56 protein-coding genes and 3 pseudogenes are annotated in these 56,464 nt (G+C 67.8%); 20 read left to right on the forward strand and 39 right to left on the reverse strand.

Annotated elements, in window-relative coordinates:
- Positions 1–8 precede the first annotated feature (8 nt).
- From NA4_RS13080 to NA4_RS42130, 4 genes are all read right to left on the reverse strand, one after another.
- Positions 9–1,148: an acyl-CoA dehydrogenase family protein gene (locus NA4_RS13080; protein WP_067469307.1), complete on the reverse strand. Its 1,140-nt coding sequence runs from the start codon at positions 1,146–1,148 to the stop codon at positions 9–11.
- 5 nt (positions 1,149–1,153) lie between these two features.
- Positions 1,154–2,653 carry a CoA-acylating methylmalonate-semialdehyde dehydrogenase gene (locus NA4_RS13085; protein ID WP_067469312.1) on the reverse strand — a complete coding sequence of 500 codons (1,500 nt, stop codon included), beginning with the start codon at positions 2,651–2,653 and terminating at the stop codon, positions 1,154–1,156.
- A gap of 277 nt (positions 2,654–2,930) precedes the next feature.
- Complete coding sequence (locus NA4_RS13090; protein ID WP_067469315.1) at positions 2,931–3,878, reverse strand: DUF2157 domain-containing protein; 948 nt, start codon at positions 3,876–3,878, stop codon at positions 2,931–2,933.
- A gap of 415 nt (positions 3,879–4,293) precedes the next feature.
- Positions 4,294–4,455 (reverse strand): hypothetical protein, encoded by a 162-nt coding sequence (locus tag NA4_RS42130; RefSeq protein ID WP_218022296.1) that lies wholly within the window; start codon positions 4,453–4,455, stop codon positions 4,294–4,296.
- A 177-nt stretch (positions 4,456–4,632) separates the two neighbouring features.
- On the opposite strand from NA4_RS42130, the gene icmF reads away from it, so the two are divergent.
- Complete coding sequence (gene icmF / locus NA4_RS13100) at positions 4,633–7,920, forward strand: fused isobutyryl-CoA mutase/GTPase IcmF (protein WP_067469321.1); 3,288 nt, start codon at positions 4,633–4,635, stop codon at positions 7,918–7,920.
- A gap of 21 nt (positions 7,921–7,941) precedes the next feature.
- Here icmF and NA4_RS13105 read toward each other — a convergent pair whose 3' ends face one another.
- Positions 7,942–8,343: a Dabb family protein gene (locus NA4_RS13105; protein ID WP_067469323.1), complete on the reverse strand. Its 402-nt coding sequence runs from the start codon at positions 8,341–8,343 to the stop codon at positions 7,942–7,944.
- Positions 8,344–8,453: 110 nt separating this feature from the next.
- Between NA4_RS13105 and NA4_RS13110 the strand changes: the two genes are divergently transcribed.
- Entirely contained in the window at positions 8,454–9,083 is a 630-nt protein-coding gene (locus NA4_RS13110; protein WP_067469324.1) for a TetR/AcrR family transcriptional regulator, read from the forward strand.
- A gap of 71 nt (positions 9,084–9,154) precedes the next feature.
- Positions 9,155–10,225: an amidohydrolase family protein gene (locus tag NA4_RS13115; protein ID WP_067469326.1), complete on the forward strand. Its 1,071-nt coding sequence runs from the start codon at positions 9,155–9,157 to the stop codon at positions 10,223–10,225.
- Between the two features lie 101 nt (positions 10,226–10,326).
- Here NA4_RS13115 and NA4_RS13120 read toward each other — a convergent pair whose 3' ends face one another.
- The 3 genes from NA4_RS13120 to NA4_RS13130 form a co-directional block, all read right to left on the reverse strand.
- Positions 10,327–11,127 carry a helical backbone metal receptor gene (locus tag NA4_RS13120; protein ID WP_067469452.1) on the reverse strand — a complete coding sequence of 267 codons (801 nt, stop codon included), beginning with the start codon at positions 11,125–11,127 and terminating at the stop codon, positions 10,327–10,329.
- Between the two features lie 448 nt (positions 11,128–11,575).
- Positions 11,576–12,343, reverse strand: coding sequence for an SWIM zinc finger family protein (locus tag NA4_RS13125; protein ID WP_067469328.1), 768 nt, complete (start codon positions 12,341–12,343; stop codon positions 11,576–11,578).
- On the reverse strand, positions 12,340–15,162 hold the full coding sequence (locus tag NA4_RS13130; protein ID WP_067469331.1) for a DEAD/DEAH box helicase: 2,823 nt from the start codon (positions 15,160–15,162) through the stop codon (positions 12,340–12,342). Before NA4_RS13130 ends, NA4_RS13125 begins: the two co-directional genes overlap by 4 nt.
- A gap of 527 nt (positions 15,163–15,689) precedes the next feature.
- On the opposite strand from NA4_RS13130, the gene NA4_RS13135 reads away from it, so the two are divergent.
- Positions 15,690–16,052, forward strand: a complete 363-nt coding sequence (locus tag NA4_RS13135) for a hypothetical protein (protein WP_067469333.1) — start codon at positions 15,690–15,692, stop codon at positions 16,050–16,052.
- 12 nt (positions 16,053–16,064) lie between these two features.
- Here NA4_RS13135 and NA4_RS13140 read toward each other — a convergent pair whose 3' ends face one another.
- The gene (locus NA4_RS13140) at positions 16,065–16,883 is read right to left on the reverse strand and encodes a sulfurtransferase (RefSeq protein ID WP_084497049.1); all 819 of its coding nucleotides are present in this window, start codon (positions 16,881–16,883) and stop codon (positions 16,065–16,067) included.
- 185 nt (positions 16,884–17,068) lie between these two features.
- On the opposite strand from NA4_RS13140, the gene NA4_RS13145 reads away from it, so the two are divergent.
- Positions 17,069–18,274: a benzoate/H(+) symporter BenE family transporter gene (locus NA4_RS13145; protein WP_067469335.1), complete on the forward strand. Its 1,206-nt coding sequence runs from the start codon at positions 17,069–17,071 to the stop codon at positions 18,272–18,274.
- 115 nt (positions 18,275–18,389) lie between these two features.
- On the opposite strand, the gene NA4_RS13150 is transcribed toward NA4_RS13145, so the two are convergent.
- Together NA4_RS13150 and NA4_RS13155 are read right to left on the reverse strand one after the other, a co-directional pair.
- Positions 18,390–19,196 (reverse strand): SDR family oxidoreductase, encoded by an 807-nt coding sequence (locus NA4_RS13150; RefSeq protein ID WP_067469337.1) that lies wholly within the window; start codon positions 19,194–19,196, stop codon positions 18,390–18,392.
- 56 nt (positions 19,197–19,252) lie between these two features.
- Positions 19,253–19,744 (reverse strand): Lrp/AsnC family transcriptional regulator, encoded by a 492-nt coding sequence (locus NA4_RS13155; RefSeq protein ID WP_040774899.1) that lies wholly within the window; start codon positions 19,742–19,744, stop codon positions 19,253–19,255.
- Positions 19,745–19,883: 139 nt separating this feature from the next.
- On the opposite strand from NA4_RS13155, the gene pdhA reads away from it, so the two are divergent.
- Genes pdhA through NA4_RS13170 form a run of 3 tightly spaced genes read left to right on the forward strand, consistent with a single transcriptional unit; the run spans position 19,884 to position 23,605 of the window.
- A complete protein-coding gene (pdhA, locus tag NA4_RS13160) occupies positions 19,884–20,996 on the forward strand; it encodes a pyruvate dehydrogenase (acetyl-transferring) E1 component subunit alpha (protein ID WP_067469340.1) in 1,113 nt (370 codons plus the stop codon).
- Positions 20,993–21,976, forward strand: coding sequence for an alpha-ketoacid dehydrogenase subunit beta (locus NA4_RS13165; protein ID WP_067469342.1), 984 nt, complete (start codon positions 20,993–20,995; stop codon positions 21,974–21,976). The genes pdhA and NA4_RS13165 overlap by 4 nt, the downstream gene beginning before the upstream one ends.
- A gap of 30 nt (positions 21,977–22,006) precedes the next feature.
- Positions 22,007–23,605 (forward strand): dihydrolipoamide acetyltransferase family protein, encoded by a 1,599-nt coding sequence (locus NA4_RS13170; RefSeq protein ID WP_067469345.1) that lies wholly within the window; start codon positions 22,007–22,009, stop codon positions 23,603–23,605.
- Here the strand turns inward: NA4_RS13170 and NA4_RS13175 are convergent.
- Together NA4_RS13175 and NA4_RS13180 are read right to left on the reverse strand one after the other, a co-directional pair.
- Entirely contained in the window at positions 23,592–24,047 is a 456-nt protein-coding gene (locus tag NA4_RS13175) for an acyl-CoA thioesterase (RefSeq protein ID WP_245671319.1), read from the reverse strand. The two genes, NA4_RS13170 and NA4_RS13175, sit on opposite strands and share 14 nt — an antisense overlap.
- Complete coding sequence (locus NA4_RS13180) at positions 24,044–24,997, reverse strand: AraC family transcriptional regulator (RefSeq protein WP_067469350.1); 954 nt, start codon at positions 24,995–24,997, stop codon at positions 24,044–24,046. Before NA4_RS13180 ends, NA4_RS13175 begins: the two co-directional genes overlap by 4 nt.
- Before the next feature lie 250 nt (positions 24,998–25,247).
- Between NA4_RS13180 and NA4_RS13185 the strand changes: the two are divergent.
- A pseudogene (locus NA4_RS13185) lies at positions 25,248–26,690 on the forward strand (MFS transporter); the annotation flags it as partial.
- A 7-nt stretch (positions 26,691–26,697) separates the two neighbouring features.
- Here the strand turns inward: NA4_RS13185 and NA4_RS13190 are convergent.
- From NA4_RS13190 to NA4_RS13215, 7 genes and pseudogenes are all read right to left on the reverse strand, one after another.
- Positions 26,698–27,147 (reverse strand): nitroreductase family deazaflavin-dependent oxidoreductase, encoded by a 450-nt coding sequence (locus tag NA4_RS13190; protein WP_067469358.1) that lies wholly within the window; start codon positions 27,145–27,147, stop codon positions 26,698–26,700.
- A 29-nt stretch (positions 27,148–27,176) separates the two neighbouring features.
- Positions 27,177–27,938, reverse strand: coding sequence for an LppU/SCO3897 family protein (locus NA4_RS13195; RefSeq protein ID WP_067469361.1), 762 nt, complete (start codon positions 27,936–27,938; stop codon positions 27,177–27,179).
- A gap of 154 nt (positions 27,939–28,092) precedes the next feature.
- The gene (locus NA4_RS13200) at positions 28,093–29,004 is read right to left on the reverse strand and encodes a DUF5925 domain-containing protein (protein ID WP_245671323.1); all 912 of its coding nucleotides are present in this window, start codon (positions 29,002–29,004) and stop codon (positions 28,093–28,095) included.
- Positions 29,005–29,051: 47 nt separating this feature from the next.
- Positions 29,052–29,246 (reverse strand): annotated as a pseudogene (locus NA4_RS42565) (DUF5925 domain-containing protein); the annotation flags it as partial.
- Between the two features lie 94 nt (positions 29,247–29,340).
- Entirely contained in the window at positions 29,341–30,759 is a 1,419-nt protein-coding gene (locus tag NA4_RS13205; RefSeq protein ID WP_067469363.1) for an NAD(P)(+) transhydrogenase (Re/Si-specific) subunit beta, read from the reverse strand.
- 3 nt (positions 30,760–30,762) lie between these two features.
- Positions 30,763–31,089 carry an NAD(P) transhydrogenase subunit alpha part 2 gene (locus tag NA4_RS13210; protein WP_067469365.1) on the reverse strand — a complete coding sequence of 109 codons (327 nt, stop codon included), beginning with the start codon at positions 31,087–31,089 and terminating at the stop codon, positions 30,763–30,765.
- The gene (locus tag NA4_RS13215) at positions 31,089–32,318 is read right to left on the reverse strand and encodes a Re/Si-specific NAD(P)(+) transhydrogenase subunit alpha (protein ID WP_067469367.1); all 1,230 of its coding nucleotides are present in this window, start codon (positions 32,316–32,318) and stop codon (positions 31,089–31,091) included. The genes NA4_RS13210 and NA4_RS13215 overlap by 1 nt, the downstream gene beginning before the upstream one ends.
- 407 nt (positions 32,319–32,725) lie before the next feature.
- Between NA4_RS13215 and NA4_RS13220 the strand changes: the two genes are divergently transcribed.
- The 3 genes from NA4_RS13220 to NA4_RS13230 are packed head-to-tail and all read left to right on the forward strand — an operon-like array spanning position 32,726 to position 34,679.
- The gene (locus NA4_RS13220) at positions 32,726–33,187 is read left to right on the forward strand and encodes an HIT family protein (protein WP_174552937.1); all 462 of its coding nucleotides are present in this window, start codon (positions 32,726–32,728) and stop codon (positions 33,185–33,187) included.
- Complete coding sequence (locus tag NA4_RS13225) at positions 33,184–34,020, forward strand: maleylpyruvate isomerase family mycothiol-dependent enzyme (RefSeq protein WP_067469374.1); 837 nt, start codon at positions 33,184–33,186, stop codon at positions 34,018–34,020. The genes NA4_RS13220 and NA4_RS13225 overlap by 4 nt, the downstream gene beginning before the upstream one ends.
- Before the next feature lie 5 nt (positions 34,021–34,025).
- Entirely contained in the window at positions 34,026–34,679 is a 654-nt protein-coding gene (locus NA4_RS13230; protein ID WP_067469377.1) for a Type 1 glutamine amidotransferase-like domain-containing protein, read from the forward strand.
- Positions 34,680–35,184: 505 nt separating this feature from the next.
- Here NA4_RS13230 and NA4_RS13235 read toward each other — a convergent pair.
- Together NA4_RS13235 and NA4_RS39070 are read right to left on the reverse strand one after the other, a co-directional pair.
- Complete coding sequence (locus NA4_RS13235) at positions 35,185–35,697, reverse strand: GtrA family protein (RefSeq protein ID WP_067469379.1); 513 nt, start codon at positions 35,695–35,697, stop codon at positions 35,185–35,187.
- 164 nt (positions 35,698–35,861) lie between these two features.
- Positions 35,862–36,020: pseudogene (locus NA4_RS39070) on the reverse strand (FAD-linked oxidase C-terminal domain-containing protein); the annotation flags it as partial.
- 99 nt (positions 36,021–36,119) lie between these two features.
- Here NA4_RS39070 and NA4_RS13245 point away from each other — a divergent pair.
- A complete protein-coding gene (locus NA4_RS13245; protein WP_084497051.1) occupies positions 36,120–37,478 on the forward strand; it encodes an FAD-binding oxidoreductase in 1,359 nt (452 codons plus the stop codon).
- Positions 37,479–37,524: 46 nt separating this feature from the next.
- Positions 37,525–37,809 carry a GNAT family N-acetyltransferase gene (locus tag NA4_RS13250; RefSeq protein ID WP_067469387.1) on the forward strand — a complete coding sequence of 95 codons (285 nt, stop codon included), beginning with the start codon at positions 37,525–37,527 and terminating at the stop codon, positions 37,807–37,809.
- A 139-nt stretch (positions 37,810–37,948) separates the two neighbouring features.
- Here NA4_RS13250 and NA4_RS13255 read toward each other — a convergent pair whose 3' ends face one another.
- From NA4_RS13255 to NA4_RS13275, 5 genes are read right to left on the reverse strand one after another with little or no spacing between them, the layout of a single operon-like run.
- The gene (locus NA4_RS13255) at positions 37,949–38,248 is read right to left on the reverse strand and encodes a hypothetical protein (RefSeq protein WP_067469390.1); all 300 of its coding nucleotides are present in this window, start codon (positions 38,246–38,248) and stop codon (positions 37,949–37,951) included.
- Positions 38,245–38,436, reverse strand: coding sequence for a hypothetical protein (locus tag NA4_RS13260; protein WP_067469393.1), 192 nt, complete (start codon positions 38,434–38,436; stop codon positions 38,245–38,247). Before NA4_RS13260 ends, NA4_RS13255 begins: the two co-directional genes overlap by 4 nt.
- Positions 38,437–38,441: 5 nt before the next feature.
- Positions 38,442–39,077 (reverse strand): AAA family ATPase, encoded by a 636-nt coding sequence (locus NA4_RS13265; protein ID WP_169811027.1) that lies wholly within the window; start codon positions 39,075–39,077, stop codon positions 38,442–38,444.
- Positions 39,074–39,694 (reverse strand): 3'-5' exonuclease, encoded by a 621-nt coding sequence (locus tag NA4_RS13270; protein ID WP_067469399.1) that lies wholly within the window; start codon positions 39,692–39,694, stop codon positions 39,074–39,076. The genes NA4_RS13265 and NA4_RS13270 overlap by 4 nt, the downstream gene beginning before the upstream one ends.
- Positions 39,691–40,851 carry a radical SAM protein gene (locus NA4_RS13275; protein WP_245671325.1) on the reverse strand — a complete coding sequence of 387 codons (1,161 nt, stop codon included), beginning with the start codon at positions 40,849–40,851 and terminating at the stop codon, positions 39,691–39,693. Before NA4_RS13275 ends, NA4_RS13270 begins: the two co-directional genes overlap by 4 nt.
- 140 nt (positions 40,852–40,991) lie before the next feature.
- On the opposite strand from NA4_RS13275, the gene NA4_RS39075 reads away from it, so the two are divergent.
- Complete coding sequence (locus tag NA4_RS39075) at positions 40,992–42,470, forward strand: helix-turn-helix domain-containing protein (protein WP_169811028.1); 1,479 nt, start codon at positions 40,992–40,994, stop codon at positions 42,468–42,470.
- On the opposite strand, the gene NA4_RS13285 is transcribed toward NA4_RS39075, so the two are convergent.
- Complete coding sequence (locus tag NA4_RS13285; protein WP_245671327.1) at positions 42,464–43,153, reverse strand: HAD family hydrolase; 690 nt, start codon at positions 43,151–43,153, stop codon at positions 42,464–42,466. The two genes, NA4_RS39075 and NA4_RS13285, sit on opposite strands and share 7 nt — an antisense overlap.
- Before the next feature lie 285 nt (positions 43,154–43,438).
- Here NA4_RS13285 and NA4_RS13290 point away from each other — a divergent pair, with 285 nt between their 5' ends.
- Positions 43,439–43,912, forward strand: coding sequence for a tyrosine-type recombinase/integrase (locus tag NA4_RS13290; RefSeq protein WP_245671334.1), 474 nt, complete (start codon positions 43,439–43,441; stop codon positions 43,910–43,912).
- 46 nt (positions 43,913–43,958) lie between these two features.
- Here NA4_RS13290 and NA4_RS13295 read toward each other — a convergent pair whose 3' ends face one another.
- From NA4_RS13295 to NA4_RS13315, 5 genes are all read right to left on the reverse strand, one after another.
- Positions 43,959–45,116, reverse strand: coding sequence for an acyl-CoA dehydrogenase (locus NA4_RS13295; protein WP_067469466.1), 1,158 nt, complete (start codon positions 45,114–45,116; stop codon positions 43,959–43,961).
- Between the two features lie 153 nt (positions 45,117–45,269).
- On the reverse strand, positions 45,270–45,956 hold the full coding sequence (locus NA4_RS13300; RefSeq protein ID WP_067469469.1) for a TetR family transcriptional regulator: 687 nt from the start codon (positions 45,954–45,956) through the stop codon (positions 45,270–45,272).
- Between the two features lie 76 nt (positions 45,957–46,032).
- Positions 46,033–46,767, reverse strand: a complete 735-nt coding sequence (locus NA4_RS13305) for a phosphotransferase (RefSeq protein ID WP_067469405.1) — start codon at positions 46,765–46,767, stop codon at positions 46,033–46,035.
- 18 nt (positions 46,768–46,785) lie between these two features.
- The gene (gene purE / locus NA4_RS13310; protein ID WP_174552938.1) at positions 46,786–47,301 is read right to left on the reverse strand and encodes a 5-(carboxyamino)imidazole ribonucleotide mutase; all 516 of its coding nucleotides are present in this window, start codon (positions 47,299–47,301) and stop codon (positions 46,786–46,788) included.
- Complete coding sequence (locus NA4_RS13315) at positions 47,294–48,514, reverse strand: 5-(carboxyamino)imidazole ribonucleotide synthase (protein WP_067469412.1); 1,221 nt, start codon at positions 48,512–48,514, stop codon at positions 47,294–47,296. The genes purE and NA4_RS13315 overlap by 8 nt, the downstream gene beginning before the upstream one ends.
- Positions 48,515–48,553: 39 nt before the next feature.
- On the opposite strand from NA4_RS13315, the gene NA4_RS13320 reads away from it, so the two are divergent.
- Complete coding sequence (locus tag NA4_RS13320) at positions 48,554–49,093, forward strand: GtrA family protein (RefSeq protein WP_067469416.1); 540 nt, start codon at positions 48,554–48,556, stop codon at positions 49,091–49,093.
- Position 49,094: 1 nt separating this feature from the next.
- Here the strand turns inward: NA4_RS13320 and NA4_RS13325 are convergent, their stop codons facing one another.
- The 5 genes from NA4_RS13325 to NA4_RS13345 are packed head-to-tail and all read right to left on the reverse strand — an operon-like array spanning position 49,095 to position 52,725.
- Entirely contained in the window at positions 49,095–50,399 is a 1,305-nt protein-coding gene (locus tag NA4_RS13325) for a sensor histidine kinase (protein ID WP_067469419.1), read from the reverse strand.
- Between the two features lies 1 nt (position 50,400).
- On the reverse strand, positions 50,401–51,078 hold the full coding sequence (locus tag NA4_RS13330) for a response regulator transcription factor (RefSeq protein ID WP_067469420.1): 678 nt from the start codon (positions 51,076–51,078) through the stop codon (positions 50,401–50,403).
- Positions 51,079–51,095: 17 nt separating this feature from the next.
- The gene (locus NA4_RS13335) at positions 51,096–51,641 is read right to left on the reverse strand and encodes a PH domain-containing protein (protein WP_067469421.1); all 546 of its coding nucleotides are present in this window, start codon (positions 51,639–51,641) and stop codon (positions 51,096–51,098) included.
- A 54-nt stretch (positions 51,642–51,695) separates the two neighbouring features.
- Positions 51,696–52,496 (reverse strand): biotin--[acetyl-CoA-carboxylase] ligase, encoded by an 801-nt coding sequence (locus tag NA4_RS13340; RefSeq protein WP_067469422.1) that lies wholly within the window; start codon positions 52,494–52,496, stop codon positions 51,696–51,698.
- A gap of 28 nt (positions 52,497–52,524) precedes the next feature.
- On the reverse strand, positions 52,525–52,725 hold the full coding sequence (locus tag NA4_RS13345) for a hypothetical protein (RefSeq protein ID WP_067469423.1): 201 nt from the start codon (positions 52,723–52,725) through the stop codon (positions 52,525–52,527).
- Positions 52,726–52,928: 203 nt separating this feature from the next.
- Between NA4_RS13345 and NA4_RS13350 the strand changes: the two genes are divergently transcribed.
- The 3 genes from NA4_RS13350 to NA4_RS13360 all read left to right on the forward strand — a co-directional run bounded on the left by NA4_RS13350 (position 52,929) and on the right by NA4_RS13360 (position 55,685).
- The gene (locus tag NA4_RS13350) at positions 52,929–54,569 is read left to right on the forward strand and encodes an acyl-CoA carboxylase subunit beta (RefSeq protein WP_067469426.1); all 1,641 of its coding nucleotides are present in this window, start codon (positions 52,929–52,931) and stop codon (positions 54,567–54,569) included.
- 160 nt (positions 54,570–54,729) lie between these two features.
- A complete protein-coding gene (locus NA4_RS13355; protein WP_307188581.1) occupies positions 54,730–55,056 on the forward strand; it encodes an acyl-CoA carboxylase subunit epsilon in 327 nt (108 codons plus the stop codon).
- Complete coding sequence (locus tag NA4_RS13360) at positions 55,053–55,685, forward strand: nucleoside triphosphate pyrophosphatase (RefSeq protein ID WP_067469429.1); 633 nt, start codon at positions 55,053–55,055, stop codon at positions 55,683–55,685. Before NA4_RS13355 ends, NA4_RS13360 begins: the two co-directional genes overlap by 4 nt.
- Here the strand turns inward: NA4_RS13360 and NA4_RS13365 are convergent.
- Positions 55,614–56,390 carry a helix-turn-helix transcriptional regulator gene (locus NA4_RS13365; RefSeq protein WP_067469432.1) on the reverse strand — a complete coding sequence of 259 codons (777 nt, stop codon included), beginning with the start codon at positions 56,388–56,390 and terminating at the stop codon, positions 55,614–55,616. The two genes, NA4_RS13360 and NA4_RS13365, sit on opposite strands and share 72 nt — an antisense overlap.
- Between the last annotated feature and the right edge of the window lie 74 nt (positions 56,391–56,464).

The following is a 56,464-nucleotide window of genomic DNA, read 5'->3' on the forward strand; positions in this document are numbered from 1 at the left end:
TCGCTCGCTCATGCGGCTCCAACCACGGCGCGGGCGACGACCACCCGCATGATTTCGTTGGTGCCTTCGAGGATCTGGTGCACCCGCAAATCGCGGACGATCTTCTCCACGCCGTACTCGGCCAGATACCCGTAGCCGCCGTGCAGCTGAAGCGCCTTGTTGGCCACCTCGAAACCGGCGTCCGTCGCGAAGCGCTTCGCCATGGCGCATAGCTCGACCTTGTCCGGCGCGTCGGCGTCGAGTGCCGCCGCGGCTCGCCACAGCAGGGTGCGCGCGGCCTCCAATTCTGTTCGCATATCGGCGAGTTGGAATTGCAGCGCTTGGTTCTTCAGCAGCGGCTTGCCGAACGCGTGCCGCTCGGCGAGATACGGCACCGTCTTGTCCAGCGCCGCCTGCGCGCCGCCGACCGAGCACGCGGCGATGTTCAGCCTGCCGCCGTTGAGTCCGTTCATCGCGATGCGGAAGCCGTCGCCTTCCGCGCCGAGCCGGTTCGCCGCCGGAATCCTGGCGTCGGAGAAGATCACCTGACGGGTCGGCTGCGCGTTCCAGCCCATCTTCTTCTCGTTCGCGCCGAAAGAGACGCCGGGGGTGTCGGCGGGCACGATGAACGCCGAGATCCCGCGCGCCCCAGCGTCGCCGGTCCGCGCCATGACAACGTAGACGTCGGTGGCGCCCGCACCGGAGATGAACTGCTTGGCGCCGTTGAAGATGTAGTCGTCACCGTCGCGAACGGCCTTGGTGGCCAACGCCGCCGCGTCCGAGCCGACGCCCGGTTCGGTCAGCGCGTAGCTGGCCAGCAGCTCCATCGTGGTCAGGCGAGGCAGCCAGCGGTTGCGCTGCTCCTCGTCGCCGTAGCGGTCGATCATCCACGTCGCCATGTTGTGGATGGAGATGTAGGCGGCGATGGCCGGGCAGCCGGTGGCCAGCTGCTCGAAGATGCGCACGGCATCCAGCCTGCGCAGACCCGAACCGCCCACGTCCTCGCGGACATAGATGCCGCCGAGACCGAGCGGGCCCGCCTTGCGCAGCACGTCGACCGGGAAATGCTTCTGCTCGTCCCATTCCAGCGCGTTCGGGGCGAGGAATTCGTCGGCGAAGCCGCGCGCGGTGTCGCGGATCGCCCTTTCGTCGTTGTCCAAGTCGAACATCGGCGTCAGTCCATCGTCGGGATGACGAACGCGTTGCTCTCCTTCAGGCCGGAGGGCCAGCGCTGCGTCACCGTCTTGGTCTTGGTGTAGAAGCGGATCGAATCCGGACCGTGCTGGTTCAGATCGCCGAAGCCGGAACGCTTCCAGCCGCCGAAGGTGTAGTACGCGATCGGCACCGGGATCGGGACGTTGATGCCGACCATGCCGACCTGCACCCGCGCGGCGAAGTCGCGAGCGGTGTCGCCGTCGCGGGTGAAGATCGCTACGCCGTTGCCGTACTCGTGCTCGTTGGCCAGGCGCAACCCTGCTTCGTAGTCCTTGGCGCGGACCACGCTGAGCACCGGACCGAAGATCTCCTCGCGGTAGATCCGCATGTCGGGGGTGACCTTGTCGAACAGCGTCGCGCCGACGAAGTAACCGTCCTCGGCGCCCTCCACCACGAGCCCGCGGCCGTCCACGACCAGCTCGGCACCCTCATCGATGCCGAGCTGGACGTAGTTGTTCACGCGGTTCACCCCGTCTTGGCCGACCAGCGGGCCGAAGTCGGCGCCAGGGTCGTCGGAGCGGCCGACGTTGAGTTTGTGCACCCGCTCGGTCAGTTTGGCCACCAGGCGATCGGCGGTCTCCTCGCCGACCGGAACGGCCACCGAGATGGCCATGCAGCGTTCGCCCGCCGAGCCGTAGCCCGCACCGATCAGCTGGTCGGCGACATCGTCGAGGTCCGCGTCCGGCATGACGATCGCGTGGTTCTTCGCGCCGCCGAAGCACTGGGCGCGCTTGCCGTTCGCCGTCGCGGTCTCGTAGATGTACTGCGCGATCGGGGTGGAGCCGACGAACCCGACGGCCTTGATCCGCGGGTCGTGCAGCAGCGTGTCGACGGCCTCCTTGTCCCCGTTGACCACGTTGAACACACCGGCGGGCAGACCGGCTTCGAGGAACAGCTCGGCCAGCCGCAGCGGCACCGAGGGGTCGCGCTCGGAGGGCTTGAGCACGAACGCGTTGCCGGTGGCCAGCGCGGGACCGGCCTTCCACAGCGGGATCATGGCGGGGAAGTTGAACGGGGTGATGCCCGCGACCACGCCGAGCGGCTGGCGCATCGAATAGACGTCGATGCCGGTGCCCGCGCTTTCGGTGTACTCACCTTTGAGCAGGTGCGGGATGCCGGTGGCGAACTCGATGACCTCCAGTCCGCGCTGAATGTCGCCCTTGGCGTCGGCGATGGTCTTGCCGTGCTCGGAGGACAACAGGGCGGCCAGCGAATCCATCTCGTCCTGCACCAAGGTGAGGAACCTCATCAGCACACGCGCCCGCTTCTGCGGATTGAACGCGGCCCACTCCGGTTGCGCCGCCTCGGCATTCGCGATGGCCGCCTCGACTTCGGACTTGCTCGCCAACGGCACCCGGGCCTGCACCTGCCCCAGATTCGGATCGAAGACATCGCCGAACTTGCCGGACCCGCCCGGCACATGTTGCCCGCCGATGAAGTGTGTGAGTTCGCGAACCATGCCAGTCCTGTCCTTCTAGCCGATCGAACACCGCAACGCGGTATGTGGTCACCCTATAGTTGGACATCCAAGTATCAACAGACCGTTCAGGGCGATGTGATCCATCCCACGCCCATGCCCGTGGACCGCCGGAGCGACTCCGGTGAGCAAGTCCGACGAGTGGCGGACACCGCGTCTAGCCCAGCGACGCCCACTCGGCGCGCCGGCTGACCCGGCGAGTGGCACATTGCTGCGGCAAAACGCGAGAAGGGGCCTCCATGGTGTGCCACTCGCGGAGCTAGCCGGGCTTTTGGGACCGCGCGAGCTGGAATGCGCCGAAGGTGAGGGTGATGGCGCCGATCGCCACGACCACGGCGGCCGCGCCGAGTGCGTCGTCGGTCCATTCGGCGACGGCCTCTCCGGCGGCGAGTGCCACGGATACGGCACCGCCGATGATGAGTACCGCCGACCGCTGGGTTGCGTACAGGATGAAGCAGACCAGCGCCACCAGGCCCGTTAGCGCAGAAGCCCAGGTTCGGCCGTCGACGTCGATGCTCTGGGCGGCCGCGACGGAGGTGACGATCGCGATGAGATACCCGACCTGGGTTTCGAACAGAGCGCCGATTCTGGTCAGCGCGAACCACGCGCCACCGAGCAGCAGTACGGCCACGCTGCCCCACACTTCGTCGAGGTCGAACACCTCGGTGAGCATCCCCGCGACGGCCGCGGGCACGAAGCAGGCGCAGACGAGCATGCCGAGCACCGACGGCAGCGCGAGGTAACCGAGTACCGCGACCACAGCTCCCGCCAGGCACGCGAAAACCCAAGCCGCATCGAAGCTCCCGCTTTCGAACGCGGTGCCGACGGCCCCGGCGAGCGCGACGGACGCGAGTGCGAACAACGCCGCCGCGAGCCGGGCACGGGCGCCGTGCGCCCTCTGGCGGGTGAACAACGCGCCGGCGAGCAGCACTCCGCCGAACAGCAGCCCGGCCGCCACGACGGCGAGCACCCCCACCCGGACCGGCCGTCCCAGGTCCTCCCAGGACGAAGCCATCACCAGGAAGATCCCGCCGAACACCAGACCGGCACCGAGGTAAGCGGCGATCTCGGCGAGCACCTTCCCGCGCGCCGCCGCGGCCTGCTCGACAGCGAGCGCCGCGAGTACGGCATCGGCCTGCTCACGGGACAGCACACCCTCGGTGACCAGCCGCCCTACCGCGGTATCCGCTCTGTCGTCGCTCAGCATGCGCCCAGTATGTCCGAGTCGGCAGCTCGGACAACAGAATCAGCTCCGGACAACCCGAGCCCGTACTCGCGCGCTGGCGTCGATCTGGCGGAACCACATGCGCGACTCCGACGACGCAGACCGGCCGCGTACCGCCATCGCCGCAGCGCTGGTAGTCGTCGAACTCGACTGTGCGAGTCGAGCTCCTGATGACGCAGGCTCGGCACACCGGTCACGAACCAGCGCCACCACAAGGCGTTGCGAGAGCACCGTCGCCGTCGGAAACCTGGCGGTCGAGGAGGTTATCGAGCGGGTGACGAATTCAGGGCCACCTGCGTCACGGCTGGCGCGGTTGATCGCCTCGAGTACCTCCGCGAGGAACACGAACCGCGTGTCCGAGTCGGCAACCACGTGACGCAAGGGAGAACTCGACCAGTCACCGCCCCAAGTCGTGCGCTGGGCGACGCAACCAGACTCGGCTCCACGGGCACGAGTGGCAGTGGGCCACGGCGATGACCGCCGAAACCTCCTCGGGCTGTCCGACGCGGCCCAGCGGCGTGCGTTCCGCGACGGTCTTCTGGTGATCCTCGGTGGACATGCCGGTTCCCGGTGGCGGCGGTACTCGCCCGCCGCTGAACCCAGTCGAGTTCCCCGATGCGAGCGGGTCGGGCGGGGAACGAGCTCCGTACAGGATCACCTAGCGATGTGATCGCTGTCACCGTAGAATTAGTTTGACGTCCTAGTATCGGGCGCCAATGGACTCCGGAGGGATCCCGTGGCCGACCGCAGCGCGCTCTACACGCCCGTCCATCCCGTTCGCTTCGTCACCTCCGCCGCGCTGTTCGACGGGCACGACGCGGCGATCAACATCATGCGCCGCATCCTGCAGAGCCAGGGCGCGGAAGTGATCCACCTCGGCCACAATCGTGCGGTCAGCGAGGTGGTGGACGCGGTGCTCACCGAGGACGCGCAGGGCGTCGCGGTCAGCTCCTACCAGGGCGGTCATGTCGAGTACTTCGAATATCTGGCGGACGCTCTGCGGAAGGCGGGGGCCGAGCACGTCCGGATCTTCGGCGGCGGAGGTGGCGTCATCGTCGCCGAGGAGATCGCACGGCTGGCCGAATCCGGCGTCACCATCTTCTCCCCCGAGGACGGGCAGCGACTCGGCCTGCCGGGGATGATCAATCAGCTGATCCGCGACTGCGATATCGACTTGGCGGCCGAGCCGCCCGCGGTGGACGCGGTGCTCGCGGGCGAGCGATCCGCGCTGGCCCGCGTCATCACCTGCCTGCAGAGCAACACGCTGCCGGAGCCCGACCGGCAGAAGCTGACCCAAGCCGCCGCGGCGCGGCGCGTGCCGGTACTGGGCATCACCGGCACCGGCGGCTCCGGAAAGTCCTCGCTCACCGACGAATTGGTGCGCCGACTGCGTTCGGACCAACAGGACAGCCTTCGAGTCGCGATCCTGGCGGTGGACCCCACCCGGCGGCGCGGCGGCGGCGCGCTGCTCGGCGACCGCATCCGGATGAACGCGCTGGACAGCGAGCACAAACAGACGCCGCCGGACGAAGTCCGCCCACAGCCCGCGCCGGGCCGAGCGAAGGCGAGGCAGCCGCACGTCTTCTTCCGCTCCCTGGCCACCCGCGGCGGACGGGAACTGCCCGACAATATCGATCTGATCGTGGCCGCCTGCAAGGCCGCCGGGTACGACCTGGTCATCGTGGAGACGCCGGGCATCGGCCAGGGCGACGCGGCGGTGACCGAGCACGTCGACGTGTCGCTGTACGTGATGACACCCGAGTTCGGCGCCGCCTCCCAGCTGGAGAAAATCGACATGCTGGATTTCGCGGACGTGGTGGCGATCAACAAATTCGAGCGGCGCGGCGCGGCGGACGCCTTGCGCGACGTGGCCAGGCAGCTGCTCCGCAATCGGGAGGAGTTCCAGGCAACGCCGGAGGACATGCCCGTCTTCGGCACCAGCGCCGCGACATTCAACGACGACGGAGTGACGGCGCTCTACCAGCACCTGACCGGATTGCTCGCCGAGCACGGGCTGCCGCTGGAGCCCGGCACGCTACCGAAGGTCGATACCCGCGTTTCCACGCGCTTCGCCCAGCTCATTCCGCCCGCACGGATCCGCTATCTGGCCGAGATCGCCGAGACCGTACGCGCGTACCACGCCGAGACGGCCGCCCAAGTCGTCGCGGCGCAACGCCTGCAACGCCTCGAGCAGGTGGCGGCCGAACTGCCCGATGACCACGCCGTCGCGGAATTGGCCGAACGCGCACGCGCCGACCTCACCCCGGCGAATGCCGCGCTCTTGGCCGAATGGCCCGTGCTTGCCGAGTCCTATCGGGGCGACGAGCAAGTGGTGCGGGTACGCGACCGCGAGATCCACACCTCGTTGCGCCGGGAAACGCTGTCCGGCAATTCGATTCCGCGCGTCGCCCTGCCCAGCTATACCGATCACGGTGAGCTGCTGCGGTTCCTGCGCGCCGAGCACCTGCCGGGCCGATTTCCCTACACGGCCGGGGTATTCGCGTTCAAGCGCGACACCGAGGACCCGGCCAGGATGTTCGCGGGCGAGGGGGACGCCTTCCGCACCAACCGCAGGTTCAAGGTACTGAGCGAGCACTCCGACGCGAAACGGCTGTCCACGGCATTCGATTCGGTGACGCTCTATGGTCACGATCCCGCCGAGCGCCCCGACATCTACGGCAAGGTCGGCACGTCCGGGGTGTCGATCGCCTCGCTCGACGACATGGAGGTCCTCTACGACGGCTTCGATCTCACCGCGCCGGCCACATCGGTGTCGATGACCATCAACGGACCGGCGCCGACCATCCTGGCGTACTTCCTCAACGCGGCGATCGACCAGGCGCTGGACCGGTTTGCGACCGAACAGGAACGCCCACCCACCGACGCAGAGGCGGCCGGCGTCCGCGCCCGAGCGCTGGCGACCGTGCGGGGCACGGTGCAGGCCGACATTCTCAAGGAAGACCAGGGTCAGAACACCTGCATCTTCTCCACCGAGTTCAGCCTGCGCATGATGGCCGACATCCAGGAGTGGTTCGTGCGCAACGGTGTCCGCAATTTCTACTCGGTGTCCATCTCCGGCTACCACATCGCCGAGGCGGGCGCGAACCCGATCAGCCAGCTGGCCTTCACCCTGGCCAATGGGTTCACCTATGTGGAGGCGTATCTCGCGCGCGGCATGCACATCGATGACTTCGCGCCCAACCTGTCGTTCTTCTTCTCCAACGGAATGGACCCGGAGTACTCGGTCATCGGCCGGGTGGCCCGGCGCATCTGGGCCGTCGCCATGCGGGACCGCTACGGTGCCAACGAACGCTCGCAGAAGCTCAAGTACCACATTCAGACCTCCGGCCGGTCGCTGCACGCGCAGGAGATGAACTTCAACGACATCCGCACCACCCTGCAGGCGCTGATCGCGATCTACGACAACTGCAACAGCCTGCACACCAACGCCTACGACGAGGCGGTGACCACCCCGACCGAGGAATCGGTGCGCCGCGCACTGGCCATCCAGCTCATCATCAACCGGGAATGGGGCGTCGCGATGAACGAGAATCCGCTGCAGGGCAGCTTTCTCGTCGACGAGCTCACCGACCTGGTCGAGGAGGCCGTGCTGGTCGAGTTCGACCGGATCAGTGAGCGTGGCGGCGTGCTCGGCGCGATGGAGACCGGTTACCAGCGCGGCAAGATCCAGGACGAATCGATGCGCTACGAGCAGCGCAAACACGACGGTTCGCTGCCGATCGTCGGCGTGAACACCTTCCGCAACTCACACGGCGAACCGCACCGGGTGCTGGAGCTGGCGCGCGGTACCGAGGCGGAGAAGCAGTCGCAGCTGCGGCGGGTCCGCGAGTTCCAGCAGCGCCACCGCGACGACGCCCACGCCGCGCTGGCCCGTCTGGAGGCGGTGGCCCGCACCGACGACAACATCTTCGAGGTGTTGATGGACGCCGCCCGCGTGTGCACGCTGCAACAGATCACCGACACCTTCTTCCGCGTCGGCGGGCAGTACCGCCGCAACGTGTGAGGTGCGGAAGGCGCTGAGCCGTCAGAAGATTCGCACCTCCGGGATGGTGTCCATGAGCGCGGCCCACTCCGGGTACTTCGCGAGCTTCGCCTCGTGCAGCGCCATGATCTTCTCGCGCAGTCCGGGATCGGGCTGATCGGAGACGTCCGGACCGATCGCGATCTTCGCGAAGTGCGGGATTATCCGCGGATCGCCTGCCAAGTGGACCGGATCGTGCAGGTAGCGCTCCAGGGCGTCCAGGTCTTCGATGCCCACGCAATAGGCGTGAGTCAGGCCCTCGGACGCGTCGCCGAGGTTCTGGCCGACCGTCGAGAAGGACACCGACTCCACCGACGCGGTACGCCGCATCGCCGCGAGGACCTCGGCTTTCTGCTCCTCGGTGGTCTCGGGGCGGAAACCGAAGCGCAGCAGGTGAACGATCATGAACTCCTCCTAGATTGAACTTATCGGTTCAATCTAGAGAACTTATCGGTAGATACACAAGATTGAACCTGTGAGTTCATTCAGATCGTCGGAGCCGATAGCATGCAGGGATGGCCGGACCAACGGCGGCGCGTGGCCGCATCGACAAGCGACAGGCGATCCTGGACGTCGCGTTCACCGTCTTCGCTCGCCGCGGCTACGACAAAGCCTGTGTGCAGGAGATCGCCGACGAGGCGGGCGTCGCCAAACCGACGGTCTACAACCATCTCAACGACAAGCAGACGCTGTTCGAGCACGCCGTACTCGCCGCGGCCGACGCTGTCGCAGCCCAGACCTCGGCGATCGTCGAGGATTTGCGCGAGCCCGGGGATGATCTGGCCGCAGCCCTGACCGACGCGGCGCACCGGTTGCTCGAGGTCTGCGCGAGTGATCGCGCCCGCGCCTTGCGCGCGCTCACCTATGCCCAGCTCGCGGCGTTTCCCGACCTGGTCGACACCGTTCTCACGCGTACTTCGCGCACGGTCGCCGATGCACTGGCCGATCGACTCGCCCGGCTTGCGCTCGCGGGCAGGCTCCGCGTCACCGACCCGTCGGAGGCCGCCGAGCAATTGCTCGCCCTGCTCACCGCCCCGCTGGAGGCTCACTCCCGGCTCGGGACGCGCCCGGTCCCCGCCGATGAACTCGACAGCATCGCCGCGGCCGCGATCCGTACGTTCCTGGCCGCCTACGGGTCGCGCTGATTCCCGGCCCCGGCCCGCAGGACGTGTGACAATCGGCCGGGCAGACCTTCAGCGCGGTTGGGACGGCAGACATGGACCTCTCGGGCATTCGGATCATCGACGCACACATCCACCAGTGGGACCCGTTCACCACGCCCAGGGATTTCAGCGGGCTTGCGAAGCTGTTGCGGCGGCTGCCGGTGCCGGTGGACCTGGCCAAGCGCCTCGCACCGCGACGCGACCGCGAATTCGTCGGCGACCCGGTCGCCTATCTGCGGCCCTACCTACCGTTCGACTACCGCGCCGATGCCGGGAACACTCCGATCGAGGTGATCGCGCACATCGAGGTCGAATGGTCACAGCCGGGGCCGCTGGGCAAGGCAGGCGAGACCGCCTGGGTGGCGGGCCTCCCGCTGGAGGCCGCGCCGCGACTGGGCGCGATCCTCGCCGGTGGCGACCCGGCGGAGCCCGGATTCCCCGAGTTACTGGACGCGCACGCCGCCGCCTCGCCGCTGTTGCGCGGCATCCGCACGATGGTCGCCCACCATCCCGATCCGGGCGTGCGGTCGTTCACCGACTCGCCGGGCAAACTCACCAGCAAAGCGTTCCTGGACGGCTTCGCGCACCTCGCCGACCGCGGCCTGTCTTTCGAAGCATGGGTGTACTCGCACGCCATCCCGGACGTCACCGCTCTCGCCGAGCGCTATCCCGAGGTGCCGATCGTGCTGAACCATCTCGGCACGCCCGCGGGGATTTTCGGCGCGGTCGGCAAGCACACCGGTACCCATCCCGGACGACGCAGACAACTGCTGGTGCGATGGCGCGACGATCTCAGCGCGCTGGCCGCGCACCCGAACGTGGTCGCTAAGGTCAGCGGGCTGATGATGCCGATTCTCGGCCACCCGGTGCCGCCCCGCGGCACGCCGACACCCGTCCCACAGCTGCTCGACCGGGTCGGCCCGCTGGTCGAGCACGCATTCGATGTCTTCGGCGCCGATCGCCTCATCTGGGGCTCGAACTTCCCCGTGGACAAGCCGATCACCACAATTCCCGGCAGCATCGAGACGATCGCGACCGCGATCACCGGTCACGGCGGCGGACGTCCGGAACTCGAGCAGGTCTTCCGGACTACCGCACAGCGGGTATACCGGATCGCGGACTGAGCGGGAGTTTGTGCGATCGTCTCCACCAGCGGCACCGGCGGTATCACAGGCACGGGCGGACTCAGCGTGAACGCCGACGGCACCCACTACATCTGGTTCGACTACGTACCCGGCCGATTCGGCAGCCGCGCGCGCCCCAGTGCCGCGGTGAGCTCGTCGCGGGCGGACGCCAGGGACGGCCCGTACCAGGTGAGGGTGCGGCCCGCGACCAACGCAACCGGAATGTGCGGAAAGGCGTCCGGCCCATCGGATTCGGTGAAAACGTAGGGCTCGTCGGGGAGCACCGCGAGGTCGACACCCTCGGTCAGCTCCGCGTCGGTGAGGCGGGGATAGCGCTCGGGGCGGACGGCGTGCACCAGCCGCAACCCGAGGCGGCGCGCGATATCGCCGGTGAAGGTGTCGCGTCCGACCACCATCCACGGGTTGCGCCAGATCGGGATCACCGCGGCGCATTCCGGCTCGGGTGGCGGTGGCCCCCAAGCGGATTCGGCGTCGACCAGCCACGGCGGCACGCCGATGCCGAGGGCCTGGGTACAGAGCCGGGCGAGAGAGGCCATGGCTTCGTCGACGGTTTCGATCTTGGTGACCCACACCGGAATTCGCGCCGCGCGCAGCCGCATCACGTCGAGGCGGCGGTTCTCCTCCATGTTGCACAGCACGAGGTCCGGGCGGAGTTCGATGATGCGCCGGACGTTCGGGTTCTTGGTGCCGCGGACCCGTTCGACCGCCAAGTCCGCCGGGTGCGTGCACCACTGTGTCGCGGCGACAAGGATTTCCGGGCACGTCATCGCCACCGCCTCGGTCAGCGACGGCACCAGTGAAACCACCCGGCGCGGCGGGGTGCGGACGTCGACGGGTGTTCCGAGGTCGTCGCGCGGCAACGCTGCCGGTGGGCTGTTCATTGCCACGCCTGCCAGCCTATAACAGAAGATATGCGCTGGTCGGTGCGTATTTCTTGGAGTCGTCGCACGACGTCAAGGCTTGGTCGGCCCGATGCCGTCGGGAACCTGTTCCCGGCTCAGCGCTGAGGCCACCAGCGTGGAAGCCGCGCATTGCACTCCGATCACCGCGAGCTGTCGCAGATGGCGTCAATCGCTTGGGCTCCAGTGCATCTGGCGATTCACTTCCCGTGCAGCAGAGCGCGTTGGGGCGTGGGACCACTGGTTTACGCGTCAACTACGGCACAAAGGGCAGTGCGAGGGCAGTTCCATACGGAAGGGCCGCGCGGGAGACTGAGAAAGGCACCCGGCGTCGGGAAGTCTCCGGTCCCTTCGCTGCGCCGGACTCGATCCCGCCCCGATTATCCGGCGCTGAACCGACAGCCCCGATTCCGGGTGCCTACCAAGCCGTTCAGCCGTCGAACCGGCGATAGAGCGCGGTGAGTTCGCGCAGGCCGGTCGCGGCGGTCGCCTCGTCGTGGGCGGTCATTCGCAGCGCCTTGCGCAGCAGCAGCGGATCCAGATCCTCTGGCGCGGGACGGAATTCGGGCTTCGGCAGATCCGGCAAGACGATGTGGTCGCCGTACAGGTCATCGGAGACGGCAGGGTGGGCATCGCGTTCGATACCGCCGATCAGTGTGTCCAGGTCGAGGCCACGCAGGGTGAGAATCTCGCGCGGGCGTTCGTCGAGCCGCTCGGCCAGCAGATAGCACACCGCGGCCACGTGCTTGCACGGCCAGCCCGGATCCGGGCAACTGCAGGCGAAATCCAGGTCCGCCGCGGTGGTCGGCAGCAACAGCGGCCCGAGGCCGGTCGGTAACGCCCCCGACGCGATCTCGGCGAGCATGCCCGGCGCAGAACGGATGGTCTCGATCAGCAGCTCGAGCTCGTCCTCGCGCAGGAGACGCACGGAGAACACCGCCGTGAACGGACGCGGCTGGCTGCCTTGCACTTCCGCGGTCACGGCACCGGGCTCGATCCGGTAGTTCACCACCTGACCCGACCTGGCGTAATTGCGGCCGCGCGCCAGACGCCCCGGCTCCGCCATCCGCTCCACCGAGTCCACCAGGGCCTTGCCCCACCACGTGCGCCCGAACGCGCCGCGGCTGCTGCGCGCGGCCACCCCGCCGCGCACCGGCAGCTTCTTCCCGTACTCGGAGTAGTCGACGAAGGGACTCATTCGCCCACCGCCGCGGCGCCCAGGGTGAACAAATCGCGCAACTCGTCTGTGCTCAGCTCGGTGATCCAGCTCTCCCCCGCGCCGACGGCCAGATCGGCGAGCTGCCGCTTGCCGGTGATCATCTCATCGATCCGCTCCTCGATGGTGTCCACGCAGACCAGCTTGCGCACCTGGACGTTGCGCTGCTGCCCGATCCGGAACGCGCGGTCGGTGGCCTGGTTCTCCACTGCCGGATTCCACCAGCGGTCCAGGTGGACAACGTGATTGGCGGCGGTGAGGTTGAGTCCCGTGCCACCGGCCTTGAGCGAAAGCAACATCAGCGGCGGTCCCTCCGGCTCCTGGAACCGGGTGACCATGTCGTCGCGCTTCTTCTTCGGCACCCCACCGTGCAGGAACGGGATCTCGGCGCCGAAGCGCTCGATCAGATACGGCGCGACGAGTTCGCCGAACTCACGGAACTGGGTGAACAGCAACGCTTTCTCGCCGTCGGCCAGCACCGCGTCGAGCACGTCCTCGACGAGGGCGAGCTTGCCGGAACGATGGGCGCCGCGGTGCAGCACACCCGACCCGTCGCCGAGGAAATGCGCGGGATGGTTGCACACCTGCTTGAGCCGGGTGAGCGCGCCGAGGACGGCTCCCTTGCGGGCCATCCCCTCGGCATCCTTGATCTTGGCGAGCATGTCGTCGACAACCGCCTGGTAGAGCGCGGCCTGCTCGACGGTGAGATTGGCCCGCACCGTCATCTCCAGTTTGTCCGGCAGATCGCTGATCACCGCGGGGTCGGTCTTCACCCGGCGCAGCACGAACGGCCGGGTGAGCCAGCGCAGACGGCTGATCGCGTTCTCGTCGCGCTCGCGTTCGATCGGCACCGCGAAGCGCGCGCGGAACGACTGCGGGCTGCCGAGCACCTTCGGCATCGCGAAATCCATGATGGAGCGCAGCTCTTCCAACCGGTTCTCCACCGGAGTTCCGGTGAGCGCCAGCCGATGCCGCGCCGGCAGCGACCGCGCCGCCCGCGCCTGCCGCGTGCCCGCGTTCTTGATGTGCTGCGCCTCGTCCAAGACGACGCGGTCCCACGGTTGCCTGCCGAGTTCCTCGACATCCCGGGCGAGCAGCGCATAGGTGGTGATCACCAGATCGGCCGCGGCGATCGTCTCATCGAGTTCGGCGCCCGCCAGACGTCCCGCGCCGTGGTGCACCCATACCCGGAGATCGGGCGCGAATCGCTCGGCTTCGCGCTGCCAGTTGCCGACCACCGACATCGGGCACGCCAGCAAGGTCGGGCCCGGCGGCTCGGTGTCGGCCGCCGTCTCGCGCTCGTGTACCAGCAGGGCGAGCACCTGAACGGTCTTGCCGAGCCCCATGTCGTCGGCAAGAATCGCGCCGCATCCCATCCGGCTCATGGTGGCCAGCCAGGCCAGACCGCGTTCCTGGTAGGGGCGCAGTTCGGCTTTCAACCCGACCGGCGGCGCGACCGGCGCAGGCGCGTGGGCGCCATCGAGCAGGTCCGCCGCCCAGCCCGAGGCCGTGACCTCGGCGATCGGCACCTGCTGCACCCGTGATCCCGCGATTTCGCCGAGCATGTCCGCGAAGGTGATCGGCGAGTCGTCGGTGTGCGCGGCGACATAGCGGGCCGCGGCGGCGAGCACCTTGTGGTCGGCCTGCACCCACTGGCCGCGCAACTGGACCAGATCGGACTTGCCGCGCACCAGCCGTTCCATCTCGGCCGGGCTCAGCACGATGTCGCCGAGCGCGAGTTCCCAGCGGTAGGAGACCAGGCCACGCATGCCGACGGTGCTCTCGGCGGCGGGCACCGCGCTGTCCACCCGCAGCCGCATGCTCGGCTCGGCGACGCTCCACGCCCGCGGCAGCAACAGCCGGACGCCCGCGGCGTGCAGGGCGTGCGCGCCGTGCACCACCAGGTCGAGCACCACCTCGGTGGGCAGCAGCAGATCCAGGCTGCGCGGATCGCTCGGCAGATCGCGCAACCGCGGGTAGGCCCGCTGCGCCGCGCCGAGTTTGTCCACCGCGATCCGGACGAGGTTCGGGTCATCGTGCAGCGGGACGGATTTCGGCGCCTCACCGGTAACGGCCAGGCAGACCTCCAACCGCCACAGCGCCACCGTCTCGTCGTCGGCGCCGAATTCGCCATCCGGCTCGAGCAGGCGAAGCACCAGCTCGGGTTCGTCGCCGGTCAGGCTGGCACGCCACTGTTCCAGCACCTCGGCCACCTGATAGCTGCCGTTGTCCAGCGGTGTATCGCCGACCAGGGCAGCCACCAGGGGATGCGGTGTGCCGGGCAGATCGACCAGCGCTCGCGCGATCGGATCGGTGAGTTCGGTGACCAGATCGTCGAGCAGCGCGGCCGCCCGCCCGGCGACGCGCAGCGCCTGCGGCATGGCGACGGCCAGTTCGGCCAGCCAGGCGCGTTGCCGCTCCCCACCGACCAGCCGCCAGCGCACCCACCACTCGCCGTCCTCCCTGCGTAACTCCGGCACAACCCGGCCGGCGCGCACCCAGCGCTCGACCCCGCGCGCAACGTGCGCAAGAAAACGCAGATCACCGGCGACGACCTGGTCGGGCAGGCGCTGCCGCAGTACCTGCGCGGCCGCGGCGGGCGTCAGCGCATGCGCCCGGACCTGCTCGGTCTGGCCGGACCCCGCGACCAGAACGTCGGCACGATGCCGGAACTTCGCGGCACGCAGCACGCTGCCCAGCGGGTCGGGAAGCGCGGCGGCCAGTTCGTGGGGCAGCACGGCGACCGGCGAGTCGTGCCAGAGCAGCAACCCGCCGCCCGGCGACCACAGACCGTGCAGCATGACCCCATCCAAGCAGGCGGGTCCGACACGTCCACGGCTCCCTGCGGGCCGTCCCGGGTATCGGCCCGGACCAGGGTTCCGATCGGCATATCCGCCGACAGAACGGACACTGATCAGCGTCGAGTCCAGGTGTCGCCAGGGTGGCCGCTCCAGCGCGGGCGGCGTAGTACGCCCAGACCTGGTGTCGTCCAAAGGAATACGCAGGCGACCAAGATCGGTGATCCGCGCGCCACGCTCCGGCATGCGCGTCGCATGCTTCCCGAGTGGCGGCTGGTGCCAACCGCGGACACGCCGACGACCTGCCGCAGCGAGCGAACAACGCAGGTCAGGCGTAGTTTCGAAGGTGCGGCCAGTACCGGGAAGGCAGGAATGCGCCGGGCGGGACGGCGCGGGCCGGAGGATGAGAAGACTCCGCCCCGGCGGAACACACGGGCAGTACCCAACGGACCGGAAAAGGAAGATACTGGATATCCGCTGGTCATCGCGGAGAACCGCAGCTTGGTGTCAAGGGAAGCGGAGGAAGCAGCATGACGATTCTGCTCCAGGTCCTCGAACAGAGCTTCACACCGACGACCGCGTGGGAACGACGTAAGTTCACCTTCGTGCACGCCGACAAGATCGTCGGCATGCGGTGCGACGGACAGTGCGGCGTGTGGCTGGACCTGTCGCGACCTGGTGAATCCCAGCGTCTGGCGCGGACAAGCGACCCGCGTGCGGCGGTCACCTTCCTGCTCACCACCTTCGCCAAGATCGCCGAGTGCGAGGAACGCGGCGGATCGTGGGTGATCGGGCACGACGGAACGCACATCGAGTCCATCGCGGCCACCCGGTTCCCGCCTCGGGTGAGCGAGGTCACCGACGACGATCTCCTGGCGCGCGCCTGGTTGTAGCGGCCGCCGCCGTCAGTTCCCCGTCGCCACCGGCCGTTTCGGATCGTTCGACCACTGCGACCACGAACCGGGATACAGCGCCGCCTCGACGCCCGCCACCGCGAGTGCGGCGATCTGATGCGCCGCCGTCACCCCGGACCCGCAGTACACCGCCACCGGCCCGGAGCCGAATCCGGCGAAGCGGTCGCGCAGTTCGTCCGCTGTCCGGAAGCGGCCATCGGCGTCGAGGTTCTCGGCGGTCGGAGCGCTGAGCGCGCCAGGAATGTGTCCGGCGCGGGGATCGATCGGCTCCACCTCACCGCGGTAGCGCTCGCCCGCGCGGGCATCCAGCAGCACACCCTGCCAGCGTGCCGCGGCGTCCGCGTCGATCACCGGCAGCCCGCCGGGGCTCAACTCGACATCGCCCGGCTCGGGGTCCGCTTCGGCGCCGGTCGCGATCGGCCCGCCCGCGCCGGTCCACGCGGGCAGTCCGCCGTCGAGAATGCGCACGTCCGCGACGCCCGCCCAGCGCAGCAGCCACCACGCGCGGGCGGCGGCCATACCGCCGGTGGCGTCGTAGACCACCACCGGATCGCCATCGCACAGCCCCCAGCTGCGCGCGCACTTCTCGAGTTGCGCCGGGTCCGGCAGCGGGTGCCTGCCGCGGGCCGGCGAAGGCGGCGAGGCCAGTTCGGTTTCCAGATCGACGAACACGGCCCTGGGGATATGGCCGTCGAGATACTGCTGCGGCCCATCCGGGTCGCCCAGCGCCCATCTGACGTCCAGCAGGTGAAGCCGCTTGTCCGCCAATGCTTCCCGAAGCTCCCCCGGTGAGATCAGTACCGCGCTCAACCCAGCTCCTCGTCCTGAATCGCATCCTCGCGCACGACTCCCCCACCCTACGCATCCGAATGGGCCGATGTCGCCATACTCGCGCGTACCGCAGTGCGTCCCGCTGAGCCGGGCGCCGCGGGTCAGGCCAGTTTCGGGGCACTGGCTGGCGACACGGCCTGGTCAGCAGGGGCAATATCCCGCCAGTGTCGAACGTTTCCACGGCCAAGGCCACCACCGCGCGCGAACCCGAGCATGCGAAGACCGGTCTCGTTCAGCCGCTCGGCGCGGGCGCTGTGACGGCGCTGGTGGGTTTCACCAGCTCGTTCGCCGTTCTGCTGAGCGGGCTCACCGCGGTGGGGGCGAGTGCGGCACAGGCGGCGTCGGGCCTGCTCGCGGTGTGCGTCACGCAGGCGATCGGCATGATGCTGCTGAGTTACCGGTATCGGATGCCGATCACGCTGGCCTGGTCCACGCCGGGTGCGGCGCTGCTGGCGGGCACCGGGGCCGTGGTGGGCGGGTGGCCCGCGGCGATCGGTGCGTTCGTGGTGACCGGGGTGTTGATCGTGATCACCGGACTGTGGCAGCGGCTCGGCGCACTGGTGGCCGCGATCCCGGTGGAGATCGCGCAGGCCATGCTGGCCGGCGTGCTGCTGCCGCTGTGCCTGGCTCCGGTGCGGGCGGTGCAGTCCAGCCCGGCGGTGGTCGTTCCGGTGATCTTGGTCTGGCTCGTGCTGCAACGGTATGCCCAGCGCTGGGCCGTGATCGCGGCCTTCGCCACCGCGGCGGCCGGCGCCGCGATCAGCATCGCGGTCCAGCACAAGCCGCTCGACCTGGGCGCGATGGTTCCGTCGCTGGAACTCACGCTGCCGCACTGGAGTTGGCAAGCGCTGATCGGCGTCGCGATCCCGCTGTACATCGTGACCATGGCGTCGCAGAACATTCCCGGCACCGCGGTGCTGGCCTCGTTCGACTACCGGGTTCCGTGGCGCGCCGCGATGAGCGTCACCGGCCTCGGCACCGTCATCGGGGCGCCCGCCGGCGGGCACGCGATCAATCTCGCCGCGATCAGCGCCGCGCTCTCGGCCGCGCCCGCCGCGCACCCGGACCCGAAGCGACGCTGGATCGCGGCCGTCACCGCGGGCGTGACGTACTTACTGCTCGCGCTGGGCTCGGCCGCTCTGGTCACCCTGGTCGCGGCCGCTCCGGCGGGCACGCTGGAGACCGTCGCGGGCTTGGCCCTGATCGGAACACTCGCCGCGGCGCTCAGCGCGGCACTGAGCGCAGGCGAACACCGCGAAGCCGGAGTCGTCACCTTCGTGATCGCCGCGTCCGGCGTCGGCTTCGCCGGAATCGGCGCGGCGTTCTGGGCCTTGTTCGCCGGTCTGCTGGTGCGCAAGGTGCTGCGCTAGATGGCACCGCGTTGTGCTGCATTGCCCGCCCTGTGCTGGGCACAGTGCGGCATTGGACGCACATCTACTGCCGGAGACACGAGTCTCGGCTGTCGACGACCCCGGCAGGTTGCCGCTACGCCTGGAGCGTGGCCTGGAAGCGGCGCATGCCGTCGATCCAGCGGTCGTAGTCGGAGCCCTTGTGGCGGTACATCTTCAGCACCTCCGGATGCGGGAGGATCAGGAAGTGCTCGTCCGCGACGCCGGTGAGGACGATCTCGGCGACCTCGTCCGGGGACAGCACCGCGCCCGAGCTGGTGACGGCTTTCATCGCGAGCTCGGCCGCGGCGGCGTGTTCCGGTGGGACGAGTCCGCCGTGCAGTAGCCGGGTGTCAACGCCCATCGGGCACACACAGCTCACCCGGACCCCTCGGTCGCCGTAGGTGACCGACAGCCACTCGGCGAAACCGACGGCCGCGTGCTTGGACACCGCGTAGGGCGCCGAACCGAGCTGGGTGAGCAGGCCCGCCGCAGACGCCGTGCTGACGAAATAGCCGCCGCCGCGCTCCAGCCAGCCGGGCACCAGCAGCCGCGCGGCACGGACATGCGCCAGCACATTGACCTCGAGCGCGGCCGCCCACTGCTGATCGGTGCTGTCCAGACCCGCGCCGCCGCCGATGCCCGCGTTCGCGAAATACAGATCCACCGGCCCGAACTCGGCCTCGGCACGCTCGATCAGCCCGCGGATCACCGCTTCGTCGGCCACGTCGCCACCGACCGCTACCGCGTCCGCGCCGAGCGATTCCGCGACCCGCGCCGCGCTCGCCCCGTCGAGGTCGGCGAGCACCACCCGCGCCCCACCCGCGACGAGCCGACTGGCCAATGCCGCCCCGATCCCAGCACCCGCCCCTGTGACGATGGCAACTTTGCCCACAATCTCCATCCCCTCACCCTAGGGCGGCTGACTCGCCCCTGCTCGGCCTGGCGGGGTTGTCACCTTCAGCTCGAATTCGCCAGGCGATCCAACAGCGGCGCGGTACGCGGACCGACCAGCTCGCGCATGACCAGCGCCATATTGGTCCGCTCGACGCCGGGGATCTTGAGGATCTGCCCGGCGATGCGATACAGGTCATCGGCGTCCTGCGCGACCACCCGCACCGTGAGGTCGGTGAGCCCGGTCATGCCGCACACCTCGGTCACCTCGGGCACCTCGGCGAGTTCGTCGACGACCGAATCCAGCCGATGCTGATCGACGACGACCGCGACGAACGCCGCGAGCGGATAACCCAGCGCCCGCGGCTCGACGCGGCGCTCGAAACTGCCGAGGACGCCACCGGCCTCCCAGCGGGACAGCCGAGCCTGCACGGTATTGCGGGACAGGCCGAGCCGGGCGGCCAGCTCGACGCCCGTCGCCCTGGGATTGGCGACCAGCTCCAGCAGCAGCCTGGCGTCGGTGGCGTCCAGGGTCACGCCGACGTTTTCTCTGGTCATACAACGCAGTATGACACCATTCGCGGGTGCGGAATTGAGCATTCTGCCCATTCGCCTGTCAAGCACTTGCGCAGTTCGCGTTCTGGTGGATGCTGTGAGATAGAACACATTCCTTTGTGGCGCGACGGGGTGAGCAGCGATGACGGGCAAGTCCGAGTATCCGGTCCAATTGGTACAGCCGGATGGTCGTCGTGTGCTCGACCCCGAGCATGCCGCGCTGGTCGCCGACGTCGGCCCCGAACAGCTGCGCGACCTCTACGAGGACATGGTCGTCACGCGAAGGATCGACACCGAGGCCACCGCGCTGCAACGGCAGGGCCAGCTCGGACTGTGGGCGCCACTACTCGGGCAGGAAGCCGCCCAGGTGGGTTCGGCGCACGCGCTGCATCCCGACGACTACGTGTTCTGCAGTTATCGCGAGACCGCCGTCGCCTACTGCCGCGGTGTGCCGCCCACCGACCTCACCCGGCTGTGGCGCGGCGCCGCCCACCACTGCTGGGACCCGCACGCGGTGAACATGACCAACCCGAACATCGTCGTCGGATCGCAGGGCCTGCACGCGACGGGCTACGCGTTCGCCGCGCACTTGGACGGCGCCGACATCGCCACCATCGCCTACTTCGGCGACGGCGCGAGCAGTCAGGGCGATATCGCCGAGGCGATGGGGTTCGCCGCGAGCTGGAGCGCGCCCGTGGTGTTCTTCTGCCAGAACAATCACTGGGCGATCAGCGAACCGGTGCGCGTGCAGAGCGCCACCCCGATCGCGCGCCGCGCGGATGGATACGGCATGCCGGGCAAACAGGTCGACGGCAACGACGTGCTGGCCGTGCTCGCCGTGACCAGGCAGGCAGTGGCCCGGGCGCGCTCGGGCTGCGGCCCGTCGTTCATCGAGGCGCTCACCTATCGGATGGGGCCGCACACCACGGCGGACGATCCCACCCGCTACCGCTCGACCGCCGAGACCGAGCAGTGGGCGCGGCGCGATCCGATCGACCGGATGCGCAAGCTGCTCGAACGCGAGGACCTGTGGGAGGAGGCGTTCGCCCGGCGCGTTGCGGAGCGCTCCGACGAGGTCGCCCAGGCGGTGCGCAGCGCCACCATCGACATGCCGGACCCGGCGCCGACGGAGCTGTTCGACCACGTCTACGCCACCCCGCACCCGCTGATCACCGAACAGCGGAGGGCGTACGAGGAGTACTCGACCGGCGATCCCGGCCAGTCCTCCGCACGAGGAGAAGGAGTCCCACGATGATCACCACCTTCGCCGCCGCGCTCAACACCGGCTTGCGGCGGGCTCTGGAGGACGACCCGAAGGTCTTGCTGATGGGCGAGGACATCGGCCGTCTCGGCGGGGTGTTCCGGGTGACCGACACGCTGCAGAAAGACTTCGGCGACAATCGCGTCATCGATACGCCGCTGGCCGAATCCGGCATCATCGGAACAGCTTTCGGCATGGCGCTGCGGGGCTACCGGCCGGTGTGCGAGATCCAGTTCGACGGCTTCGTCTATCCCGCGTTCGACCAGATCGTCTCGCACGTGGCGAAGATCAACTACCGGACGCAGGGAAAGGTCAACGCGCCGCTCACGATTCGCATCCCGTTCGGCGGCGGCATCGGGTCGGTGGAGCACCATTCCGAATCGCCCGAAGCCTACTTCGCGCATACCGCGGGCCTGCGCGTCGTCACGCCGAGCAACCCGGCGGACGCGTACTCGATGATCCGCCAGGCGATCGCGCTGAACGATCCGGTGATCTTCTTCGAACCCAAGCGCAGGTATTGGGACAAAGCAGATGTCGACTTCGTCGCGCTGGACCGTGACGGCGGGCCGCCGCTGGACCGCGCCAGGGTCTGCACGACGGGCACGGACGCGACCGTCGTCGCGTATGGCGGCACGGTCGCGACCGCGCTGTCGGCCGCGAAGATCGCCGCGGCGGAGGGCCACGCGCTCGAGGTGATCGACCTGCGCAGCCTCTCGCCGATCGACTTCGACACGATCGAGGAGTCGGTCGCCAAGACCGGGCGGCTGGTCGTCACGCACGAGGCGCCGGTATTCGCCGGGCTCGGCGCCGAGATCGCCGCGCGGATCACCGAGCGCTGCTTCTACCACCTCGAAGCACCGGTCCTGCGGGTCGGCGGATTCGACATCCCCTATCCCCCGGCTAAGCTCGAGAAGCACCACCTGCCCGACCCCGACCGCATTCTCGACGCGGTCGACCGCTCCCTCGCCGCCTGACGCGGGTTCGCCGTAGTGAGAGGTGCCCACGTGGAAGACCATGCCCGCCAGCCTCTTCCGGCGTCCGTGCTGGAGTTCCGGCTGCCGGATCTCGGGGAGGGGCTCACCGACGCCGAGCTGGTGTCCTGGGCGGTGGAAGTCGGCGACACGGTGGAGCTGAACCAGACCATCGCGGAGGTGGAGACAGCCAAAGCGGTGGTGTCGCTGCCGTGCCCGTTCGCGGGCCGGGTGGTCGAATTACTGGCGCAGCCGGGCGACACGGTCGCGGTCGGCGCACCGCTCATTCGCGTGGAGCAGGAGCGGAAAACGGCACCCGATGACGCCACCGGGGAGCCGGGCCGCTCCTCGGTCCTGGTGGGCTACGGCCCCGAGGAGGAAGCAACATCTCGGCGGCGCAAGCCCCAAGGGCCACCAGCGCAAAGGATTCCGCAGCCAGCGGCGAATACCGCGCAGCCGGGCAACGTCCCCCGCGAGTCCGAACAATCGGGTAGAGCACTCGGCGTAAGCAATGTCGCAGCAGATACCCCAACCGAACTGGGCACCGCCCAGAAGCCCCAACGACCCGGTCCAGCACTCGACACAAGCGACGTCACGGCAGCCACCCCAACCGATCCAGGTGCCAGCGCCCAGGTCCCCGAACGACAGGACACAGCACCCGGAACGATGGATGTCGCGGCAGACACCGCCGCCCAAGAGCCCGAACGACCGACTTCGGCACTCGGCATGGCGCGCCCGGCGGCGACCCCCGCCGCACGAAAACTCGCACGCGAACTCGGCATCGATCTGTGGTTCGTCGCGGGATCCGGGCCGGGCGGCGCGGTTACCGTCGACGACGTGCGCGGCGCGGTGCCCGTCTCCCAGCCACGTCTGGTCGAACACGCCGAGGCAGCAACGGCCGTCGCCGATGCCGGGGTGGTCCGGCCGACCGCGCGTGAGGTCCGCACCCCGATCAGCGGCATCCGCAAGCGCACCGCCGCTGCGATGCTGAACAGCGCCCGCACCATCCCGCAGGCCAGCACATTCGTCACCGTCGACTGCACCGCCTCGATGGAGCTGCTCGACCATCTGCGCAGCACGAAAACCTTTGCGGGCCTGACCCCCACACTCCTGGCGCTGGTCGCCAAGTCGGCGCTCGCCACACTCGCGGATTGTCCCGGGATGAACGCCTTCTGGGACGAAGCGAACCAGGAGATCGTCACCAAACACTATGTGAACCTCGGCATCGCGGTGGCCACCGACCGTGGCCTGCTCGTACCGAACATCAAAGAGGCACAGACGCTGAGCCTGCGCGATCTCACCCGCGAAATCGGCTGGCTGGCCGACACCGCCCGCTCCGGCGGCGCCACACCCGCCGACCTGCGTGGCGGCACTTTCACCATCACCAACGTCGGCGTCTTCGGTGTGGACGCCGGGGTACCGCTGGTCAATCCGGGCGAGGCGGCGATCCTGTGTCTCGGCTCGATCCGCAAGCGGCCGTGGGTATTCCGCGACGAACTCGCGGTCCGATGGGTGACCACGCTCGGCGTGAGCTTCGACCACCGGATGATCGACGGACAACTGGCCGCCCGCTTCCTCGCCACTACCGCAAGCCTGCTGGAGGACCCGCTGACGCTCCTCAGCCGTCTGTGACGCCGTGGTCCGGGGACTGTCGGTCCGTGACGAGCGCAGCGGCGGCAGTGCGGATGACGTCCGGGATCTCGACCGGTTTACGCGTCTCCGCGTCCACGTAGACGTGCACGAAGCTGCCGGTCGCGGCCAGTTCCAGGCCACCGTCGGCCTCGCGGAAGATAGCCAGATCGTAGGTGATGCTGGACCGGCCGAGCCGCGAGACGCGCAAGCCGACCTGCAGCTGATCCGGGAAGCTGATCGAACCGAGGTACTGGCAGGAGGTCTGCGCGACCACACCGAGCGCGGGCAGCGCGCGGATGTCGGTGCCGGTGGCGTGCATCAACCACGCGTTCACGGCGGTGTCGAAGTACGAGTAGTACGTCACGTTGTTCACGTGTCCGTAGTGGTCGTTGTCGGCCCACCGGGTGGGGACCGGCCAGAGCACCGGATACTGCTGCGTCACCCGGCCGACGATAGCTCAATAGGAGTAATGCCTTGGCGGTGGTCGCGCGGGGAGACGCCGAAGTGGCGCTTGAACGCGGTGCTCAGCGCGAAGGCGCTGCCGTACCCGACCTGGCGGGCGATCGCCTCGATGGTGGCGTCGGATTCCTGGAGCAGGTCCGCGGCGAGCGCCAGCCGCCATTCGGTGAGGAACGCCATCGGCGGCTCGCCGACCAGATCGGTGAACCGGCGGGCCAGCGCGGCCCGGGATACTCCGACCGCGTCGGCCAGGCCCGCGACCGTCCACCCGTGCGCGGGGTTGTGCTGCAGCAGGCGCAGCGCTTTGCCGACCAGCGGGTCACCGTAGGCGTGGTACCAGGCGGGCGCGTCGTTGCCGGCGAACCACGCGCGCAACGCGGCGATCAGCACCAGATCCAGCAGTCGGTCCAGAACCGCGCTCTGCGCGGGCTGATCCTTGTTCGCCTCGTCGACCAGGATGTCGAGCACTCTGCTGTCGAAGTCGCCCCGTTGCAACACGATCACCGGTGGGAGCGCGCGCAGCAGCCGGTCGCTGGCCGCGCCCGCGGACTCGTAGGTCCCGGTGACCATCATGGTGGCCCCCTCCGGGTCGGTGCCCCACTGCCGAACACCGAGACTCAATGTCTCACAGAGGATTTCGCCGTCCGGCGTCTTCGTCACCTGGCCGGGATGGATGACGATCTGCGGTTCGGTCGCCGGGTCGTCGGCCACCGTGTACGGGGCGGGCCCGCGGAAGATCGCCACGTCACCCGCGCCGAGCTGGCGCGGCGCGCCCTCGTCGGTGACGATCCACGCGCCGCCCCGGATCATCGACAGCACCGTCAGCGGGGATTGGTCCTGAATCCGCAGTGACCACGGCGGGTCCAGCAGCGAACACATCACGAACGCACCGCGAGCGCGAGGACCTTCGAGCAGACTGGCTAGCACATCCACCCCGTCAACTGTAGACGATCGCGCATGATCATGAGCCATTCAACGATGTTCCGTCTCAGCCGGGGGCCCTCATCCGCGTCGCCAGCGGCACCGGCCACGCGGACGGGAACCGAAAGATTTCGCGGACTACGTCGTGGAGGCGGCGATCACCGGGGTCTGGAATGTCCCGGCGCGATGAAGCGTTGACTCTGGCAACGAGCATGCCCGCGGACGTGACGCGCAACGGCGAGCGCCACGCACGGACGCACCACCAGGTCAACGGCGCCCTGGACCGGTCCGCGGGCGTGCTGGCGAGAGCGGATCGTTCGTCGGTACCGTCGAAGTGGTGTCGAGCCCGACGGTCGAGCGTCCGATCCGCATCGCGCGTGCCGCGGTGTTCACGGTATTCGCGTTGAACGGGTTCCTGCTCGCCATGTGGGTGGTGCACATCCCGGTGGTCACCGACCGCACGGGCGTCGCGAAGTCGACGCTGGGGATGTTCATCCTGCTGATGGCCGGTGCGGGCATCGTTGGCATGCGGCTGGCGGGTCCGCTCGCCGACCGGTTCGGCAGCCGAACGCTGGTCGGTACGGCCGCGTGCATCGCCTCGGTGGCGGTGCTCGGGCCCGGCCTGGCCACCGGACCCGTCACCCTCGCCCTCGCGCTGGCCTGCTTCGGTTTCGGCAACGGCGCGCTGGACGTCTCCATGAATACCCAAGCGGTGCATGTGGAACGGGCCTACCGGCGGCCGATCATGGCCGCGTTTCACGCCTTGTTCTCCGGCGGCGGGCTGCTCGGTTCGCTGGTCGGAGCCGCGACATTGCGCGCGGGCTGGGACCTGCGGCTGACGCTGGCGCTGGCCGCGGCAGGCTGCGTCGCGCTGACTCTCGCTTTGGTGCCGCGGCTGCTGCGCGACACCACGCTCGACGCGGAGACGACCATTCGCGACCTCCCGACCGAGCGTGACGCTCCCCTGCCCGATGTGGAGCTCGGCAAGCACGACTCGACCGCATTCGAGCGAGAGACGGCCGTGCTCGATGTCGGCCCCGAGCACAACCCTGCACCGGCCTGGCCCGCCGCCGCAGCGGCCGTACCGCCGCTGAGCGAGCCCGACCGGAACACGGCTGAACACACCGTGCGTACCGAAACCCGCGATCGCAGCCGAAAGGTACTGGCCCTGGCCGCGATCGCCTTCGCGCTGCTGCTGGCCGAAGGTGTGGCCGCCGACTGGAGCACGTTGCAGATGCGCGAGCATCTCGGCGCCGACGAAGCGACCGCGGCACTCGCGTTCGGCGCCTTCTCCACCACCATGACGGTCGGCCGTTTCGGCACCGACCGGGTCAGCCACGCGTTCGGCCGGGTGGCGGTGGTTCGCTACGGCGCGCTGATCGCGGCCATCGGATCGGCAGTGATCATCGTGTCGCCGTGGGTTCCGCTGACGCTGCTGGGCTGGGCGATGGCCGGACTCGGACTCTCCGGCGGCGTCCCGCAAATCTTCACCGCGGCAGGCAATCTGGGCTCGGACACCGCCGCCACCGATATGTCCCGGGTATTCAGCGTCGGTTATCTCGGGCTGCTCGCCGGTCCCACGGTGATCGGCTGGCTCACCGCGGTGGTATCGCTGACCACGGCCATGGTGGTACCGCTGGTGGCCATGCTGCTGTGCTGCCGATACGCGAGCGTGGTGGCCACGCCGCGGAAACCTTCGCACTGAGCGGTTTTCAAGACCGGAAGGACAACTCGACCAGTGGCACCTGATCGATGGCCGAGCCCGTGGCTTCCTCGATGATCCGGCCGAGGTTCCGGTACGCCTTCGGATGATCGCGCCGGTAGCCGTCGAGAACCTTTGCGGCCTCGTCCGGAGGGAGCACCCGGGCGGAAGCCGGAACGCGATGGCGCGCACCGATACTCACATGACAGCGAGGGTCGGCGACGACATTGCGGAACCATTGCGCCTGTCTGCCGAATCCGGACGCGATCACCACGCGGTCCCGGCTCGGCCGAGCAACCGTCTCCAGCACCACATAACGCGGGCGGCCGGACGTGCGGCCGGTGTGTTCGAGCAGTAGGAGCCGCCCCCCGAACAGGAATCCGAGCCGCGCGCGAAACGCGAGGATCGGCGCGCGCACGAACCACCTGGTCCGCAGGAGCCGCGCGCCGACGCTGGTCATGCTTCCACGTTAACAATCACCCTTGCGGCCTACTTGGGTGGCACCAAGCACAACGTGATGGGTTCGGGCTTGGGGTAGACGATCGTCTCGTTCTCGGTCGCCTTCGACCCGCACGCGGATACGTCCGCGGTACCGCGGACAATCCGGCCGATCTTGAAGTCCGCCGACGCGCCACAGGCGACCTTGGTGCTGGCGCCGAGGAAGCCGCCGTCGATGCAGTCGCCTTCCTTGACGTTCAGTCGCAGGCAGAGCGTGTATTCGTCGCCGCCGGTCTGGTAGTAGCTGGCGTAGTCCTTGGTCGGACAGTCCGCGTTCGAGCTGTCGATCCGTTGCGCCACTATGTAATTGGCTTCCGAATCGGAGCAGTCCTTGATCGCGAACTCGGCCTTGACGGTGGTGCCGGACAACTTCGCGCACTGGCCGATCTCGATCTTCTCGCCGTCGGAGCGCAGGACGGTCCGGCCGCCGACGATCAGGAGACCAATCACCACCACCGCGCCGAGCACGGCGAGAATCTTCCCGATTCCGCCACCGCCGCCGCGATTCTGCTGTGGCGGCGGCCCCGGCGGAGGGAAGCCGCCGGCGGGGTAGCCCGGTTGCTGCGGCGGCGGGAAGCCGCCCTGCGGCGCGTAACCCGGTTGGGGTTGATATCCCGGCTGGGGATATCCCTGCTGACCGGGGTAACCCGGCGCCTGGCCCGGAAGGCCTTGCGGCGCCCCGGCCTGCTGCTGCGGAAAGCCGGGCTGGCCGCCGGGCTGACCTGGATACGGATAGTTCGGTGGTGTGGTCATGGATCCCCTCCCCGGGTCTCGCGTGTTTCCGTCCGCACTGGGCGGCGGGCGAACCCAAGGAATCTAGCCCATCGGCACGGGCTCCGCCGCATGAGATACCGCACGGTTTATTTCTGCCACCGCGCCCGAATGCGAGTAAGCGGGCTCGACACGGTTACAGATACAGCCCCGGGTTCACCGCATCTCGTGCGACGGCATCGATCCGAACGTCACCGTCACGCAGCACAACCAGTTCGGCGAGCGTCGCGCCGTCCGTGCCCGCGGAGGCGTCGCTCCCCTCGCTGACCAGCCAGGCCGCCGCCTCCGCCGCGGACAGCCGCCCGATCTCGATCCGCGCCAGGCACCGCCCCGGCCGGGTCACCGCCGGGTGCAGCCGGGACAGATCCTCGTTGGTGGTGATGGCGACCAGCACGTCACGGCCTTGGCCGAGCATGCCGTCGGTGAGGTTGAGCAGCCGGGAAAGCCCCTGGCCCGCAGCCTCTTTCGCTTCACTGCGGATCAGCTCGTCGCAGTCTTCCAAGACGAGCATGCGCCAGCGGCGCGCACCGCCGTCACCGTCGACGCCCGCGGCCACGTCCATCAGATATCCGGGCTTGCCGAACATCACCTCGGGATCCAGCACGCAATCGAACTGACACCAGGGACCCCAGGCCCGAGCCAGTGCGCGCAGCGCGGTGGTCTTCCCGGTGCCGGGAGGTCCGTGCAGCAGCACCAGCCTGCCGCGCACGTCGTCCGCGGTGAGCGTCATGAGGTGGTCCATCGCGGCGGCGACCTCCGCCGCGTAATTGCCGCGGATCGCGGACCACTCGGGCGCGGAGATCGAACGAGCGCGCCGTTGCGGCCCGTGGCTGTGCAGATGCCAGAACCCCATTTCGACGGTCTCCCCCACCTCCGGTGGAGCGGCCGCGTCGCGGATCGCCTCGGCGAGCAATTCGTCCGCGAGCGATTCGGTGACGGCGGTGACCTCGACCAGCGCCGATCCACCCGACCAGCGCACCGATCGCAACGACCACCCGGCGCCGACCACCAGGGTCGCGCTGCTGTCGTCGTCGCGCGCCGTGCGCACCACACGACCGCGCGCGCGGGGCGCAGCGGCGCGTCGGGACGCACTCGCTCCAGATGCGCGGTGCGCGCGCACGGCTGGTCGCCGCGCAGGAACGGACCGAGCGCGAGGGCATCGATCGCGTCGCGGACCGAATAGGTGGAATCGACCGTGATGGTCCACGGCAGCCGCTCGGCGGGATCGACCGCGGGCTGCCCGGGACCGATCAACCGAAGCGGCTCATGACGTGCGGACACTCCGAGCATGATCCGGGCTGACCGTCCGCGGTGTCCATCGAATTACGCCGGACGCCCCTCCACCGAGGCTCGGTGGAGGGGCGTCCTGGGCAAAACCTCTGGCCTACAAGACCTTCAGTTCTTCGGTGACTTCGCTGACGGACTTCTTGGCGTCGCCGAACAGCATGGAGGTGTGGTCGGCGTAGAACAGCGGGTTGTCGATACCGGCGAAACCACTGTTCATGGAGCGCTTGAGCACGATCACCGACCTGGCCTGGTCGACGTTGAGCACGGGCATGCCGTAGATCGGGCTGGCGGCGTCCTCGCGGGCGGCCGGGTTGGTGACGTCGTTGGCGCCGATCACCAACGCGACGTCGGTGCGGGTGAATTCGCCGTTGATCTCGTCCATCTCCTTGAGCGCGTCATAGGAGACCTCGGCCTCGGCCAGCAGCACGTTCATGTGCCCTGGCATGCGACCGGCGACCGGGTGGATGGCGTATTTGACCTCCACACCCTTCTTCTCCAGCAACTCGGCCATCTCCTTGACCGCGTGCTGGGCCTGCGCGACGGCCATGCCGTAGCCCGGCACAACGATCACCTGGTTGGCATAAGCCATCTGGATCGCGGCGTCCGCGGCGGAGGTGGCCTTGGCCTGCTTCTGCTCCCCACCCCCGGCGCCCGGCGCTGTGCCGCCGCCACCGAATCCGCCCGCGACGATGGCCGGGATGGACCGGTTCATCGCCTTGGCCATCAGGTTGGTCAGGATGGTGCCGGACGCGCCGACGATCATGCCCGCCACGATCATCGCGGTGTTGTTCAACGCCAAACCCGCGGCCGCGGCCGACAAACCGGTCAACGCGTTGAGCAGCGAGATGACCACCGGCATGTCCGCGCCGCCGATCGGTAGCACCACCATCAGGCCGAGCACACCGGCGGCCAGCAGCAGCAGCACCATCCACCACCACGCCGCGCCACCGTCGGCGGCGCGCACGCCGATCACCACCGCGGCGACGACGGCGACGACGAGCAGCAGCAGGTTCAGCGGCTGCTGCAGTTTGCCGACGCCGATCGGTTTGCCGGGCAGGATCTCCTGCAGCTTGCCGAACGCGATCAGCGAACCCCAGAACGACACCGAACCGATGATCGCGGCGAACAACGAACCGACGATGATGTGCACGGTCGGTTCCTCACCGTGCTTGAACGCCGAAAAGCCGGTGGTGTCCAGGAATTCCGCCCACGCGATCAGCGCGACCGTGCCGCCGCCGACGCCGTTGAACGCGGCCACCAGCTGCGGCATCGCGGTCATCTTGGTGTAGCGCGCGGGCGGCACGCCCAGCACGACACCCAGCACCAGCCCGGCGATGATCAGGATCCAGTTGCTCGTGTCGCGCACCGCGATCAGGGTCGCGACCACGGCGATGCCCATGCCGATCGCGGCGATCCAGTTGCCGCGCACCGCGGTCTTCGGCCCGGTCAGGCCCATCAGGCCGTAGATGAACAGGGAAAACGCGACGATGTAGAGGATATTGACGAGATTGTCCATGGCTTACTTACCCGCCTTCTCCGACGCATCGGCCGCAACCGGCTTCTTGCCCTTGAACATCCCCAGCATGCGGTCGGTGACCACGAAACCACCGACCACGTTCAAGGTTCCGAACACCAGCGCCACGAACAGGATGACCTGGATACCGATCGAAGGGTCGTCCATCTTGCCCAGTGTGACCAGCGCACCGAGCACGACGATGCCGTGAATGGCGTTGGTGCCCGACATCAGCGGGGTGTGCAAGGTGTTGGGCACCTTGGAGATCACGGCGAAGCCGACGAACCCGGACAGCACCAGGATCGCGATATTCGCCAACAGTTCGGTGTACATCAGCTCTCCACCTTCGCCTCGGTCGCGTCCTTCGCCTCCGCCGACTCCGCTGCTGCCTCAGCCGCGTCCGAATCCGCCGCCTCCGACTCCGCCGGCTCAGCGGGCTCCACCGCCTCGGTCGCAACACGGGTGACGCAGGAATCGGCGAGCACCTGGTCGCTGAAGTCCGGCGCGAGCTTGCCGTCGACGAGCATCAGTTCCAGCAGCGCCGCGATGTTCTTGGAGTACAGCTCCGAGGCGTGTTCGGGCATGGTCGCGGGCAGGTTCAACGGCGAGGCGATGGTCACCTCGTGCTTGACCACGGTTTCACCCGGCTCGGTCAGCGCACAGTTGCCGCCGGTCTCCCCGGCCAGGTCCACGATCACGCTGCCTGGCTTCATGCCCTGCACCGCGGCCGCGGTCACCAACCGCGGCGCCGGACGTCCCGGCACCAGCGCGGTCGTGATCACTACATCGAAGCCCTTGATCGCGTCCTCGAGCGCCTGCTGCTGGGTGGCCTTCTCCTCCTCGGTCAGCTCACGCGCGTACCCGCCCTCACCGGCGGCATCGATGCCGAGGTCCAACCACTGCGCACCGACCGAACGCACCTGATCGGCCACCTCGGGACGCACGTCGTACCCGGTGGTCCGCCCACCGAGACGCTTGGCGGTGGCCAGCGCCTGCAACCCCGCCACGCCGACGCCGAGCACCAGCACCGTCGCCGGTTTCACCGTGCCCGCCGCGGTGGTGAGCATCGGGAAGAACCGGGTCGACTCCGAGGCGGCCAGCAGCACCGCCTTGTACCCGGCCACGTTCGCCTGCGACGACAACGCGTCCATCACCTGCGCACGCGAGATCCGCGGAATCGCCTCCACCGCGAATGCCTGAACACCCGCCGCTTGCAACGCGCCGATCTGATTCTCCGCATTCCGCGGCGCCAGGAACCCGATCAACGTCTGCCCTGACGACAGCTTGCCCACTTCGTCGTCACTGGGCGGGGCCACCTTCACGACCACATCCGCCGACCACGGGTCCCCGATCGAGGCACCCGCCTCCTCGTAGGCGCTATCGGGAATCAGCGCACCGAGCCCGGCACCGGACTCGACGACAACCTCCACCCCTTGCTTGACCAGGCTCGGAATGATCTTCGGCACCAATGCGACACGGCGCTCACCCGCGGCGGATTCGCGGACGACTCCGACACGCGCGCCGCGTGGCGATGGATCGCCTACGCTCTGCGTTGTCTCCACTTTCAGACTTCCTTCTCGTACTGAGCTTCAGGCAACGGGTAGACGAGCGGACTTAATGACCGTTCAGTAAGTTCGTCCAAATCCTCGCAACTGTACCCGGCTCGCGGTGAGCGTAGCTGAGATGCCCGTCACACACGCCGGGCGGATTGCGCCGCGACACCGGGATCGACCCGTCGTCGCGGAGCGGGCCGCCGACTGCCGAACCGCGGTCTACTCGTTTTCCCTTTCGCTGTGTGATCGTGGTCTCCGCAGGTGAACGCGGCAAGACCATACGGAAAAGTCCCTTACTTACCTCGAGGTTCGACAACTGGTCAGGGCCTCGGCGTGTCCCCGAGCAGTGACGTGCGTCATGTTCGATCAGAACGCAGGGGTGTTCCACTCGACTCGTACGCCGTATGGTCCAGCGTGTGAACGACTGCGTCTTCTGCCGCATCGTGGCAGGCGAGGCTCCGGCGGCCAAGGTGTACGAGGACGACACGCTCTGCGCGTTTCTCGACATCCGGCCGGTTGCCCGTGGCCACACGCTGGTGATCCCCAAGCGGCACGCGGCCGAGTTGGAGGACCTCGACGCCGAGCTCGGCGCGCGGATCTTCCGGGCCGGACATCGGCTGGCGCTGGCCATCCGCCGCAGCAGCCTCGCCGCGGACGGCGCGAACCTGGTCCTCAACGACGGAATCGCCGCGTTTCAGACGGTCCCGCACGTCCACCTGCACGTGATCCCCCGCCGGCACGGCGACACGCTCCGCTTCGCCAAAGGTTTTCTGCTGCGGCGTCCGCACGACCCGGTCACTACTGCCGCCGCCATCCGAGATGGCATCGCGGCACTGGACAACGAGGGCGCAGGCCCGGAAAAGGAAGCCGACGGATGACCGAGACGCTGGACCGCACCACGCAGATCAGCCTGCTGTCGCAGCAGTGGGACGCGATCGAAGCGCTGGTCGCCCCGCTGGACGAGGACGGCTGGCGCACCCCGTCGGCGCTGCCCGGCTGGAGCGTGTTCGACATCGTCGCCCACGTCATCGGCACCGAGTCCTGGCTGCTCGGCGACCGTCCGCCCGCGCACGACCCGACCAGAGTCAAGACCGACGTGCGGACGCTTCCCTATGTGCGCAACGAGACCGCAGTGCTCAACGAGATCTGGGTGGACCGGCTGCGCCCGCTGCCGGGCGCCCGGCTGCTCGAGTTCTACCGCGACGTCATCGACCGAAGGCGATCGGCACTCGCGGCGATGGGCGACGCCGAGTGGGCGAAGGAAACCGTGTCACCGATCGGTCAGATCAGCTACGGCCGGTTCATGCGGGTGCGGTTGTTCGACTGCTGGACGCATGAACTCGACATCGCCGACGCGCTGGGCGTGCGGGTCGAGGAGGGCGGCCCGCGCGGCGAGCTGGCGTTCGCCGAGTTCGTGCTCGGCATTCCGCGCGTGGTGGCCAAAAAGGGTGAGGCGCCGGACGGCGCGCGGATCGCTTTCGCGCTGACCGGTCCGTTGGCCAGAGCGCTGCGGATCCAAGTGGCGGGCCGCGCGAAGTATGTGGACGAGTTCGACCAACCCGCCACTGTCGAAATCGGCATGGATTCCCGGCTTTTCGTGCGGTTGGGCTGCGGACGGACGAAGGCAGAGGAACACCTCGGCGAGATCACCATCGAGGGCGACGCCGAACTCGGGCACCGGCTCGTTCGCCACCTGGCTTTCACCATCTGACCCCCGTGCGCCTCTTCTTGTCCAGCTACCGTTTCGGGGCGCACTACGATCGGCTGGTCGCGCTCGCCGGACCGCCGGGCCGGGTCGCGGTCATCGGAAACGCTTGCGACGCATGGCCCGTCATGCGAGCTTCCGCGGTCACCAGCGAGTTGGTGCCGTTGCGCAACCTCGGATGGACTCCGGAGGAGATCGATCTGCGCGACTTCGTAGGCCGTGCCGCGGAACTCGAACGCCGTCTTGCCGAGTTCCCCCTCGTATGGGTGCGCGGCGGAAACACTTTCGTGTTGCGCGCCCAATTCGCCCGCAGTGGAGCAGATCTCGCGCTCACGCGGCTACTCGCCGACGACGCGCTGACCTACGCGGGTTACAGCGCGGGCGCCTGTGTGCTCACACCGGACCTGCACGGCATCGACTCGGTCGACGATCCCGCCGAGGTGGAGCCTGCCTGCGGTATCGAACCACAATGGGACGGACTGGGTTTGGTCGATCGCGCGATCGTCCCGCACATCGATTCCGCCACCGATCCGGAGGGCGAGAGCAACCGACTCGCCGCGCACTACCGCGCCGAAGGCGTCGACCACTGGGCGCTCACCGACGACGATGTGATCGTCGTGGATGGAGCACACATCGAGGAGTTGATCGGCCCCAGGGCAACATGAGCTTTCCCAACCGCTGCTCGAGGCCGAGAACTGGGCAGTCCTGGTCGCGTACCGCACGATCGATATCGAAACCACAGCATCCACGGGGTTCGCCCAGAATCGCCTCTGTCGGCCACCCGACTTGGATCGCAGCTATGCAACACCTGCACGGCGGCTTTACACTGGAACGGTCACGTGAGTGATGCTGGCGATGGGACCGCCCTGCAAGACGGCCCCACCAGATGGGATTACTTAGCCCGCAACCAGCGGACCAGCATGAGCGCCCCGGCGATCACGGCAGCAACTACCAGGATGATGCCGTAGTCGACCGGGGTCTCGTGCTTCTTCCGGCGATGTTTCGCCATCCCCCACCACCTCCTTCCTGGGCGCGGTGTGTGGACCATGTCCACCGCCCCTCGGCTGGAGGTTCATTCACCTTACGTGATCACGCGGTCAAGAATCGTTGAACCCCAATCGATTCCGCACGTACTGACGGTCCGGTGCGCTACCAGCGGTACACCGGACCTCACGTCGCGTCAGGCGCCAGTTGCGGTTCCGGTTCAATCGCACGACGCCGGAACACCACCCACCGCATCGCGCTGTACATATAGACGGCCTCGCAACCGCCCGCCAGCAGCCGGGACAGGTGATACTCCACGCCAAGCGCGGTCAGCCCACTGCCGACGCCGAGGATGAACACCAGGTAGTTGATGACGACCACCACGACGTAAACAGCTGCCTGCCTGCCGACCGGCGCGTGCGAATGAAAGTTGAAGGTGCGGTTGAGCACGAAGCTGAGGCCGAACGCGCACACGTACGCCACGGTCACCGACAGCCAGACCGGCAGCCCCAACCCGCCATGCAGGAGGGTGAGCAGCACTAGGTCGACGCCGAAGGTGAAGCTGTTGATCAGCGCGAAGCCCAGGAAGGTCGGGGGGACGAGACGGTCCAGACCGAATGGCAATCGGTGGACGACCGCCTCGCACCAGCGGGTGAACCGATCGGCGATGGTGTCGGCGGTCTCGGACAGCTCGTGCACGCGATCAGCCTGCCAGCGGCAGGTGTCCGTCAGATGAGCAGCGGGAGACCGGCCGGTAGCTCAGCTGACCCGCGTCTGGAGTCCACCCACCGTACGGTCGAGCCAAGCCATCGTCGGCACTGCGAGCCGTGAGTACGCCTTCCGGACTTCGCCGAGTCAGGCGTCATCATGCCGGGGCCGAGCTGATCGGGCAGCCAGGCCTTCTTCAGCCGGCCGACGCCGTGTTCGCCGGTGATGGTGCCGCCGAGGGCGATGGCCAGGTCCATGATCTCGCCGAAGGCGCGGTGTGCTCGTGCGGTGTGGTCCGGGTCGGACGGATCGTGCGGGCGGATCTGCCGTTCAAAGCGTCCGGGACGATACCGCCGCCGCTGACCGGCCGCCCGATCAGCGAATATCCGGCACGGGGAGCTAGCGTGAAGGTTGTGGACCTGCAAGACCTGATCGCCTCCCTCCCCGACGGCGCGGTGCTCACCGACGCCGGTCTGCTCGCGAGCTACCGGCAGGACTGGGCGCGTGATCCGGACGCGGGCAGCGCCCTGGCCGTGGTACGCGCCACCAGCACCGATGACGTGGCCGCAACGCTGCGGTGGGCCAGCGCCCACCGCGTGCCGGTGATCCCGCGCGGCGCCGGGTCCGGACTGTCCGGCGGCGCGACCGCCGTCGACGGCGGGATCGTGCTGAGCACCGAGCGGATGCGCGCGATTACGGTCGATCCGGTGACGCGGACGGCCGTGGTGCAGCCCGGTCTGCTCAACGCGGAGGTGAAGCGGGCGGTCGCCGAGCACGGACTGTGGTATCCGCCCGATCCGTCGTCGTTCGAGATCTGCTCGATCGGCGGCAACGCGGCGACCAACGCGGGCGGCCTGTGCTGTGTGAAGTACGGCGTCACCACCGACTATGTGCTGGGCATGGAGGTTGTGCTCGCCGACGGCACTGTCGTGCGGCTCGGCGGTCCGCGACTGAAGGACTCAGCGGGGTTGTCGCTGACCAAGCTGTTCGTCGGCAGCGAGGGCACGCTGGGGGTGATCACCGAGCTCACCCTGCGCCTGCTGCCCGCGCAGCCGCCGCAGAGCACGGTCGTCGCGAGCTTCGGCACACTCACCGCCGCCACCGAGGCGATCTTGACCATCACCGGCGAACTGCGGCCGTCGATGCTCGAGTTCATGGACTCGGTGTCGATCAACGCCGTGGAGGACGAGCTGCGGATGGGCCTGGATCGCACAGCTGCCGCGCTGCTGGTCGCGCGGTCGGACGCACCCGGCGAATTCGCTCGGCGCGAGGCGGAGATCATGGCGACCGCCTGCGAGAAGGCAGGCGCGACAGAGGTTTTCCACACCGACGACCCCGCAGAGGGTGAAGCTTTCGCCGCCGCACGGCGTTTCGCGATTCCCGCCGTGGAAAAGCTCGGCCCCCTGCTGCTGGAGGATGTCGGCGTCCCACTGCCCCGGCTCGGTGACCTGGTCACCGGCATCGCCGCGATCGCCGAACGCAACGCGGTGACGGTGTCGGTGATCGCGCATGCGGGCGACGGCAACACCCACCCCCTGATCGTGCACGACCCGTCCGACCCGGACCACACCGCACGAGCCCACCGCGCCTTCGGCGAGATCATGGACCTGGCCATCGCCCTCGGCGGCACCATCACCGGCGAACACGGCGTCGGCCGGCTGAAGAAGGCCTGGCTGCCCGACCAGCTCGGCCCCGACGTGATGGCCCTGACCCGGCGCATCAAGGACGCCCTCGACCCGAACGGCATCCTCAACCCCGGCGCGATCCTGTAACCGCGCCAACGGAACATTCCCCGCCGCCAAGGAGTTCTACTCCATCATGACGACCAGGCTCGAACACAACGTCGCCGACACCCGCTTCGAGATCTACCTCGACGACACCCTCGCCGGCTACGCCGACTACGCCGAAAACGCGGACAAGAAGGTCCGCGACTTCCACCACACCCTGACCTTCCCCGAATTCCGCGGCCACGGCATCGCCGCCCAAGTCGTCGCCTACGCCCTCGACGACTCCCGCAAGTCAGGCTTCTCCGTCATCCCCACCTGCTGGTACGTCGAAAAGTACATCGCCGAACACCGCGAATACGCCGACTTGGTCCCCTAACTGGTTCCGGCCCGCTACGGACCACCGCTTATTGGTTGTCCATAGCGCGCTTCCGGCACGCTGACCAGCATGTTGAGCTGTGGAGAGTTGAAGCCAAAGGTTTCGGCTCGTCGCCGTGCGGCTTTTCCGGTTTCGGCCGTCAGCCGTCGTCGAGATCGTTTTCGCCGAGTGGCGAATCGACCCAGTCGGTAACGATCAGCGCCTCGATGATCGACTCGCCCTCTTCACCTCGAGCGGCCAGCATTTGGATGAAGCTGAACGGGTCGCCGATCCGCCCGTCACGATAGACCGGGCACCAGCGGCCGTCTTGATCGCACAACCACGAGGTGGGTGCGTCGGCCAACTCGTCCGGTGGATTTGGGTCGAGCGTGTCGGGCATGTTCCGCAGTGCCTCTGCCAGCCGAGCCAGATCTTCCGGGCTCAGCGCATAGTCGTTCATCGCGACCGCCCGCTATCGCGAACCAGCTTGCCGGACGACTCCAGCATCCAGAACGCGACCGTCTTCGCCGGACACTGCCCGACGCGGCACTCGAGATGCACCTGCATCGCGTTGTGCGCGGCGTGCACGCTGGAGGAGAGCCAATCGGTGTTGCGGCAATCGACTCGGTTGACCAGCTCGTATGTCATCGTGCTTACTCCTCGACCGATGCGGTGAGTTCGGGCCGGGGTATCGGGCCGCCGAGGCGCTGGGCGGCGAAGTCGCAGGCCAGGGCGAGTGCTGTGTCGTGCCCTTCGGCGGTGAGCGGTAGCCAGGGCAGTGCCAGGTCACGTAAGACGGTTTCGATGTGGCGGTCAGCGAGTGTTCGGAACTGCTGGTTTCCATCCCGGACCTTGTTGGTTCCCAGTGGTATTTCCGGGTCGAGCTGGGTGCGGAAGATGAGGTCGTAGCAGTCGCTGTGCGAGCCCGCGACCATTTCCAGATGAGCCCACTGGGTGGGGTTTTCGCGTTCGCCTCGGTATTCGAGGGCCGCACGGTAATAGCCGAGTGCATCAGGGACCGCTCGGTCGATGAGGACGACATCGGCGTGTAGCCAGGCTTCGATTTCGTTGCTGATTCCACGCGTGATGATCCACAAGGTGGACGCCCAGGTGTGGTTCCACAGAATCGGCAGTCCCATCCGCTGCGCCAGCTCACCGAGGTCTGCGACGGTTGCGACCGCGAGGCCCGACCGTCGGAGGTCGTGGGCCAGTCGGGCGAGGAAGGTGGACTTGCCGGTGGAATGGGTACCGACCACGGCGATCGTCACCGGTCGTTCGATCACGCTCACCACAGACCGCCTTCGGGTTCGGTTGCCGGAACGAATTCCGGCAGCCCAGCCATTGCGACTACATCCGGCCAGTCCAGGTCGCCGTCGGTGACCAACGCGCACAGCAACTGCCAGGCTGCCCAAGCGTCGTACCCGGCGCGGTGGTAGCCCTGCCCGGCCACAGCGGAGGTGTCCAGTTGCCCGCGTTCGATGAGCTTGTCCAGCGCGGATGACGGCAGGCCACGCCACACCGACTTCGCCAGTCGCAGAGTGTCGAGCATCAGGAACGGATTCCAGTCGGGAAGATGCGCCGCGAGCACCCGACGTTCCACAGTCGCGTTGTGGGCGACCACGATCCGGCCGGCCAGCATCGCGCCGATGTCCTCGGCGACTTCATCCCAGGGCGGGCAGTCGGCCAGGTCGGCGTTGGTGATCCCGTGCACCTTACGCGTCACAATCGACGTGACCGGCTGATGCGGCTTGACCAGCCAGGACCGCAACGATTCGACGGTGACCGGCCCATCGACGGGCAGCACGGCGATCTCGACGATCTCCGGCGGATTGTGTCCGTTGCCCTCCACATCGACCACGGCGAACTGGCGGTCCCGCAATGCATTCGGAAACGCTGAGGTTGTCATCGTGCTCCTCTCGTGGTGGGCCAGCCGAGATCGGCGCGGCCGTGACGTCGGTGGTGATGTGGTTTATCGACGTCATGAACCTGGTAACCGAGGCCATGCTGCATGAAGTAGCGCCGCTGCTCATCCAAGCCGGACACGACGATGGCGCGGCGATTGATCTCTACGAAGCTGCCGCCAAGCTCGTCGGCCTGTTCGGCCACCCGCTGTTCTTCGGGTCGCCGCCATGCCTGCGAACAGCGCCGCTGCTGAGCCGACGGGCAGATATCGCACAACTCCCGGATACCGTAGTGACCGTTGTAGTCGGCGACCCGATGCGCGAAGGCAACAGCACAGCTGGTCTTGCGAAACAGAGGAGATCCGGCCCGAACCGTCTCGGCAGCGCCGAGTATCCGCCGCTCCAGCAGCTCGGGAAACACCTTCCGCCGCGCGGATTCTGGATACGGCTCCGGCAGCCCGTTCACCCGGTAGTAATCGCGGATCTGATCCTTGAAGAACAACCCGGTGAACACCGTCGCGTGGGCATGACGGCTCAGCTCGAGCGCCCGCTGCAAGTGAGCCGTCGAATCGTTGAGCCCAGGCACGATGGGTCGCCAGTACAGCACCACCCGATACCGGTCGGCGTGCGCGAAAGCCGTCTTCAACGAGCTGGCCGCGATACCGGAATCCACCGGCTCGATACGCGGATCATCGATTCCCGAATACGTCACCAGCACAGTAACTTTCAAATTCCTGATCGTGTTCAGCACCGCGCAGTCCTCTGGTTCGACCCGCCAGCGGGTGATCACCAGGACGTGGTTGGTCAAGCCGCGTTCGTCCAGCAACTTCAGCATCGAGAGGGTATGCGGTCTGACCCTCGGCAACATCGGATCGGTGGCCCGGTTGAGCAACTGGATCGGCGTCACATGTGGACGGAAGTAACGGTGCTCAGTCAGCATTGCTGCGGCCTGCTCATCGCTCATCAGCGCACGCGGCACCTTCATCTCGAAGTTGTCGAACAAGTGCCGCACGCAGTACCCACAATCCAGCGGACACCCCACGATCCAGTTCACGCTGAGCCCGGATTTGCGGTACTCGACCACATCCAGCAGCTCCGGCCGCATCCGCGCTCGCTGCGCCGCGTCCAACAGCGCCAGCCCGTGCCGAGTCGTCGTTGTCATGCTTCGATCTCCCCTCGATTCCGGGGCAGGTCCCACATCTGCCCTGCTCCGAGGAAACCGCCGCGCACCGCAGATCAGGAAGGTGGCAACTCCCCCGAAAGGCGACTTGCCACCGCTTGCGGTGAGCCAGAATGGACCCCATGCGCAAGGGGGTACCGACCGAACCCGATCCGCGACCAGCGGCCGTCGCCGATCGGCTGGCGCGAGAAATCAAGCGGCGCAGGCTCGAAGCCGGGGTGAGCCAACGCGCACTGGCCACCAGGATCGGCTACTCGCGGCAGTACGTATCCATGACCGAATGGGAGAACGCCAACCTCCCCTCGCAAGAGCTCGTAGCGGCGATCGACACTGCACTCGATGCGCACGGCGCACTCGTCGCACTGCGAGCCCAGGCAAAGTCCGATCAGCAGGAGTCTCATCGACAATCCGGCTCGGCGCGGTCGGCAAGCACACCGAACGCAGATTCCGTCATGCTGCCGGTTGTGGTCAACGGGCGCATTCTGCCGGTACCGCTCGACCCGCGTATCGTCGCTTCCGCAGGTCTCGGACCTGTCGAACAAACCGGCGACACCGACGATTGGGATGCCGTGATCAACCGTCGTGCACTTCTCGGTCAGGGATTTGTGGCAGCTGCTTCAACCGTAATCGACCCCGACCTCGTTCTGAATATCGAACCAGTCAGTAGGCACCTCCGCTCCAGCGAAGTTTCGGACCGGACGGTCGCCAGTTTCACTGCTGTAACACGCCTATTGGCAAGTCAAAGACAGAGCATTGCGCCGGATGCGCTGATAAATCTGATAGCGGCCCATCGAGAATCTGTCGCAGCTCTCTTCCGAGCTACACAGAACGATCGCACAAGAAATCAACTCGGCTTGCTACTCGGGGAGACATCGATTGCTGCCAGTCGATTGTGGAGCGCGATCGGTGACCGTACGATGGCGCTGGCGACTTGCGCCTTTGCGCGGCGGCTCGCAGCAGACATCGAGAACCCTGCGCTGGGTGGGATTGCGCGCATATTCGAAAGCAATCTCCGCTCGGATGCCGCTACGCTGATCGGCGCGGATGGCGATATCGTTGATGGACTCCGAATGCTCGGTGAAGCAGCTGCCGTAGCCGACCTGTTGCCACCCGCTGCCCAGGCGCGCATAGCCGCTGAGCAGGCGCAGGCGTACGCCGTACTGGAACTGACGAAGGAATGCCAGGAAGCCCTCACTCGCGCATGTCATGCGGTGGACTCGATCACCGAAGCGGACCAGACCGGATTATTCAGCGACTGGGATGCAACGCGCATCCTTGTCTACGAAGGGACGTGCTGGCTCTTCCTCGGTCGAGCACGAAAAGCAGTGAAGGCGCTCACCGAGGTATTGGAATTACTCCCCGACGGAAATAAAAATGTCGCCTTGGCTGCGCGTGTCGACCTTGCCACTGCCTACATTATGTCTGGCGAACTCGAGGCAGGCTGCCGAATGCTCGGTGATACCTATGTCAGCTTGGCTGAGATCGGGAACCGACGAGGAATCGCGCGGGCTCAACACGCGTTGAAACGGCTGGACCGCTGGAAATGCGAGCAGCCGGTTCGTGAACTCAGGGAGCATATCGTCGGTCTCAGCACTCAGTGATGCCGGATCAACGAGCGGACCGCTGAAACAACTATGCTTGCCCCCAGCTCATCCAAGATTACGTCCGGGGAGTGCTGAACAAGTTCGTCACGATCGATACGGTGCGCAACCGCAATGACGTGGAACCCTGCGTGCCGAGCACAGGCGATGTCGTTCGGTGCATCACCGATAACGATAGTTCGTTCGGCGTCGAGTGCATCGCCATATCGAGCGGCAAAGCGCTTGGCTACCACCGCAGGAAGTTCGAACCTGTCTCTTGCGTCCGAACCGAACCCGCCGATCTCCAGGTCGAGGTGTGAATTCAACCCGGCCACCCTGAGCTTGAACTCCGCAGCGGCACGTAGATTCCCGGTCAGGACGGTCTGCACGAACCCCTGCCCGTCCAGCGCGGCGATCGCTTCGGCGGCACCTGGATACGCAGGCTGGTCCCGCGCCAACTCTTCCTCGCCCTCCGCCATGACCAGCACCAATTCCTCATGGAACCGCGCAACCCCGAGTTCTGCTTGCTCTGGCGAAACACCGGACGCGACAGCCGTGTCGACGACGATGGACTCATCGGTGTACCCGTGCACGCGTGCTGCCGGGAATACGACATCCGTCTCTTGAATCCCATATGTTCGAGCGACGGCCCTTCGTAGCCAACGCAAATCAGCAGGAATCAAGGTTCCGTCGATGTCCCACACGACGAGTCCCTGGTACGCCGCACACATGCCGACCATTCTGGCAGACCGAACCCACGAAGGGTGCTGTCGTCTCCGTCCTGGAGCAGGTGGTGAATCCGGCAGAGGTTCGGGCGTACGTTCCCAGGCACGCCCGAACGTCCTGCGTTCTAGCGGTTGAGCGGATCGACTCGGAGAACAGAAGAGAGAGCGAGCTCGGTGTCGAGCCGGCTGTTGGAGCTCTAAACCCAGTGCGTCGACGTAGTTGCCCGGCGAGGTAAGTGCTGGGGTCATGTGAACGGCGTCATGATGTTCGCGCTATCGAAGGGTGGCAAGACTCGTACCGTACCGGTGCCCGATGCCGTACTCGTATCCATCGACAACCACATTCGGAGGTTCCCGCCCGTCTCTGTGACCTTGCCGTGGAGCAAGCCGGACGGGCAGCTGGTGACGGTGCCGCTGCTGATGACCGGCGAGGCGGGTCGGCTATACACCGGTGACCTGTTTACGAAGGTCGTGTGGATGGGGAGGTTCCGTAATTCCGGGCTGGAGTACCGCGGCCGGATCGACGGTATGCACGCGCTGCGGCACCTGTTCGCGTCGATGCTGCTGGCGGCCGGTTGCTCGGTGACCGAACTCGCTGAGTACCTCGGTCACAACGATCCCGGTTTTACGTTGCGTACCTATACCCATCTCGTGCCGTCGAGCTATGAGCGGGCGCGAGTTGCGATCGACCGGATGTTCGGGCGGCCTGTACTGCTCGACGGCCTGGAGACGGCCTGAGATGCGTATCGAGGCACGCCCGAACATCCGGCGATCTACAGAAACATCACCTGAGCAGGGCGCGCGACATGACCAGGCGCTGGATCTGGTTGGTGCCCTCGTAGATCTGGGTGATCTTGGCGTCGCGCATCATGCGCTCGACCGGGAAGTCGGTGGTGTAGCCCGCGCCGCCGAAGAGCTGGACGGCGTTGGTGGTGACTTCCATGGCGACGTCGGAGGCGAAGCACTTGGCGGCGGCGGAGATGAAGCCGAGGTTCTTCTCGCCGCGCTCGGCGCGGGCGGCCGAGCTGTAGACCATGAGGCGGGCGGCCTCGATCTTCATCGCCATGTCGGCGAGCATGAACTGGGTGTTCTGGAAGTCGGCGATCGACTTGCCGAACTGCTTGCGGTCCTTGGTGTAGGCGATGGCCGCGTCCAGTGCGCCCTGGGCCAGGCCGACGGCCTGCGCGCCGATGGTCGGGCGGGTGTGGTCGAGGGTCTGCAGCGCGGTCTTGAAGCCGGTGCCCGGCTCGCCGACGATGCGGTCACCCGGCACCCGGCAGTTCTCGAAGTACAGCTCCGCGGTGGGCGAGCCCTTGATGCCGAGCTTGTGCTCCAGCGGGCCGACCACGAAGCCCTCGTCGCCGGAGTGCACCAGGAAGGCCGAGATGCCGTTGGCGCCCTTGTCCGCGTCGGTCACCGCCATCACGGTGTACCAGGAGGACTTGCCGCCGTTGGTGATCCAGCACTTGGAGCCGTTGATGATCCAGTCGTCGCCGTCCTGCTTGGCCCTGGTCCGCATGCCGGCCGCGTCGGAGCCGGCCTCGCGCTCGGACAGCGCGTAGGAGGCCATCTCGCCGTTGACGATGTCGGGCAGCACCTTCTTCTTCAGCTCCTCGGAGCCGTTCAGGATCAGGCCCATGGTGCCGAGCTTGTTGACCGCGGGGATCAGCGAGGAGGAACCGCAGACGCGGGCGACCTCTTCGATCACGATGCAGGTGGCCACCGAGTCGGCGCCCTGACCGCCGTACGCCTCGGGCACGTGCACGGCGTTGAAGCCGGAGGCGTTGAGCGCGGTCAGCGCCTCTTCGGGGAACCGGGAGTTGCCGTCGACGTCCTTGGCGTGCGGGGCGATCTCCTTCTCCGCGAGGGCACGGATAGCCTCGCGCAGTTCATCGTGGAAGTCCTCGAGCTTGAACAGGTCGAAATCGGGGTTTCCCGCCATCGGGTTCACTCCTGGTCGTCGGTGGTGATCGCTGATATCCGCCAGCACATCGGCACTCAGTGCCATTTTGCCATCGAGTATACCCATATATACGGCAACCACGTGCGGATAATCTGTGGCACTCAGTGTCAGATTGGTCGCATTCCGGACTTGTCAGAGCGTGCCGAGCTTGCGGAGCAGCAGATCAGCGACCTGCCTGGGTGGGGCGTCGCGGGGAAATACGGCGACGACCAGCTCATCGGCGTTCGCCGTGCGCCTGGCACCGCGCGGAATCGCGGCCAGCTCCACGCGCAAGTCCACGGCACCCGCGTCCGACTCGCCCCGCACCATCCGGCGCAGCAGATAGTTGTGCGTCGCAGTCACGGCCGCGGTGAACTGCACCCTGGCCAGATCCGGGACATCGGGCAGCCGCTCACGCAGGTAGTCGGTGAACAACCGCTCGTAACGGAACACCGTGACGATCTCCCGCTCACGCAGCGCGGGTACCCGGCGCACCACCTGATACCGCCGCGCCGCGATGTCCCGCCACTGCGTGAACCGCTCGAACACCTGCACCACTGCCGAGCACACCGCCTCCCACGGGTCCTCGCGCGACGCGTTCAGGAACTCGGCCGCCTGCGCCAACTGCGACTCGTGATCGGCGAAGATCACATCCTCTTTCGACCGGAACTGCCGGAAGAACGTCCGCCGCGAGATCCCCGCCGCCTCCGCGATCTCGTCCACCGTCGTCGCCTCATACCCCTTCTCGGCGAACAACCGCAGCGCCTGATCCACCACCGTGAGCCGAAAGTACGCGGTGTCGTCGTTGCCCCGCGGCCGCGCGATATCCCCAGTAGTCACGAACTCACCGTAGTCAGGGGCCGCCTGCGCGGGTTCCACATGGTGAGGGTTCGCGATGTTGACGCCCCTCCAGCAGCTACAGCGCGGCTTCGAGTTCGGCGCGGTGCTCGGTGACCCACCGATGCGCGGCGCGTATGCGCGCGGGCACACCGTCCGAGCGGAGCCGCAGCATCGCGGGTTCGCCTGCGGCGGCGCCTGTTTCGATTCCGTGCCGGCACCGATCCTGCCACCACAGGATCGTGTCGAGGAGTTCGTCGCGTTCGTCGGTTCCGTAGGCGTCGCACATCAGCCGCAGCAGTTCGGCGGCCGTCGCAACGTCGGTGATCCCGGCACCGAGATCGAGGTATTGCCAGCATGCGTGCGCGAGATCATGAATCCGGCGTCCTGGAGCGGCGAGGTCCCAATCGAGAAAAGCCACCGGCCGCATGCCGTCGCCCAGGTCTCGATAGACCGTGTTCTTCGGCGCGAGGTCGTTGTGGCAGACCACTTCGGCACCCGCCGCGAGCTCGGTCCCGGCAGTCACGTCGTGGAACGCACGAATCAGCTCCGCCACCCCAGCCATGGCAGCCGGGGACGCGATCGGCATGGATCGTTCCTGGTCGAATGCCACATATCCGTCGAGGTAGGTGAGAATCTCCCGCCCTTGGTCGTCCATGCCGAGGAAACGAGGCGCGCCGGTCCATCCGGACTGCTCGAACCGGGCGAGCAGTTCGTGCACGAACTCAGCCCGCGCATGAGGGCGGCGGCGAACAGTGTCGCCGACACGCACCACGACATTGACGAAGCCACCTTGTAACGGGATCTCCGGCATATGGCGCTCGGAAACGAGTCAGCCCAGGAGCTTGGTACGAAGCGCGTCGTCTTTGTCCAGGACCATCTGTTCCAGTCCGGCCTGGAACCGTTCCATGCGGGTGCGCAAAACCGGGTCGTGGGCGGCGAGGATGCGGGCGGCCAGTAGGCCCGCGTTGCGCGCGCCGCCGATGGAGACGGTGGCGACGGGGACGCCCGCGGGCATCTGGACGATGGACAGCAGCGAGTCCATGCCGTCGAGGTATTTGAGCGGGACCGGCACGCCGATCACCGGGAGCGGGGTGGCCGAGGCGACCATGCCGGGGAGGTGGGCCGCGCCGCCCGCGCCCGCGATGATCACTTTCAGCCCGCGGGGCGCCGCCTCGCGTGCGTAGTCGAGCATGCGCTGCGGGGTGCGGTGCGCCGAGACGACGCCCACCTCGAAGCGGATGCCGAACTCCGCCAATGCTTCGGCCGCGGCCTCCATGGTCGGCCAGTCGGAGTCGCTGCCCATGATCAGGCCGACCGACGGGGTCGTGGCCTCTGCTTCACTCATGCGAATCCCATCCATCGGTCCAAACCGCGTGCGACATCCAGTGCGCCGCCCGCTCCGCCTTCTCCCGGACCTCGGCCACATCGTCGCCGAGAATGTTGACGTGCCCGATCTTGCGATCGGGGCGCTCGCCCTTGCCGTACAGGTGCACCTTCGCCTCGGGCATCCTGGCGAACAGGTGGTGCAGCCGCTCGTCCATCGACATGGCCGGGGCCTGCGGCGCGCCGAGAATATTGGCCATCACCGTGACCGGCGCGAGCGGAGCGGTGTCGCCGAGCGGGTAGTCCAGCACGGCGCGCAGATGCTGCTCGAACTGGCCGGTGCGGGCGCCGTCCATTCCCCAGTGCCCCGAGTTGTGCGGCCGCATGGCCAGCTCGTTCACCAGCAGTTCGCCGGCAGTCGTCTCGAACAGCTCCACCGCCATCACGCCGACGACACCGAGTTCCTTGGCGAGCTGCAACGCCATGGTCTCCGCGGCGGCAGCGGTGTCCTCCGGCAGATCTGGCGCGGGCGCGATCACCACCGCGCACTGTCCGTTGCGCTGCACGGTCTCCACCACCGGCCAGGTCGCCGCCTGCCCGAACGGCGAACGCGCCACCATCGCCGACAGCTCCCGCTTCAGGTCGACCTTCGCCTCGGCGAGCAGTTGGACGCCGTGTGCGAGCTGATCGCTGACGATCGCCTCGGCCGCGTCGGCGGAATCGGGCATCCACACACCGCGCCCGTCGTAGCCGCCACGCACCGCCTTCAGCACGATCCGCCAGTCGTGCTCCTGCCCGAACCGCACCGCGTCGGCGACCGAAGTGACCGGCGTGAAGGCGGGCACGGGCAGCCCCAGCTCGCTCAGCTTGGTGCGCATGGCCAGCTTGTCCTGCGCGTAGACCAGTGCCCGCGGCGGCGGCTGCACATTGACGCCCTCGGCGACCAGCGCCTCCAGGTGTTCGGTCGGCACGTGCTCGTGGTCGAAGGTCAGCGCGTGTGAGCCGACCGCGGCTTTGCGCAGCGCGGTCAGATCGGTGTGGCTGCCGAGCACGACATCCGGGCTCACCTGCGCGGCCGGGTCATCGGGGTTCTCGGCGAGCACGCGCAGCCGCTGGCCCAGCGCGATCGCGGCCTGGTGGGTCATGCGCGCGAGCTGGCCACCACCGATCATGGTGACGGTGGGCATGGCCGATGGATCGAAGGAACGAGCGCTCACGTCGGACCATATTGTCATGTCCGGCCCACATGATCGGGACCGGTACACTCCGGTCTTGTGTCATTCGTCGACGACGTGGTCAGCGTCCTCCCCAAGCCGCTGCAAGATATCGCGTACCGGCATCGGGAACTGATCAAGTTCGCGATCGTCGGCGCGACCACGTTCGTCATCGACAGCGGCATCTTCTACGCGCTGAAGTGGACGGTGCTGGCGGAGAAGCCGGTGACCGCCAAGATCATCTCCGGCGTCATCGCCGTGATCGCCTCCTACATCCTGAACCGGGAGTGGTCGTTCAAGAACCGGGGCGGACGCGAGCGCCATCACGAAGCGCTGCTGTTCTTCGGCGTCAGCGGCGTCGGCGTGGTCCTGGCCTTCACTCCGTTGTGGATTTCCAGCTACATCTTCGACCTGCGGCAACCCAATGTGAGCTTCACGGTGGAGAACATCGCCGACTTCATCAGCGCGTTCATCATCGGCAACCTGCTGCAGATGGCTTTCCGGTTCTGGGCGATGCGCCGCTGGGTGTTCCCGGACGAAATGAGCGAGCTCGAAGCGGAATTCGCGGATCTTGTGGAAGAGGAACTCGGCCGCAACTGAGTCACCGCGGCTCCGGCGCCACCACTGGTAGACGGATCTTCGACGACCCGAGGAATACCGCGAACAGCGCGGGCCTGCGCCGCTGCAATTCCAGCCGGCCGCCGTCGGCCTCGACCAGAGCCCGCGCCAGCGCCAGCCCCACACCCGTGGAACCGCCCGCGGAGAATCCCCGGTCGAAGATGTGCGGCGCCAGCTCGTCGCGCACGCCGTGGCCCTCGTCGGCGACCTCCACGCACACCAGCGGCTCACGGTCGGCCCCCGGCCGCACCGAGCGCACCGACACCGTGCAGGTCCCGCCGCCGTGCATGAGCGCGTTGTCCACCAGCACCGCCACCGCCTCGCGCAACCGCGAACCCGTGATCGGCGCGCACAGCGCTTCGTCGCCGGTCAGGGTCAGGGTGCGGCCCGCCTCGGTGAACGGGTGGGTCCATTCGGCCACCACGCCGCGCAATTCGTCCATCACCGGCACCGGGTCGCGGTCGGCCGCGTCCTCGTCACGGGACGCGCGGACCAGGTCGTCGATCGCTTCGGTGAGCCGGTCCACCTGGGCCATCGCCTCCTCTGCCTCGTGCACCACCTCCGGATCGGCGTGCGCGGACAGCTCGTCCAGGCGCAGGCGCACGGCGGTCAGCCTGCTGCGCAACTGATGCGAGACGTCGGCGACCAGGGCGTGTTCGCGCTGCAGCCGTCCGGCGATCTCCACGGTCGCGGAGTCGAGCACGTCGGAGACGCGATCCAGTTCGGCGATGCCGTGCCTGCGCGGATCGGGCCGGAAATCGCCCATCGCCAGCCGCGCGGCGCGCGCCGCGACATCACGCAGCGGATCGGCCACCCGGCGGGCGGTGACCACCGCCACCGAGACGGCCGCGCCGAGCGAGGCGAGCACCGCGAGCGCCACCACTGCCACCGCCTGGCGCTGCATGGCGTGCATCGGCGCCGAGGGCACCTCCAGGCGCAGCGACCCGGACGTGCCCATCGACAGCGACTCGACCAGCGGGTCGGGCACCTCGGCCACACCGAGGTCGCGGCGGGAGGCGTTGTCCGCGGGCGAGGGATAGACGATGGTCAGTCTGCTGTTCTCGGGCACCAGCGGAGCAACCGACCGGGTGTCCAGCTCGCCGGGCACCAGCCCATCGCCGTGCTCCTGCGAGATGATCTCCGCGGCGATCCGGTCCAGCCGGTTCTGCAGGTCGTTGCGGGTGATGTCCTCCACCCACAGCCACGCCGTGTAGATCAGCGGCACGCCGAGCACCACCGTGGTGAGCGTCAGCACGGTGAGCATCGAACGCAGAATCCGGCGGCGCATGTCAGTCGGTGTTCAGCCGGAACCCGACACCGCGGACGGTGACGATGCGCCGTTCGGCCATCGGCCCCTCGTCGCCGATCTTGCGGCGCAGCCAGGACATGTGCATGTCCAGGGTCTTGGAACCGCGCAGCTCGGCGTCACCCCACACCTCGCGCAGGATGGTCTCCCGCGGCACGACCTGACCCGCACGGTCGATCAGCACCTTGAGCAACTCGTATTCCTTGTTGGCCAAACCGATTTCGACGCCGTTGACCAGCACGCGCCGCGCCGCGGGCTCCAGGCGGATACCGCCGACCTCCACCGTGTCGTCGCCGATGCTGCTGCGCCGCAACAACGCTCGCACCCGGGCGAGCAATTCGGCGAGCCGGAACGGCTTGCCGACGTAGTCGTCGGCGCCCGCGTCCAACCCGACCACGAAGTCCACCTCGTCGGTGCGCGCGGTGAGCATCAGCACGGCCAGATCCGCGCCGCGGGCGCGCACCTGACGGCACACTTCCAGTCCGTCCATGCCGGGCAGGCCGAGGTCGAGGATGAGCAGGTCGTGGCTGCCTTCCAGCGCACGCTGCAGCACGGCGGGGCCGAAACTCTCGACGGTCACCGAGTAACCCTCGCGGCCGAGCGCGCGCGACAGCGGAGCGGCGATGGCCTCGTCGTCCTCGGCCAGCAGTACGGCGGTCATACGCCCAGGTTACGGGCTCACCGGTAGGTGCGGCGGTCGTCCCAGCGCTCGTCGTGGCCGTTGTGCTGGCGTTCCACCTCGAACACCTGGTGATACAGCAGCGAATGCACCTGCTGGACGGAGGGGATGTCGTCGTACTCCAACGGCTCGGAGGAGGACGATTCGATGATCAGCGTGCCGGTGCCGAGCAACCGGTCGAACAGCCCGTGCCGGAACTGGACACTGGAGATCCGGCTCATCGGGATGTCGATGCCGCTGTGAGTGATCACGCCCTGGCGCACCAGCACCCTGCGGTCGGTGACGATGAAATGCGTCGACTTCCACGTGATTATCGGTGCGACGCAACGCCATAGGAGAATCCCCAGGTACACCACGAGCACCGTGATCAGCAACGCGGAGCGCGCGGTCCCCTCGGCTCGGCGCGAGATGAGTCCCGCCGCGAAACCGGCGAGTGCTGTGGCGACGATCAGCGTCACGATCGGCCAGAAGAGCATTTTCCAATGCGGATGACGATGGAGCACCAACCGTTCGTCGGGCGCCAGGACATCCTCCGGATAACCCATGCCACGCACACTACCGGGTGCGGATGCCGGAAAGGCGCACACCGCAGCGCGTTTTCACCGCTCCACGCGCAAGTGCGTCACGTCGGCCGCCGACACCGCTTCACCGCCGATGAGCAGGCGCCCGGAATCGTCGATGTCTTCGGCGACGCCGGTCAGCGTCCGGCCGCCGGGCAATTCGGCGCGAACCTGGGTGCCGATCGTGGCGCACCGCTCGCGATAGGCGGCGGCCAGCTCGCCGATCCCCCAGTCCTCGTCGCGCCAGGCGGCGAAACGGCGGGCGAACTCGGTGAGCAGCGAGCGGACGAGCACGGTGCGATCGGTCTGTTCCGCCCCGGCCAGGACGAGCGACGTGGCGTGCGGCACGGGCAGTTCCGCTTCGGTGAGACTCACGTTGAGCCCCACGCCGACCACCACCACGGGCGCGCCCGCGCCCGCCGCGACCTCGGCGAGGATGCCCGCCACCTTGCGGCCGTCGATCAGCACGTCGTTGGGCCACTTGAGTTCGGCGGGCACGCCTGCGGTCGCCCGCAGCGCGTCGACCACGGCCACCCCGGTCAGCAGAGACAGCCAGCCGAGCGTGGCCGGGTCGATGCCAGGCAGCCGCACCAGCACCGACATCGAGATCTGCGCCCGGGGCGGGCTGACCCAGGTCCGTGCGTGCCTGCCGCGCCCGTGCTCCTGCGCCTCCGCCAGCAGTACCGCGTGGTCGATGCCCGGCTCGGCCGCGCGCGCGATCAGGTCGGTGTTCGTGGACCCGGTCGACTCCACCACATCGATCTGCGAGAAGAACGACAGCTCGGGCGACTCGCCGACGCCGCGCCGCAATTGCTCCGCATCCAACGGTGGCCTCTGCATACCGGCAGGCTACCCGTAGCGCGAGGCGCTACCCGGCAAGGACGTACTCGCACAGCATCGGGTCGCGCGCTGCGATACCTACCCCGTCGCCTTCCGCGGACTGCTCCTCGGCAGTGGTCTCGGCCCAGTACTCGGGCTCCCCGTACTTCGGCTCGGTCTCGGCGCTCTGCGTGGACGTCCACGCCGCGGCGGCGGCGTATTCGGCGACCGTCCTGCTCCATTCCCACATGACACGCTCCTCCCCTGAGCTCGAAAATCACCTGGCCCCAGGCTATCCGGACACGACCGCTGGGCGACACTTATTTTCCGTCTTCCGGCCCGGCGACCGACCGGCAAGTTTTCCTCGGAAATATGATCTAGCTGCGGTTTTTACTCGCCGGTAGCGCGGACTCGGTTACGGAGAAGTACTGGCACTGGTTACACTCCGGAGCCATGACGAGTGTCCAGCAGCAGCCCGCCTCCGGCCCGGCGGGCTCCCCCGATATCCACACCACCGCCGGGAAGCTGGCTGATCTGCGGAATCGGCTGGAAGAGGCCAAGCACCCGATGGGTGAGGCCGCGGTCGACAAGGTGCACGCGAAGGGCAAGATGACCGCCCGCGAGCGCATCCTTGCCCTGCTGGACGAGGGCTCCTTCGTCGAACTCGATGCGCTGGCCCGCCACCGTAGCGTCAACTTCGGCCTGGAGAACAACCGCCCGCTCGGCGATGGCGTGGTGACCGGTTACGGCACCATCGACGGCCGGGACGTGTGCATCTTCAGCCAGGACGTCACGGTGTTCGGCGGCAGTCTCGGCGAGGTCTACGGCGAGAAGATCGTCAAGGTGATGGATCTGGCGCTCAAGACCGGCCGCCCGCTGATCGGCATCAACGAGGGCGCGGGCGCGCGTATCCAGGAGGGCGTGGTCTCCCTGGGCCTCTACGGCGAGATCTTCCACCGCAACATCCAGGCCTCCGGCGTTATCCCGCAGATCTCGTTGATCATGGGCCCGGCGGCGGGCGGTCACGTTTACTCACCGGCGCTGACCGACTTCGTGGTGATGGTCGATGGCACCAGCCAGATGTTCGTCACCGGCCCGGACGTCATCAAGACCGTCACCGGCGAGGACGTCACCATGGAGGACCTGGGCGGTGCGCACACGCACATGGTGAAGTCCGGCGTGGCGCACTATGTCGCCTCGGGCGAGCAGGACGCGCTGGACTACGTCAAGGACCTGCTGTCCTACCTGCCGAGCAACAACCGCGCCGAGGCGCCGCGGTTCCCGGCCACCGACCCGATCCCCGGCGCGATCGAGGACTCGCTCACCGAGGAAGACCTCGAGCTGGACACGATCATCCCGGACTCGCCGAACCAGCCCTACGACATGCACGAGGTGATCCGTCGCCTGCTCGACGACGACGAGTTCCTCGAGGTGCAGGCCGAGCGCGCGATGAACGTCATCGTCGGCTTCGGCCGGATCGACGGCCGCAGCGTCGGCATCGTGGCCAACCAGCCCACCCAGTTCGCGGGCTGCCTGGACATCGACGCCTCGGAGAAGGCCGCCCGGTTCGTGCGCACCTGCGACGCGTTCAACATCCCGATCATCACCCTGGTCGACGTCCCCGGCTTCCTGCCCGGCACGGGCCAGGAGTACAACGGCATCATCCGCCGCGGCGCGAAGCTGCTCTACGCCTACGGCGAGGCCACTGTGGGCAAGATCACGATCATCACGCGCAAGGCCTACGGCGGCGCCTACGACGTCATGGGGTCCAAGCACATGGGCGCAGACGTGAACCTGGCCTGGCCGACCGCGCAGATCGCGGTCATGGGCGCTTCCGGCGCCGTCGGATTCGTCTACCGCAAGCAGCTGGCGCAAGCCGCCAAGGAAGGCGGCGACGTCGATGCGCTGCGGCTCGAGCTGCAGAACGAGTACGAGGACACCCTCGTCAACCCCTACGTCGCCGCCGAGCGGGGATACGTCGACGCGGTCATCCCGCCGTCGCACACCCGGGGCCAGATCGTGTCCGCACTGCGACTGCTCGAACGCAAGATGGTGACCCTTCCGGCGAAGAAACACGGCAACATTCCGCTGTGATCGAGCGATACCCTCATTGGGCCGCGCACGTTGGTTACAAAGACGCAATGAGTGATTCCGAGGATGATTGTTTCATCCGTAAACAGCCGGAAAATGGGAACAGCCTGATCAGGTGATCATCCCGATCAAGGCGAAGAGAGGACCTGGCACTGTGACGACCGTGGCAGAAGAAGATGTGTTGAGCGCCGTCGAGCTGGATCTCGCAGTCGACCCGCTCACGGCCGAGGTCGGTGCGGTCACCGACCCGGACGCGGCCGCCCTACCCACCGAAGCCACCGCGAAGCCGCTCTTCCGTGTCGTGAAGGGCTCGCCCACCGACGAGGAACTCGCCGCGCTGGTGTGTGTGCTGTCCGCCCTCGCGAGCGACGCCGCGCCGGCGGGCCCGTCCGGTCCTCCGGACATGTGGGGCCGCCCGACGCTGATGCATCGCGGCAGTTCGCCGTTCTCCCCGTACGCCTTCCCGCAGCTGTCCCACCTGCGCGGGTGACCCGTCTGATTCTCGCTTCCGCGTCGCCTGCCCGCCGGGAGGTTCTCCGCTCGGCGGGCATCGACCCGATCGTCCGGGTCTCCGCCGTGGACGAGGACGCGGTGGCCGCCGCCCTCCCCGAGGGCACCCCACCCCGCGTGGTCGTGGTGGAGCTCGCACGGGCCAAAGCGGCCGCCGTAGCCGCAGGCATTCCCGAATTCGCCGCCGACTGCGTTGTGGTGGCTTGTGATTCGATGCTGCTCGTCGACGGCGAGCTGCAGGGCAAACCGCACACCCCCGACGTCGCGCGCGCCCGCTGGGGCGACATGGCCGGGCGCAGCGCGGATCTCGTGACCGGCCACTGCGTCGTGCGGCTGCACAACGGTCAGGTCACCGCCGAAGCGGTCGACTGCAGCAGCACCACCGTGCACTTCGCCAAGCCGGAACCGGACGAGCTGGATGCCTACATCGCCACCGGCGAGCCGCTGCAGGTGGCGGGCGCGTTCACGCTGGACGGACTCGGCGGCTGGTTCGTCGATCGCATCGACGGCGACCCGTCCAGCGTCATCGGCATCGGGCTACCACTGCTGCGCCGACTGCTTGGCGACGTTGGGATCAGCGTTACGCAGTTGTGGGGCCACACGGCCTGACGGCGCGGAGAACGCCTCCGCGTCGCCGCCAGGCGGCACCGGGGCCGTCTCCTGGGCTTGCTCGCGCGACGCGGCGATCAGTTCCATCCGCACCACGCACAACTCCGGCTCCACGAATGGATGCATCTGGACGTCGATCTCGCCGCGCGCGCCGCCCCGCTCCAGTACCTCTTCGATCAGACCCAGGTGCACGCCGCACACCACCTCGGAGTGCGTTCGCGCGAGCTCGCGAAGCGGACACGCCGTCAACCGGATCAGCGCCTTGTCCCCGGTCTCGGAGGATGGGTCGCGTTCGGGCGCGAAGCCGAGTTCCGACATCAACGTCATCGTGATGTCCTTGGCGTCCTCCAGCGATTCGACCCGGTGCTCACCGATGTCGAGCATGGTCCCCCAGGTTCGGCCCGCCGCGACGGCGGCCTCCGATCTGCGCCGCGGATCGGGCCCCAGCTGGTCGGCGAGCACCTGCGCCAAGTCCTGATAGCCGACCGATCGCTGCACCGCGCTGTAGCCGATCCGCGGACGCCCGCGACCGCGCGGCGGCTGCTGGAATTGCCGGACGAGGGATTCCCTGGTGAGCACGTCCAGATGGAACCGGACCGTGGTGACGTGCTGCCCGGTGATCCTGGCCAGCTCCTGAGCGTCGAGAGGCTCGCTTGCGCCACGTAGGATCGCGAGCAGTCGCCGCCGCGGCCAAGAATCGGACATAGCTCACCCCTCCTCCCGGGAGACTTTATCGGATCTAGGTGCCACTTATTCGTCCCTCATCCGATTTGTGATCT

Origin of the sequence: Nocardia amamiensis NBRC 102102, assembly GCF_001612745.1 — a bacterium.
Classification (GTDB): domain Bacteria; phylum Actinomycetota; class Actinomycetes; order Mycobacteriales; family Mycobacteriaceae; genus Nocardia; species Nocardia amamiensis.

Bases quoted from the DNA above. Each gene is read 5' to 3' on its own strand.
- NA4_RS13120 (WP_067469452.1), bottom strand. From the start codon at position 11,127: ATGAACAGCCCACCGGCAGCGTTGCCGCGCGACGACCTCGGAACACCC.
- NA4_RS39075 (WP_169811028.1), top strand. From the start codon at position 40,992: ATGCGCAAGGGGGTACCGACCGAACCCGATCCGCGACCAGCGGCCGTC.
- NA4_RS13290 (WP_245671334.1), top strand. From the start codon at position 43,439: ATGTTCGCGCTATCGAAGGGTGGCAAGACTCGTACCGTACCGGTGCCC.
- NA4_RS13350 (WP_067469426.1), top strand. From the start codon at position 52,929: ATGACGAGTGTCCAGCAGCAGCCCGCCTCCGGCCCGGCGGGCTCCCCC.
- NA4_RS13340 (WP_067469422.1), bottom strand. From the start codon at position 52,496: ATGCAGAGGCCACCGTTGGATGCGGAGCAATTGCGGCGCGGCGTCGGC.
- NA4_RS13270 (WP_067469399.1), bottom strand. From the start codon at position 39,694: ATGACAACCTCAGCGTTTCCGAATGCATTGCGGGACCGCCAGTTCGCC.
- NA4_RS13260 (WP_067469393.1), bottom strand. From the start codon at position 38,436: ATGACATACGAGCTGGTCAACCGAGTCGATTGCCGCAACACCGATTGG.
- NA4_RS13190 (WP_067469358.1), bottom strand. From the start codon at position 27,147: ATGACCAGCGTCGGCGCGCGGCTCCTGCGGACCAGGTGGTTCGTGCGC.
- NA4_RS13205 (WP_067469363.1), bottom strand. From the start codon at position 30,759: ATGGACAATCTCGTCAATATCCTCTACATCGTCGCGTTTTCCCTGTTC.
- NA4_RS13365 (WP_067469432.1), bottom strand. From the start codon at position 56,390: ATGTCCGATTCTTGGCCGCGGCGGCGACTGCTCGCGATCCTACGTGGC.
- purE (WP_174552938.1), bottom strand. From the start codon at position 47,301: ATGAGTGAAGCAGAGGCCACGACCCCGTCGGTCGGCCTGATCATGGGC.
- NA4_RS13315 (WP_067469412.1), bottom strand. From the start codon at position 48,514: ATGACAATATGGTCCGACGTGAGCGCTCGTTCCTTCGATCCATCGGCC.
- NA4_RS13335 (WP_067469421.1), bottom strand. From the start codon at position 51,641: ATGGGTTATCCGGAGGATGTCCTGGCGCCCGACGAACGGTTGGTGCTC.
- NA4_RS13125 (WP_067469328.1), bottom strand. From the start codon at position 12,343: ATGAGTCCCTTCGTCGACTACTCCGAGTACGGGAAGAAGCTGCCGGTG.
- NA4_RS13195 (WP_067469361.1), bottom strand. From the start codon at position 27,938: ATGACCACACCACCGAACTATCCGTATCCAGGTCAGCCCGGCGGCCAG.
- NA4_RS13345 (WP_067469423.1), bottom strand. From the start codon at position 52,725: ATGTGGGAATGGAGCAGGACGGTCGCCGAATACGCCGCCGCCGCGGCG.
- NA4_RS13255 (WP_067469390.1), bottom strand. From the start codon at position 38,248: ATGAACGACTATGCGCTGAGCCCGGAAGATCTGGCTCGGCTGGCAGAG.
- NA4_RS13085 (WP_067469312.1), bottom strand. From the start codon at position 2,653: ATGGTTCGCGAACTCACACACTTCATCGGCGGGCAACATGTGCCGGGC.
- NA4_RS13155 (WP_040774899.1), bottom strand. From the start codon at position 19,744: ATGACCAGAGAAAACGTCGGCGTGACCCTGGACGCCACCGACGCCAGG.
- NA4_RS13275 (WP_245671325.1), bottom strand. From the start codon at position 40,851: ATGACAACGACGACTCGGCACGGGCTGGCGCTGTTGGACGCGGCGCAG.
- NA4_RS13150 (WP_067469337.1), bottom strand. From the start codon at position 19,196: ATGGAGATTGTGGGCAAAGTTGCCATCGTCACAGGGGCGGGTGCTGGG.
- NA4_RS13325 (WP_067469419.1), bottom strand. From the start codon at position 50,399: ATGCGCCGCCGGATTCTGCGTTCGATGCTCACCGTGCTGACGCTCACC.
- NA4_RS13165 (WP_067469342.1), top strand. From the start codon at position 20,993: ATGATCACCACCTTCGCCGCCGCGCTCAACACCGGCTTGCGGCGGGCT.
- NA4_RS13210 (WP_067469365.1), bottom strand. From the start codon at position 31,089: ATGTACACCGAACTGTTGGCGAATATCGCGATCCTGGTGCTGTCCGGG.
- NA4_RS13130 (WP_067469331.1), bottom strand. From the start codon at position 15,162: ATGCTGCACGGTCTGTGGTCGCCGGGCGGCGGGTTGCTGCTCTGGCAC.
- NA4_RS13080 (WP_067469307.1), bottom strand. From the start codon at position 1,148: ATGTTCGACTTGGACAACGACGAAAGGGCGATCCGCGACACCGCGCGC.
- NA4_RS13295 (WP_067469466.1), bottom strand. From the start codon at position 45,116: ATGGCGGGAAACCCCGATTTCGACCTGTTCAAGCTCGAGGACTTCCAC.
- NA4_RS13105 (WP_067469323.1), bottom strand. From the start codon at position 8,343: ATGATCGTTCACCTGCTGCGCTTCGGTTTCCGCCCCGAGACCACCGAG.
- pdhA (WP_067469340.1), top strand. From the start codon at position 19,884: ATGACGGGCAAGTCCGAGTATCCGGTCCAATTGGTACAGCCGGATGGT.
- NA4_RS42130 (WP_218022296.1), bottom strand. From the start codon at position 4,455: ATGTCCACCGAGGATCACCAGAAGACCGTCGCGGAACGCACGCCGCTG.
- NA4_RS13090 (WP_067469315.1), bottom strand. From the start codon at position 3,878: ATGCTGAGCGACGACAGAGCGGATACCGCGGTAGGGCGGCTGGTCACC.
- NA4_RS13135 (WP_067469333.1), top strand. From the start codon at position 15,690: ATGACGATTCTGCTCCAGGTCCTCGAACAGAGCTTCACACCGACGACC.
- NA4_RS13110 (WP_067469324.1), top strand. From the start codon at position 8,454: ATGGCCGGACCAACGGCGGCGCGTGGCCGCATCGACAAGCGACAGGCG.
- NA4_RS13225 (WP_067469374.1), top strand. From the start codon at position 33,184: ATGACCGAGACGCTGGACCGCACCACGCAGATCAGCCTGCTGTCGCAG.
- NA4_RS13250 (WP_067469387.1), top strand. From the start codon at position 37,525: ATGACGACCAGGCTCGAACACAACGTCGCCGACACCCGCTTCGAGATC.
- NA4_RS13330 (WP_067469420.1), bottom strand. From the start codon at position 51,078: ATGACCGCCGTACTGCTGGCCGAGGACGACGAGGCCATCGCCGCTCCG.
- NA4_RS13305 (WP_067469405.1), bottom strand. From the start codon at position 46,767: ATGCCGGAGATCCCGTTACAAGGTGGCTTCGTCAATGTCGTGGTGCGT.
- NA4_RS13115 (WP_067469326.1), top strand. From the start codon at position 9,155: ATGGACCTCTCGGGCATTCGGATCATCGACGCACACATCCACCAGTGG.